At 67.8% G+C, this 56421-nt stretch carries 52 protein-coding genes and 1 tRNA gene (1 of these 53 only partly in view); 20 read left to right on the top strand and 33 right to left on the bottom strand.

The window, feature by feature from the left end; genetic code table 11:
• Window positions 1-311: the 3' portion of an N-acyl homoserine lactonase family protein gene (locus P2PM1_RS19100; protein ID WP_244301570.1), read on the top strand. The gene continues 508 nt to the left of window position 1, outside the view; the window shows 311 of its 819 coding nt (coding positions 509-819); the start codon falls outside the window, past its left edge; it ends in the stop codon at window positions 309-311.
• Window positions 312-434: 123 nt separating this feature from the next.
• Window positions 435-1490: an endonuclease NucS domain-containing protein gene (locus P2PM1_RS19095; RefSeq protein ID WP_186400144.1), complete on the top strand. Its 1056-nt coding sequence runs from the start codon at window positions 435-437 to the stop codon at window positions 1488-1490.
• A 33-nt stretch (window positions 1491-1523) separates the two neighbouring features.
• On the opposite strand, the gene P2PM1_RS19090 is transcribed toward P2PM1_RS19095, so the two are convergent.
• The gene (locus P2PM1_RS19090; RefSeq protein WP_186385890.1) at window positions 1524-1838 is read right to left on the bottom strand and encodes a helix-turn-helix transcriptional regulator; all 315 of its coding nucleotides are present in this window, start codon (window positions 1836-1838) and stop codon (window positions 1524-1526) included.
• 77 nt (window positions 1839-1915) lie between these two features.
• On the opposite strand from P2PM1_RS19090, the gene P2PM1_RS19085 reads away from it, so the two are divergent.
• From P2PM1_RS19085 to P2PM1_RS19075, 3 genes are all read left to right on the top strand, one after another.
• Complete coding sequence (locus tag P2PM1_RS19085) at window positions 1916-2461, top strand: DUF6428 family protein (RefSeq protein WP_186400143.1); 546 nt, start codon at window positions 1916-1918, stop codon at window positions 2459-2461.
• Window positions 2462-2995: 534 nt separating this feature from the next.
• Window positions 2996-3970 carry a LysR substrate-binding domain-containing protein gene (locus P2PM1_RS19080; protein WP_186400142.1) on the top strand — a complete coding sequence of 325 codons (975 nt, stop codon included), beginning with the start codon at window positions 2996-2998 and terminating at the stop codon, window positions 3968-3970.
• Window positions 3971-4060: 90 nt separating this feature from the next.
• Entirely contained in the window at window positions 4061-4852 is a 792-nt protein-coding gene (locus tag P2PM1_RS19075) for a crotonase/enoyl-CoA hydratase family protein (protein WP_186400141.1), read from the top strand.
• On the opposite strand, the gene P2PM1_RS19070 is transcribed toward P2PM1_RS19075, so the two are convergent.
• Entirely contained in the window at window positions 4853-5740 is an 888-nt protein-coding gene (locus tag P2PM1_RS19070) for an NAD(P)-dependent oxidoreductase (RefSeq protein ID WP_186400140.1), read from the bottom strand. It abuts the gene before it with no gap.
• A gap of 94 nt (window positions 5741-5834) precedes the next feature.
• Here P2PM1_RS19070 and P2PM1_RS19065 point away from each other — a divergent pair, with 94 nt between their 5' ends.
• Window positions 5835-6779 carry a LysR family transcriptional regulator gene (locus P2PM1_RS19065; protein WP_208985343.1) on the top strand — a complete coding sequence of 315 codons (945 nt, stop codon included), beginning with the start codon at window positions 5835-5837 and terminating at the stop codon, window positions 6777-6779.
• Between the two features lie 26 nt (window positions 6780-6805).
• Here P2PM1_RS19065 and P2PM1_RS19060 read toward each other — a convergent pair whose 3' ends face one another.
• From P2PM1_RS19060 to P2PM1_RS19050, 3 genes are read right to left on the bottom strand one after another with little or no spacing between them, the layout of a single operon-like run.
• Window positions 6806-7933, bottom strand: coding sequence for an ABC transporter permease (locus P2PM1_RS19060; RefSeq protein ID WP_186400139.1), 1128 nt, complete (start codon window positions 7931-7933; stop codon window positions 6806-6808).
• Between the two features lies 1 nt (window position 7934).
• Complete coding sequence (gene rbbA / locus P2PM1_RS19055) at window positions 7935-10691, bottom strand: ribosome-associated ATPase/putative transporter RbbA (RefSeq protein ID WP_186400138.1); 2757 nt, start codon at window positions 10689-10691, stop codon at window positions 7935-7937.
• Entirely contained in the window at window positions 10688-11668 is a 981-nt protein-coding gene (locus P2PM1_RS19050; RefSeq protein ID WP_186400137.1) for an HlyD family secretion protein, read from the bottom strand. The genes rbbA and P2PM1_RS19050 overlap by 4 nt, the downstream gene beginning before the upstream one ends.
• Between P2PM1_RS19050 and P2PM1_RS19045 the strand changes: the two genes are divergently transcribed.
• Window positions 11649-11987: a hypothetical protein gene (locus P2PM1_RS19045; protein WP_186400136.1), complete on the top strand. Its 339-nt coding sequence runs from the start codon at window positions 11649-11651 to the stop codon at window positions 11985-11987. The genes P2PM1_RS19050 and P2PM1_RS19045 overlap by 20 nt on opposite strands.
• Before the next feature lie 224 nt (window positions 11988-12211).
• Here P2PM1_RS19045 and P2PM1_RS19040 read toward each other — a convergent pair.
• Window positions 12212-12286: transfer RNA gene (locus P2PM1_RS19040), tRNA-Thr, on the bottom strand.
• A 15-nt stretch (window positions 12287-12301) separates the two neighbouring features.
• Here P2PM1_RS19040 and P2PM1_RS19035 point away from each other — a divergent pair.
• Window positions 12302-12742 carry a hypothetical protein gene (locus P2PM1_RS19035; RefSeq protein WP_186400135.1) on the top strand — a complete coding sequence of 147 codons (441 nt, stop codon included), beginning with the start codon at window positions 12302-12304 and terminating at the stop codon, window positions 12740-12742.
• A gap of 99 nt (window positions 12743-12841) precedes the next feature.
• Here P2PM1_RS19035 and P2PM1_RS19030 read toward each other — a convergent pair whose 3' ends face one another.
• From P2PM1_RS19030 to ccoG, 5 genes are all read right to left on the bottom strand, one after another.
• Window positions 12842-13342 carry a response regulator gene (locus P2PM1_RS19030; RefSeq protein WP_208984886.1) on the bottom strand — a complete coding sequence of 167 codons (501 nt, stop codon included), beginning with the start codon at window positions 13340-13342 and terminating at the stop codon, window positions 12842-12844.
• A gap of 50 nt (window positions 13343-13392) precedes the next feature.
• On the bottom strand, window positions 13393-13569 hold the full coding sequence (gene ccoS / locus P2PM1_RS19025; RefSeq protein ID WP_186385881.1) for a cbb3-type cytochrome oxidase assembly protein CcoS: 177 nt from the start codon (window positions 13567-13569) through the stop codon (window positions 13393-13395).
• Window positions 13569-15851, bottom strand: coding sequence for a heavy metal translocating P-type ATPase (locus P2PM1_RS19020; RefSeq protein ID WP_186400134.1), 2283 nt, complete (start codon window positions 15849-15851; stop codon window positions 13569-13571). The genes ccoS and P2PM1_RS19020 overlap by 1 nt, the downstream gene beginning before the upstream one ends.
• Before the next feature lie 30 nt (window positions 15852-15881).
• Entirely contained in the window at window positions 15882-16406 is a 525-nt protein-coding gene (locus P2PM1_RS19015; RefSeq protein ID WP_186400133.1) for a FixH family protein, read from the bottom strand.
• A 111-nt stretch (window positions 16407-16517) separates the two neighbouring features.
• Window positions 16518-17975, bottom strand: coding sequence for a cytochrome c oxidase accessory protein CcoG (gene ccoG, locus P2PM1_RS19010; protein WP_208985342.1), 1458 nt, complete (start codon window positions 17973-17975; stop codon window positions 16518-16520).
• Between the two features lie 396 nt (window positions 17976-18371).
• On the opposite strand from ccoG, the gene P2PM1_RS19005 reads away from it, so the two are divergent.
• Window positions 18372-20366, top strand: coding sequence for a tyramine oxidase (locus P2PM1_RS19005; protein WP_186400132.1), 1995 nt, complete (start codon window positions 18372-18374; stop codon window positions 20364-20366).
• 170 nt (window positions 20367-20536) lie between these two features.
• Window positions 20537-21580 (top strand): AraC family transcriptional regulator, encoded by a 1044-nt coding sequence (locus P2PM1_RS19000; RefSeq protein ID WP_186400131.1) that lies wholly within the window; start codon window positions 20537-20539, stop codon window positions 21578-21580.
• 60 nt (window positions 21581-21640) lie between these two features.
• Here the strand turns inward: P2PM1_RS19000 and ccoP are convergent, their stop codons facing one another.
• The 5 genes from ccoP to P2PM1_RS18975 form a co-directional block, all read right to left on the bottom strand.
• Entirely contained in the window at window positions 21641-22519 is an 879-nt protein-coding gene (gene ccoP / locus P2PM1_RS18995) for a cytochrome-c oxidase, cbb3-type subunit III (RefSeq protein WP_186400130.1), read from the bottom strand.
• 3 nt (window positions 22520-22522) lie between these two features.
• On the bottom strand, window positions 22523-22678 hold the full coding sequence (locus tag P2PM1_RS18990) for a cbb3-type cytochrome c oxidase subunit 3 (RefSeq protein WP_186385875.1): 156 nt from the start codon (window positions 22676-22678) through the stop codon (window positions 22523-22525).
• 10 nt (window positions 22679-22688) lie between these two features.
• Window positions 22689-23423 (bottom strand): cytochrome-c oxidase, cbb3-type subunit II, encoded by a 735-nt coding sequence (gene ccoO, locus P2PM1_RS18985; RefSeq protein ID WP_186385874.1) that lies wholly within the window; start codon window positions 23421-23423, stop codon window positions 22689-22691.
• Between the two features lie 12 nt (window positions 23424-23435).
• Window positions 23436-25088: a cytochrome-c oxidase, cbb3-type subunit I gene (gene ccoN, locus P2PM1_RS18980; RefSeq protein WP_186385873.1), complete on the bottom strand. Its 1653-nt coding sequence runs from the start codon at window positions 25086-25088 to the stop codon at window positions 23436-23438.
• A gap of 247 nt (window positions 25089-25335) precedes the next feature.
• Window positions 25336-26376, bottom strand: coding sequence for an AbrB family transcriptional regulator (locus P2PM1_RS18975; protein WP_186400129.1), 1041 nt, complete (start codon window positions 26374-26376; stop codon window positions 25336-25338).
• 174 nt (window positions 26377-26550) lie between these two features.
• Between P2PM1_RS18975 and hemN the strand changes: the two genes are divergently transcribed.
• A complete protein-coding gene (gene hemN / locus P2PM1_RS18970) occupies window positions 26551-27900 on the top strand; it encodes an oxygen-independent coproporphyrinogen III oxidase (protein ID WP_186400128.1) in 1350 nt (449 codons plus the stop codon).
• Between the two features lie 131 nt (window positions 27901-28031).
• Here the strand turns inward: hemN and P2PM1_RS18965 are convergent, their stop codons facing one another.
• From P2PM1_RS18965 to mscL, 6 genes are all read right to left on the bottom strand, one after another.
• On the bottom strand, window positions 28032-28730 hold the full coding sequence (locus P2PM1_RS18965; protein ID WP_186385870.1) for a Crp/Fnr family transcriptional regulator: 699 nt from the start codon (window positions 28728-28730) through the stop codon (window positions 28032-28034).
• Window positions 28731-29130: 400 nt separating this feature from the next.
• The gene (locus P2PM1_RS18960; protein WP_186385869.1) at window positions 29131-29469 is read right to left on the bottom strand and encodes a response regulator; all 339 of its coding nucleotides are present in this window, start codon (window positions 29467-29469) and stop codon (window positions 29131-29133) included.
• A 143-nt stretch (window positions 29470-29612) separates the two neighbouring features.
• Window positions 29613-30230 carry a response regulator transcription factor gene (locus P2PM1_RS18955; protein ID WP_186385868.1) on the bottom strand — a complete coding sequence of 206 codons (618 nt, stop codon included), beginning with the start codon at window positions 30228-30230 and terminating at the stop codon, window positions 29613-29615.
• The gene (locus P2PM1_RS18950) at window positions 30227-31378 is read right to left on the bottom strand and encodes a PAS domain S-box protein (RefSeq protein WP_244292868.1); all 1152 of its coding nucleotides are present in this window, start codon (window positions 31376-31378) and stop codon (window positions 30227-30229) included. The genes P2PM1_RS18955 and P2PM1_RS18950 overlap by 4 nt, the downstream gene beginning before the upstream one ends.
• 135 nt (window positions 31379-31513) lie before the next feature.
• Window positions 31514-32680, bottom strand: a complete 1167-nt coding sequence (locus P2PM1_RS18945; RefSeq protein WP_371515059.1) for a pyridoxal phosphate-dependent aminotransferase — start codon at window positions 32678-32680, stop codon at window positions 31514-31516.
• 63 nt (window positions 32681-32743) lie between these two features.
• Window positions 32744-33172, bottom strand: a complete 429-nt coding sequence (gene mscL, locus P2PM1_RS18940) for a large-conductance mechanosensitive channel protein MscL (protein ID WP_186385866.1) — start codon at window positions 33170-33172, stop codon at window positions 32744-32746.
• Window positions 33173-33377: 205 nt separating this feature from the next.
• On the opposite strand from mscL, the gene P2PM1_RS18935 reads away from it, so the two are divergent.
• Window positions 33378-36908, top strand: coding sequence for a PAS domain-containing hybrid sensor histidine kinase/response regulator (locus P2PM1_RS18935; protein WP_186400127.1), 3531 nt, complete (start codon window positions 33378-33380; stop codon window positions 36906-36908).
• A gap of 133 nt (window positions 36909-37041) precedes the next feature.
• Entirely contained in the window at window positions 37042-37641 is a 600-nt protein-coding gene (locus P2PM1_RS18930; RefSeq protein WP_186397099.1) for a hypothetical protein, read from the top strand.
• 39 nt (window positions 37642-37680) lie between these two features.
• Here the strand turns inward: P2PM1_RS18930 and P2PM1_RS18925 are convergent, their stop codons facing one another.
• Window positions 37681-38364: a response regulator gene (locus P2PM1_RS18925; RefSeq protein ID WP_186400148.1), complete on the bottom strand. Its 684-nt coding sequence runs from the start codon at window positions 38362-38364 to the stop codon at window positions 37681-37683.
• Window positions 38365-38678: 314 nt separating this feature from the next.
• On the opposite strand from P2PM1_RS18925, the gene P2PM1_RS18920 reads away from it, so the two are divergent.
• The 3 genes from P2PM1_RS18920 to pip all read left to right on the top strand — a co-directional run bounded on the left by P2PM1_RS18920 (window position 38679) and on the right by pip (window position 41873).
• On the top strand, window positions 38679-38981 hold the full coding sequence (locus P2PM1_RS18920) for a DUF4212 domain-containing protein (RefSeq protein WP_186385862.1): 303 nt from the start codon (window positions 38679-38681) through the stop codon (window positions 38979-38981).
• Complete coding sequence (locus P2PM1_RS18915) at window positions 38978-40801, top strand: sodium:solute symporter family protein (RefSeq protein ID WP_186400126.1); 1824 nt, start codon at window positions 38978-38980, stop codon at window positions 40799-40801. Before P2PM1_RS18920 ends, P2PM1_RS18915 begins: the two co-directional genes overlap by 4 nt.
• Before the next feature lie 121 nt (window positions 40802-40922).
• The gene (pip, locus tag P2PM1_RS18910) at window positions 40923-41873 is read left to right on the top strand and encodes a prolyl aminopeptidase (protein WP_186400125.1); all 951 of its coding nucleotides are present in this window, start codon (window positions 40923-40925) and stop codon (window positions 41871-41873) included.
• 13 nt (window positions 41874-41886) lie between these two features.
• Here the strand turns inward: pip and P2PM1_RS18905 are convergent, their stop codons facing one another.
• On the bottom strand, window positions 41887-42366 hold the full coding sequence (locus P2PM1_RS18905; protein WP_244292864.1) for a secondary thiamine-phosphate synthase enzyme YjbQ: 480 nt from the start codon (window positions 42364-42366) through the stop codon (window positions 41887-41889).
• Between the two features lie 214 nt (window positions 42367-42580).
• On the opposite strand from P2PM1_RS18905, the gene P2PM1_RS18900 reads away from it, so the two are divergent.
• Together P2PM1_RS18900 and P2PM1_RS18895 are read left to right on the top strand one after the other, a co-directional pair.
• On the top strand, window positions 42581-43549 hold the full coding sequence (locus P2PM1_RS18900) for an alpha/beta hydrolase (protein WP_186400124.1): 969 nt from the start codon (window positions 42581-42583) through the stop codon (window positions 43547-43549).
• Window positions 43550-43589: 40 nt separating this feature from the next.
• Window positions 43590-44462: a thioesterase family protein gene (locus tag P2PM1_RS18895; RefSeq protein ID WP_186400123.1), complete on the top strand. Its 873-nt coding sequence runs from the start codon at window positions 43590-43592 to the stop codon at window positions 44460-44462.
• 36 nt (window positions 44463-44498) lie between these two features.
• Here the strand turns inward: P2PM1_RS18895 and P2PM1_RS18890 are convergent, their stop codons facing one another.
• The 5 genes from P2PM1_RS18890 to P2PM1_RS18870 form a co-directional block, all read right to left on the bottom strand.
• On the bottom strand, window positions 44499-44981 hold the full coding sequence (locus tag P2PM1_RS18890) for a hypothetical protein (RefSeq protein ID WP_186385857.1): 483 nt from the start codon (window positions 44979-44981) through the stop codon (window positions 44499-44501).
• Window positions 44982-45057: 76 nt separating this feature from the next.
• Complete coding sequence (locus P2PM1_RS18885) at window positions 45058-45678, bottom strand: 2-hydroxychromene-2-carboxylate isomerase (protein ID WP_186385856.1); 621 nt, start codon at window positions 45676-45678, stop codon at window positions 45058-45060.
• 91 nt (window positions 45679-45769) lie between these two features.
• Window positions 45770-47422 (bottom strand): cisplatin damage response ATP-dependent DNA ligase, encoded by a 1653-nt coding sequence (locus P2PM1_RS18880; protein WP_186400122.1) that lies wholly within the window; start codon window positions 47420-47422, stop codon window positions 45770-45772.
• Between the two features lie 19 nt (window positions 47423-47441).
• On the bottom strand, window positions 47442-47864 hold the full coding sequence (locus tag P2PM1_RS18875) for a DUF4440 domain-containing protein (protein WP_186385854.1): 423 nt from the start codon (window positions 47862-47864) through the stop codon (window positions 47442-47444).
• Complete coding sequence (locus P2PM1_RS18870; RefSeq protein WP_186400121.1) at window positions 47861-48955, bottom strand: ligase-associated DNA damage response exonuclease; 1095 nt, start codon at window positions 48953-48955, stop codon at window positions 47861-47863. The genes P2PM1_RS18875 and P2PM1_RS18870 overlap by 4 nt, the downstream gene beginning before the upstream one ends.
• Before the next feature lie 77 nt (window positions 48956-49032).
• Between P2PM1_RS18870 and P2PM1_RS18865 the strand changes: the two genes are divergently transcribed.
• Both P2PM1_RS18865 and pdeM read left to right on the top strand, forming a co-directional pair.
• Window positions 49033-51561 (top strand): ligase-associated DNA damage response DEXH box helicase, encoded by a 2529-nt coding sequence (locus P2PM1_RS18865; protein ID WP_186400147.1) that lies wholly within the window; start codon window positions 49033-49035, stop codon window positions 51559-51561.
• A complete protein-coding gene (gene pdeM / locus P2PM1_RS18860) occupies window positions 51558-52283 on the top strand; it encodes a ligase-associated DNA damage response endonuclease PdeM (protein WP_244301569.1) in 726 nt (241 codons plus the stop codon). Before P2PM1_RS18865 ends, pdeM begins: the two co-directional genes overlap by 4 nt.
• Window positions 52284-52287: 4 nt before the next feature.
• On the opposite strand, the gene P2PM1_RS18855 is transcribed toward pdeM, so the two are convergent.
• The 4 genes from P2PM1_RS18855 to P2PM1_RS18840 form a co-directional block, all read right to left on the bottom strand.
• Entirely contained in the window at window positions 52288-52785 is a 498-nt protein-coding gene (locus P2PM1_RS18855) for a DUF3429 domain-containing protein (RefSeq protein WP_186400120.1), read from the bottom strand.
• Window positions 52786-52890: 105 nt separating this feature from the next.
• Window positions 52891-53703, bottom strand: coding sequence for a TIGR02186 family protein (locus P2PM1_RS18850; RefSeq protein ID WP_186400119.1), 813 nt, complete (start codon window positions 53701-53703; stop codon window positions 52891-52893).
• Window positions 53700-54635 carry a sulfite exporter TauE/SafE family protein gene (locus P2PM1_RS18845; protein ID WP_186385850.1) on the bottom strand — a complete coding sequence of 312 codons (936 nt, stop codon included), beginning with the start codon at window positions 54633-54635 and terminating at the stop codon, window positions 53700-53702. The genes P2PM1_RS18850 and P2PM1_RS18845 overlap by 4 nt, the downstream gene beginning before the upstream one ends.
• 234 nt (window positions 54636-54869) lie before the next feature.
• Window positions 54870-56421: SEL1-like repeat protein (locus P2PM1_RS18840; protein WP_186400118.1), on the bottom strand; the 1552-nt coding region annotated here is incomplete at its 5' end.

The following is a 56421-nucleotide window of genomic DNA, read 5'->3' as shown; positions in this document are numbered from 1 at the left end:
CGCTGCTGCCGGGCCTCACCGCCCGTCTCGTCGGCGGCCATTCGCAGGGGCTGCAGATCCTCGTCGTCGACGGCGAAACGCCGCTGGTCATCGCCTCGGACGCGCTGCACCTGCGCCGCTACCTGACCGACGGCCAGATCTTTCCGGTCTTCGCCGACTATTTCCGCACGGTCGAGGGTTACCGCGTGCTGCAAGAGCTGATCGAGGCCGGCTGCGAGATCCTGCCCGGCCATGACCCCGACGTCCTCACCCTCTACCCGCGCCTCGACCCCGACTGGGAAGACGCCGTCGTCATCCGCAAGGGCGCGTGAGGAGGCGGGAAAGGCTTGTGTTCCGCGCGTCCCTTGCGCAACCTGACGAAGGCTCCGCGCCGGCTGTTTCCGGCGCCGGGCCGATTTGCGATCAGGCATTTGCGACAGGGGTTTTGGGGAAACATGAGCGAACTTTTCCGGATCGAGAATGGCGCCTTGGTGCGCGCCGCGCGCTCCAGGCTCGCCAATGAGGTGATGATCCAGGACTGGGTGCGCGACAATCTCGGCCTTGTCGGGATCAGTGGCGTCGTGATCGGCCGCGAGGTGACGATCGCCAATCGCGGCCGTATCGACCTGCTGGCGATGGACAAGGACGGCTCGCTCATCATCATCGAGCTGAAGCGCGACCGCACCCCGCGCGAGATCGTCGCCCAGGTGCTCGACTACGCCTCCTGGGTGGTGTCCCTGTCGACCCGCGACGTGCACGCGCTCTGCCTGGAAAAGACCGGCCGCACCCTTGACGAGGTCTATCGCGAGCGCTTCTCGGCGCCGCCCCCGGACACGCTCAACGCCTCGCACCAGATGATGATCGTCGCCGGCAGCATGGACGAGACGACCACGCGCATCATCGAATACCTGTCGGAGGTGCACGGCGTCGGCATCAACGTCGCCTTCTTCAACGTCTTCGAAGACCAGGGCGTCCAATGGCTGTCGACCGACACGCTGCTGGAGCAGGAGGAGGTCGCCGAGCGCGCCACCCGCAACACCCGCGCGCCCTGGAGTGGCTACTGGTACCTGACGGCCGGCGCCGAAAGCGACGTGCCCTGGGAGGACCTTCGCCGCCATGGCTATGTCGTCGCCTCGGGCGGCAAGTGGTATTCCGACGGGCTGGCCCGGCTTTCGATCGGCGACCGGGTGTTCTTCTACCAGAAGAACAACGGCTATCTCGGCTTCGGCACGGTGAGCGCCGAAATGCAGCCCGCCGACGACTTCTTCATTGCGGATGGCCGGCGCCTCGTCGAGGCGGTGCCGCGCGGCTATTTCACCGAGTTCGGCAATGACCCGGAAAAGCGGGCCTATGTGATCGGCATCGACTGGAAGAAGACCGTCGACCGGTCAAACGCCAAGACCTATTCTGGCATCTTCGCCAACCAGAACATTGCCTGCAAGATCTACGACGAGAAGACCATCGAGTTCCTCGTCCGCGAGTTCGGCCTCGGCCGCGAGGACGAGGATTAGGCCAGCCGCGCGGTGGGTGCTCGCCTCGCCGGATCACGACCCGCAGCACGACCGCAAGTCCGGGTGGCCGGCGCAGCACTCCTCCAGAAGGAAGCGCATCAGCGCGCCGATCCGGTCGAAGTCGACCCGGTAGCGCAGGCTGCGCGCCTGCCGCTCGGCATGGACGAAGCCGGCTTCCGACAATGTCGAAAGATGGAACGAGGCGCGCGACGGGCTGGCGCCGATCGCCTCGGCGATCTCTCCGGCCGCAAGGCCGGCCGGCCCCGCCCGCACCAAGGCCCTGATCACCCGCAAACGGTCGTCATTCGACAGGGCCCCGAAAAGGGTGGCAGCTTCCTGCTCGTTCACAATTCAATTCCTCTTGAAATGTCAGAGTCGCTGTGCCAGATATTATTTCAACATAGCTTGAAATGAAAGGCCCGACCATGATCACCCTTCCCGACCTCATCGCCCTGCTGCGCGCCCATCCTGACGACATGCCGCTGGTCTTCGCCAGCGAGGCCGGCGACATCGGCCCTGGATATCACGTCACCGAACTGCGCCATTCCGCCTCGACCGGCATCGATTGCGGCGGCACCATCGAGGCCTGGCCCGAGGTGCGCCTGCAACTGCTCGACGGGACGGGCCGCACCCACATGCCGGCCGGCAAGTTCGTCGGCATTCTCGAAAGGAGCCTGAAGGCGCTGCCCGCGCTGGCGCAGGCACCGGTGATCGTGGAGTTCGCCCCGGGCAACCGGGGCCTGCGCCTGATGCTTCCCGATGCCCCGCAGGCCGAGGATGGCCGCCTGGTGCTGCGCCTCAACGAGACGCGGGCGGTGTGCAAGCCGGCCGAACGCAGCGCGGCGGCGCGGGCAGCGGGCGAGCAGGCGGCCTGCTGCGGCACTGCCGCCGTGTCGGAGGCCCATATGGCCGCGGCGGCCTGCTGCACGCCCTCGGCCGAGGCGCGGACGCCGGGCGGCTGCTGCGCCTGACCTCGCCATTGCGGTTCGCGAAAGGCGCCGGCCTTTCGCGAACCGGACCCTTGCCGGCAAGGTCCACGAAGACCAGGCTTGACGGTCGAGGATTGTGGGGCGATCAGCCGCGCGGACAAACGGCTTTCCTGCCTGCCTGATCGTCTGACAGCGCCGACCCCTCTCCCAAAAACCTTATCCCCGGTTTTGCGGGCGCACCCGGCGCGTCATGGCACCGGCCCGGCGGTGGGTCTTTCGGCGACGCGGCTCACCCCTGTTACTTTTGACGAGACACCGTCCGGCTGGCATGGGTTGACCGGCGCCCCCGGCCCGCCGGCCGGGCGGCGCGACGATTTCGCGAAATTGCGGGGCCTTGCGTCAATTTTTGCGGAAATTGAGACGGAATTTCGCAAAATTCCTCGCAAGCCCCGCAACCGGGGACAAGGCCGCCGGAGGACCCGGCCGGCACGGCGGGCCGGCCCCGCCGATTTTGCTTTGCCCGGCACCCGTTTTCCGCGTTTAAATGAGCAGAACTCATTTCACGGGGACCCGCCGATGAGCCTGCGCCTGCCGCCGCTCGCCTCGCTCCGCCTGTTCGAGGCCGCCGCCCGCCATGCCAGTTTCAAGCTGGCGGCCGAGGAGCTCGGCCTCACCCCGTCGGCCGTCAGCCACGGCATCGACACGCTGGAGACCTGGCTCGGCGCGCCGCTGTTCGACCGCTCGGGCCGTGCGGTGACGCTGACCGCCGCCGGCGAGGATCTGCTGCCTTACGTCAGCGAAGGCCTGTCGATGATCGCCACCGGCGCGCACCGGGTGTCGCCGCTGCTCGGTGCCCGCCGCATCCGCGTCAGCGTCGCCCCGACCTTCGCCCGCCGCTGGCTGGTGCCGCGGCTCGGCCGGTTTCGCGGCCGCCATCCGGAGATCGACCTGCATATCGACACCAGCCACCGGCAGGCGGTGTTTCCGCTCGACGGCGTCGATCTCGCCATCCGCATGGGGCCGGCGCCCTGGCCGTCGGCGCGCTCCGAACTGCTGTTCCGCGAGGCGTTGCAGCCGGTCGCGCATCCCGACCTTGCCGCCCGCCTGCCGCAGCGCGACGGGCGGATCGACTGGGCGCGCGCGCCGCTCATTCATGTGGCGTCGGTCGAGAACGACTGGGCGGCGTGGGTCGCGGCCGCAGCCTCGGCGACGGGCGAGACGCTGCCGCCGCCCGGCCGGGGGCTGCATGTCGATACGGTCGATCTGGCGCTGGAAGCGGCCGCGCAGGGGCTCGGCGTCGCCCTTGCCCGCCTGCCGCTTTGCGCCGGCGCGCTGGCGGGGCCCGCGCTCTCTTCCTTCGCGCCCCATTCTCCTGCTGCCCCCGCTCCTTCTTCTCCTGCCTCCCCCGTCCTCTCGCCGCTGGCCGGCTGCCCACCCGTGCCGGTGCGCACCGGCTATTGGGCCTTGCTGCCCTCCGGCCACGAGCCGCGGCGCGAGATCGCTGCCTTCCTGCGCTGGCTGAAGGGCGAGAGCTCGGTTTTCCGAACATGAATTCTGTTCACTTGAGGCGAGGTTTCCTCGTTTGTGTCCGGGGCGCAGGCGATCCAGCATGGCTGCCATTGGACCGACGAGGAGATCCCCATGTCCGACACCGTGCTTTGCGAGATCGACGGCGGCATCGCCACCTTGACCCTGAACCGGCCTGACAAGCTCAACGCGATCAATTACGAGATGGCCGACCGGTTGCTCGAACGGCTGGAGGAGATCGAGTTCGACGCCCGCGTTGGCGCGGTGATCCTGACCGGCGCCGGCGAGCGCGCCTTCTCCGCCGGCGGCGACATTCCGCAGTTCCGCGAGAGCGTCCGGCTCGGCCCGGCCCGCGCGGTGCGCGATTTCGTCCGCCGCGGCCAGGCGATGACCGCCCGGCTCGAGGCCTTTCCGAAGCCCGTGATCGTCGCGGTCAACGGCCTTGCCTATGGCGGCGGCTGCGAGATCACCGAGGCCGCGCATCTCGCCGTCGCCAGTTCGGAGGCCCGTTTCGCCAAGCCGGAAATCGTCATCGGCATCCCGCCGACCTTCGGCGGAACCCAGCGTTTGCCTAGGCTTTCCGGGCGAAAGCGCGCGTTGGAGCTGCTTTTGACCGGCGATCCCTTCACGCCCGAGCGGGCGCTGGAACTGGGCCTCATCAACGCCGTCGTGCCGCCCGGCGAGGTGATGGACCGCGCCCGCGCCCTTGCCCGCCGGATCCTGCGCCACTCGCCGCTGGCGGCCGCCGGCATCATCGCCGCCGTCACCCGCGGCCTCAACATGACCATCGCCGAAGGGCTCATCGCGGAGGGCGAGCAGTTCGCCCGGATGGTCGCGACGAACGACATTCACGAAGGGCTCGATGCCTGGATCGAGCGGCGGGGGGCGGTCTATTCCGGCACCTGATCAGGCGCCGTGCGGCCCGCCGTCGCTGCGGGCCGCAATCGCCTGCACCACGGCGGCCATGTCCTGCTTCCCCAGGCCCAGCCCCTCCGCCTCGCCGAACAGCGCGTCCGCGACATCGAGCAGCGGCGCGGCGATCCCGGCGCCGCGCGCCGCCTCGGCGATCAGCCGGCTGTTCATCTTCACGTCGGAGATCGCCGCCTGCACCGAGAAGTCGCTGGCGCACAGCTTGGCGAGCTTGATCCGGGAGACCGCGCTGGCCATCGGCCCGGCGTCCAGAACCGCTTGAAAACACTGCAGATCCGCGCCCTGTCGCTCGGCGAAATGGAAGGCTTCGGCAAGACCCGCGACCATGGTGACCAGGAACAGATTGACCGACAGTTTCATGGTGAGGGCGCCCGGAACCGCGCCGCAGGCAACCGTCTCGCGGCAAACGGGCCGCAAGAGCTCGCGCAGCATCGCAACGTCGTCGTCGCCGCCCGCCAGCATGCCGACGAGCTGCCCTTCCTCCGCCGGCACGCGGGAGCCGGAGACCGGCGCCTCGACATAGCGCCCTCCGGCCGCGCGGATGTCGGCGTCCAGCCCGCGCGACCAGTCGGGCGCGCTGGTGCCCATCGAGACGATCAGCCGCCCGGCGACATTGGCGGCGAAGCGCTCCGTGCCGCGGCCGAGCACCGCATCGCTGGCCGCCCCGTTCGCCATCATCAGGATGACCACCTGCGCGTTCCGAAACACCTCGGCCGCGCTCGCCGCCACGCTCGCGCCGGCCTCGCGCAAGGGTTCGCAGCGCTCGGCCGTGCGGTTCCACACCAGCAGATCGGCGCCCGCCCGCGCCAGATTGAGCGCCATCGGCTGCCCCATCACGCCAAGACCGATGAACCCGATACGCATTCCCACCCTCCTTTGTCGGACCTGCGCGAAGGCTAGCGCGGCCATGATCTTTCGAATATCGGATAATTCGGGATATCGACTTCAGGATTTCAGGATGATCAGAGCCAATCTCGACATGGACGCGCTGCGCAGCATGGTCGCCGGCATCGAACTCGGCAGCTTCGCCCGGGCCGCCTCCCAGCTCGGCCGTTCGCAATCGGCGATCAGCATGCATCTGAAAAAGCTGGAGCAGCAGACCGGCCAGGTCCTGTTCCGGCGCAGCGGCCGCGGCCTGGTGCCGACCGAGGCCGGCGAGACGCTGCTCGGCCATGCAAGGCGCATCCTGGCGCTGAACGACGCGGCGCTCGACCGGCTGGGCGCCGCGGCGCAGCCGGCCGCGGTCCGGCTCGGACTGCCGCAGGACTTCTTCGAGGACGTGATGCCGGACGCGCTGCGGGCCTTCGCCAAACGGCATCCCGGCACCCATGCGGAGGTGCGCGCGGGCCGCAACCACGTGCTGGCGCAGGAGGTGCGCGCCGGGCGGCTGGATGCCGCCCTCGCCTTCTTTCCGGCCGGCTCGGACGGGCACGGCGAGCGCATCGCCACCCTGCCGCTGGTGTGGATCGGCACGGGTGCGGCGCAAGCGATCGAAGTTCCGTTGCCGCTGGTGCTGTTCGACCATCCCTGCCTGTTCCGCCAGTCGGCGCTGCGCGGCCTCGACGAGGCGGGGCGAGCCTGGCGGCTGGCGCTGACGACGCCGAGCCTCCCAGGGCTGTGGGCGGCGCTGCGCACCGGCCATGGGCTCACGGCGCGGACACGGCACCGCATCCCTGACGACCTGCGGGAGATCGACCCTCACGCGCACGGATTGCCCCATCTGCCGCCGATAGAGGTGAGACTGCTCAGCGCGGAGGCCCCCACATCAGCCGCAGCCGACCTTTGTGCGATCCTGCGAGATGCGGCAGAGCGGCACCTCGCCCGGCACGAAAGCCGAGTGCCGGCCGAAGAGGCGCTGAACCATCGGAAAATGCAGGAGAATGGTGCCGTTGGAGAGACTTGAACTCCCTGCCCACTCTGGCGTCGCGGTCAGCGCGCACCGGCCATGGTCGTGCGGAAGCGCGACAGGGCAATGACGAAGAAAACCGCACTCAGAACCGACATCGCGACAAGTGACGGCCACACGGTCGTCAGCCCTGCGCCGCGATAGAGAATGGCCTGGGCAAAGGCAACGAAGTGGGTCGAGGGCGATGCCTGCATGATCGCCTGAAGCCATGCGGGCATGCTTTCCATCGGCGTGGTGCTGCCGGAAAGCAGGTTCATGATGACCAGAACCGGCAATGCGAGAAGGCCGAACTGCGGCATCGAGGTCGTGAAGGTGGCGATCAGGATGCCGAGCCCCGTTACCGAGATCATGTAGATCAGGGCCCCGAAGACGAACAGGGCAATCGACCCGTGGATCGGCACGCCGAGCAGACCCTGCACCACGAAGACCAGCGACAGAACGGCGGCCAGTACGATGACCAGTCCGTTCGCCCAGATCTTCGCTACCATGATCTCGGAGGGCTTCACCGGCATCACCAGAAGATGCTCGATGGTGCCGTGCTCGCGTTCGCGGATCAGCGCGGCCCCGGTCAGAAGCACCGACAGGAGGGTGACGTTGTTGATCACCTGCATCACCGCGTTGAACCAGCTCGAGTCGAGGTTCGGGTTGAACATGGCACGGACGACGAGGTTGATCGGCAGCGCCGCGGCGTTTTCGTTGCCGCTCAGGAACTTCGCGGTCTCGGCCTGGATGATCGACTGCAGGAACACCGTACCGTTGCCCGCCTGGGCCATGGCGGTCGCGTCGACATTGAGCTGGACCTCGGACTTGCGACCGGCCAGCAGATCGGCTTCGAAATTCGGCGGAAAGCGCAGCACGAAAACAAAGGCGCCGCTGTTCATGCTCGCGTCGATCCGGTCGGCGGAGATCTCGACCGGGGTCTCGAATTCCGGCGGCAGAATGGCGCTGACGATGCGTCCGGACAGGGCGGACCGGTCCTCGTCGACATAGGCGACGGACGCGTTCAGCACCTCCAGCTTGGCGCCTGTCGCAACGGCATAGATCGCCAGCGTGAAGACATAGACGATCAGCAGCAGCAGGACGGGATCGAAGACGAGGCTTCTGAGTTCCTTGACCCCCAGGCGATAGACATTGGCGAGCCACAGAAACATTCTATGTCTCCTGCTTGTCCAGAATGGCGATCGACAGGACGGTGAAGAACAGCGCGAAACCGGCCAGCGCCAGGTGATTGTGCCACAGTTCGGCGAACCCCAGCCCCTTGGTGAAGGTGCCCACGCTGACCTGCTGATACCAGGAGGACGGGAAGGCCAGGCCAAGCAGGCGGCCGCTCCCCGACAGCGAGGAGACCGGCACGATCAGGCCGGAAAAGTTGACGGCGGGAATGATGGCGATGATCGCGGCGGCGAAGGTGGCGGCCACCTGCGTCCTGGTGAAGGTCGACACCAAAAGGCCGAAGGCCGTTGTTGCCAGGATGTAGAACAGGGTTCCGACAATGAGCGCCGGAGCAGAGCCCTTCAGGGGAACACCGAACACCACATAGCCGATGGCGACGAGGCTGGCGAAGCTGATCAGGGCGATGACGACATAGGGAAGCTGCTTGCCGAGCAGGAACTCGCTGCGCGTGACCGGCGTCGAGCGGAAATTGGCGATCGAACCGGTTTCCTTTTCGCGCACCACGCCCATTGCCGTCATGATGGCGGGGATGAGGACGAGCATCAGCATCATCACCGAGGGCACGATGGCGAACACGCTCTTGAAGGACTGATTGTAGCGGAAACGGGTGACCACCTCGGTGGCATAGGGCGAGATCACCTCGCCATACTGCCGCTCGATCTGGTCAGTGTAATAGCCAAGGGCCAGGCCCTGCAGATAGCCGCGCGCCGTCTCTGCACGGAACGGCATCGCACCGTCGATCAGCACATCGATCTCCGGGGTATCGCCGCGCAGGAGCTGGCGCCCAAACCCGGGCGGAATCTCGATGCCGATGCTGATTTCGCCGTCGACCATGCGCTGTTGCAGATCCCGCCTGCCGGTCGCCGGCGCGTGCTCCTCGAAATAGCGAGAGCCGGAGAAGCTCTCCAGCAGCGTCCTGCTCTCCATGGACCGGTCGCGGTCCAGGACGGCATAGGGCAGGTTCTGGACGTCCAGCGAAATGCCGTAACCGAAGGTCAGCATGAGGATGACCGGTCCGAGAAAGGCAAAGACCAGCCGCATGGGATCGCGCAGCAGTTCCATCGTCTCGCGGCGGGCAAACGCCCAAAGGCGCGACGGGCTGAAAAATCCGCCTGTATCCGCGATGGACGCCGGAGCCGGCCGCGGGGCTGGAACTTCGGGTTCGGAAACCGAAGCTGCCCTGGCCGGTTCGGGTGAGACGTCCTGCCCGGACGCCTCGCGCAGAATGTCGATGAAGGCGTCGTTCAGGCTGGCCGCGCCCTTGCTGCGGGTCAGTTCGTCAGGCGCGCCGACGGCCAGCACCCTGCCGGCATGCATCAGCGAGATGCGGTCGCACCGCTCCGCCTCGTTCATGAAATGGGTCGAGATGAAGATCGTCACGCCCTGATTGCGGGACAGGTCGATCAGGTACTGCCAGAAAATGTCCCGTGCGACCGGATCGACGCCGGAGGTCGGCTCATCGAGAATAAGCACTTCCGGCTTGTGGATCAGCGCCACGGCAAGCTGCAGCCGCTGCCTGATGCCGAGCGGCAGCCCGTTTGGCCGCATGTCCGCCTCGCCCCGCAGGTCGAAGGTGTTCAGCATTTCCTCGATGCGGGCAGCGCGCGTTTCGGGGGCGAGACGGTAGAGGGCCGCGTGCAGCTCCAGGTTCTGGCGCACCGTCAGCTCGGAATAGAGCGAGAAGGACTGCGACATGTAGCCGACGCGGCGCCGGGTGGCCATGTCGTTGGCGTTCAGCGTCTCGCCGAACAGCAGCGCATCGCCCTCGCTTGCCGGCAACAGCCCGGTCAGCATCTTCATCGTGGTCGACTTGCCGCAGCCATTCGACCCCAGAAAACCGAAGATTTCGCCGCGCTCGATTTCGAAACTCACATGGTCGACGGCGGTGAAGTCGCCGAAGCGGCAGGTCAGGCCGTGCGCCTCGATCGCCGGCGGTCCCTCCATCGGCACGCGCGGCGGCACCTCGACGGCACGGTGTCCGCGCCGCTCGGCTTCCGGCAGCATGGCAACGAACGCAGCTTCCAGCGTCGAGACGCCGGCAGCTTGCCGCAGCGCCTCGGGCGTGCCCTCAGCGATGATCCGCCCATCCATCATGGCGGCCAGCCAGTCGAAGCGTTCGGCCTCCTCCATATAGGCGGTGGCGACGATGACGCTCATTTGCGGGCGGTCGCGCCGGATGCTGGCGATCAGCTCCCAGAACTGCTCGCGCGAGAGCGGATCGATGCCGGTGGTGGGTTCATCAAGGATCAGAAGATCCGGATCGTGGATGAGGGCGGAGCAGAGCGACAATTTCTGCTTCATGCCGCCGGAAAGCTTGCCGGCCGGGCGATCGGGAAACGGCGCAAGGCCGGTGGCTTCCAGCAGCGCGTGGATCCGCTCCGCGCGCTCCGCCTCCGACTGTGCGAACAGACGTCCGAAGAAATCGAGATTCTCGCGAACCGACAGGGTTGGGTAGAGGTTGCGGCCGAGCCCCTGCGGCATATAGGCGACGCGCCGGCTGCAGGCCCGGCGATGGGCCGCGCTGGCCATATCGCCGCCGAACACCGTTACCGAACCCGACTGGATGCGGCGCACGCCGGAGACGATCGCCAGCAGGGTCGACTTGCCAACCCCGTCCGGGCCGATCAGGCCGGCCATGCAGCCGGCCGGAATGTCGAGCGTGACATCGCAGAGGGCTGCGACCTCGCCATAGCGATGCGTGACGCCCTGCAGCCTGGCGGCCGGTTCTCCCGTCATTGCGGCAGCTTGACCTCCAGGAAGCCCGGCCAGGCGACGGCAGGGTCGGTCCGCACATAACCGACACCTGCGACACCGGCCTTGGCGCGGTCCTGGTACCGGGTCAGAAGATCCTTCGGGATGGACAGCTTCACCCGGAACATCAGGTTCTCGCGCTCATCCGACGTTTCTACCGACTTCGGTGTGAACTGGGCATTGCTGGCGACGAAGGTGACATTCGCCGGGATGACGTAGTCGGGAATGGGGTCGAGGATCAGGCGCGCTTCGCTGCCGACCTGCAGCAGACCGGCATCGCGTGCCGGCAGGAAAATGGTCATGTAGATGTCGGTCAGATCGGTGAGGGTGAGCACCTTGCCGCCGGCGCCGAGCACCTCGCCTTCGCGGGCCAAAAGGTACTGGACCCGGCCGCCGCGGGGCGCGCGCAACTGGGTGTCGTCGAGAATGGCTTCGAGCTGGGCGACCGCTGCCTTGGCCGACTCGATGGTGGCCTTGGCAAGTCCGACGCCGGCCTTGGCCGCTTCCACCCCCGCCACGGCGGTGTCGAACGCGGTGCGCCGCTGGTCGGCCAGTTCCTGCGAGCTCACCTGCCGCTCGACCAGTGCGACGGTGCGCTGGTGCTCCTTTTCGGCGAGGTCGCGCTTGGCCTCGTACAAGGCGACCTGCGCTTCGGACTGGCGCAGACCCTGCTCGGCCTGGGCGACCGTGGCGCGGGCCTGGGCGAGCCGGGCGTTGAGTTCCGACACATCCATGCGCGCGACGAGTTGCCCTGCCTCGACCATCTCGCCCTCGCTGACCAGGACCTCCGTCACGCGCCCGGCCATCTTGGTGGCAACGTCGACGCGCTCGGCTTCGATCCTGCCGTTCGAAGCGGCGATGCCGTGGGGCAGCGTCTCGGTGTTCATCGTGCGCCACAGATAGAACCCGCCCGCGACGGCCGCGATCAGAGCCGTCACGGCGATGACCTGTTTCCACTTCATCGAAAGTCCCTTGCAAACAGAAAATGCATGGCGTCATGTCGGCCTGCGCCTGCACAGCGCCGATCATGCTTTGCATAATGCACGCTTAGGGCACCCGCGTGCACAACCATTTGATGTCAGTCAAAGGCGGGTCATCGTAAAGGGTAAATTTTGCCTGCCGCCATCGAGCCTTGACCGCAGGACTTGCATACTATTGCGGCATCACAGCCTGATCGGTGCTGCATCTTGCTTGCAAGGCACGGATCTTGAGGCCGTTGGGCAGCGTGAGCCGAGCCGCACCGACAAGAAGCAACGCTTTCCGATCGCAGCAATCGGCTGAGCAACACGACCCCAGTCAGCGCAGACGAGATCATTGGCGACGCCGACGGCAATCGCCTTCACATCGGCCACCTACCCGTCACCTGCACCAATCCGGGCATAAACTGGCGCCAGATCCCGCAGTTCTTCGCAAGTCTCCAGACGATCTGCGTGTCACTGCGCGCAGATCCCCTCGGCGGTCAGCGGCTGAAAAGCAAAGGAGAATAACGATTTCAAGGGGATGGGTGGTGCTGCCGGAGAGATTTGAACTCTCGACCTCTCCCTTACCAAGGGAGTGCTCTACCCCTGAGCTACGGCAGCGATGAGCGCGGGTGTATGCGCAAATTCCGGCATGGTCAAGAGGGGTTCACGGGTTTTGACATCGCAATCCACCTCCCGCTCCGCCAGGCCGGCAACGGCCAGGTGCGGCCGTCCCGGCGCGCCCTCGGAGTCCTTGCGATCCGCCCCGGTTTTGCGGCATATCCTGAAAGCCGCACGCGCACCGGGCAGGCAAATCCCCAGCGCGGCGCGTCGACAAGCCTCACCATCACGGGGATTGGCGTGACGGATCGTCCGCGACACATCAGCAAGAGCGCAGCGCCCGACAGCGGCAAGTCGGCCAACCGCGAGGAAGACCGCGCGGCGCGTCTGGCCGCGGCCCTGCGCGCCAACCTTCGCCGGCGCAAGGCGGCGGCGCAGCGCGACCCCGCCCCGTCCGAGGACCATGATGCCGAGGATCCGGCCGGCCCGTCCGTGCGGGGGCCCGACGAGGACTGATCGAGGGTCAGGCCTGACGAGTTCCAGGGGCGTTGCGGGAACGGCGGAAAGAGGTGGAAATTGCGGCGATGACGGCCGGCTCAGGCGATCCCGACCGGCTCAGGCGGCCTTGCCGTTCTCGCCGTTGTCCATGCCCTGCCAGATCTTCTGCCGGTTGCGGATCTCGCGCGGCGCGGGACCGAAATAGCTCGGCGTCTTGACGAAATCGCGCGGCTGCATGATGACGCTGCTGACCCGCTGATAGAGCGCCTTGGCGGAAATCGGCTTGGACAGCAGTTCGTGCACGCCGAGCCGGCGCGCCTCGATGATGCGGCTGCGTTCGGTGTGGCCCGTCACCATGATGATCGGGATATAGGCGAAGGGATTGTGCGGATTGCGGATCATCCGCACCATATCGGCGCCGTCGAGGATCGGCATCACCCAGTCGAGGATCAGGATGTCCGGATTGGCGCGTTCCATGGCCTCAAGGCCCGAGGCGCCATCTTCCGCCTCGACGATACGCCGCGCGCCGAATCCCTGCAGCATCGTGCGCAGGATGGTGCGCATGTAAGCGCTGTCCTCGACGAGAAGAAAGGTCAGGGATGCCAGATCAAGCGACACGTTGAACCTCCGGTGCCCCTTCATATGGCACGGGAAATCTGAAATATCGGTTAGCCCGGCCGATCGTTTTTTCGCTCATCCTCCGGCAGGTCGTCATCCTGCAGGATCCGGTACTTGGCGCCCTCCAGGTCCTCGTACTGGCCGGACTTCAGCGACCAGAGGAACCCGATCAGACCGAGCAGGCCAAGCGCCAGCGCCGCCGGAATGAGATAGATCAGGACGTCCATCAGGCGGCCTCCACTGCCGGCCGGGCCGCGCCGCGGTCCCGCTTCGGGGAAGCGGGCGCCGGGGCGGGCGCGGAATGGGCCTGCGCCGCATGCGGATCGCCAAGCCGCAGCCGCAGCGCGTTCAGCGTCACCACCAGCGAAGACGAGGACATCGCCAGCGCCGCCCAGAGCGGGGTGACGAAGCCGGCCACCGCGAAGGGAACGGCGACGAAATTGTAGAGCACCGAAAAGCGCAGGTTCTGCACCATCGCCCGGTGCGCCCGCCGGGCATGACCGAGCGCGTCGGCGACCGGCGCCAGCTTGTCGCCGAGGAAGACGGCATCGGCCGCGGCCTGCGCGACATGCACCGCCGTCACCGGCGAGATCGACACATGGGCGGCGGCCAGCGCCGGGGCATCGTTGAGCCCGTCGCCGGCCATCAGCACCTTGCGCCCCTCGCCGGCCAGATGCTCCAGCCGGGCGATCTTGGCCGTCGGGGTGAGTTCGGCCGACCAGTCGTCGATGCCGAGGTCCCGCGCAACCTGCTCGACCGGAGCCGTGCGGTCGCCGGACAGGATGGCCAGCCGGTAGCCGTCGCGGCGCAGCCGCGCCACCGTCTCCACCGCATCCGGCCGCAGCCGCTGGCCGACCGCGAACGGTACCGCCGGGGCATCGCCATCGCGGAAGGCGATCAGCGAACTGCCCGGATGCCGCGCGGCGAAGGCCGCCACCTCGGCCTCGTCCATCCCGCAGAAACGGGCGCTGCCGAGCCGCAATTCGCGCCCCTCGAACAGGGCGGCGATGCCCTCGCCCGGCGTCTCGCGCACCTCGTCCAACGGCACCGCGGCATCGGCGGCGCGCGCCAGCGCAGTCGCCAGCGGGTGGCGACTTGCCAGTGCCAGCCGGCCGGCCAGATGCAGGGTGTCGGGGGCGATATCGCTGGCCCCGGCGACTTCCGGCAACGGCAGCGTCAGCGTGCCGGTCTTGTCGAAGACGATGGTGTCGGCCTCGGCGAGGCGCTCAATGGCATCGCCCGAATGCAGCAGAACGCCGGCGCGGAACAACAGGCCGGAGGTCACCACCTGCACCGCCGGCACGGCAAGGCCGAGCGCGCAGGGGCAGGTGATGATCAGCACGGAGATGGAAATCACCAGCGCCGGCTGCCAGCCGCTGCCGGCCAGATACCAGCCGGCGAAGGTCAGCAGGGCGGCCAGATGCACCACCGGCGAATAGTGCTTGGCGACCCGGTCGGCGAGTTGGACATAGCGCGAGCGGGCCTGGGCGGCGGTTTCCAGCAAGCGCGTCACCTCGTCCAGCAGCGTCGCGCCGGAGGCGACGGTCACCTGCACGGTCAGGCTGGCGGAGGCGTTGGTCGTGCCCGCATAGACCGCATCCCCCGGCCCGACGCCGGCGAGCGCGGTCTCGCCGGTCACCAGGCTCTGGTCGATCTCGGAATGGCCGGCGACGACGCGCCCGTCGAGCGGCACGCGCTCGCCGGCGCGCACATGGATCAGGGCGCCCGGCTCGACCCGCGACAGCGGCACCTCGCGCAAGGATCCGTCCGGGCGCTGGATCACCGCCGTCTCCGCCTTCAGCGCCGCGATGTTCTCGGCGAAGGCCCGGGTGCGGCGGCGCATCATATGGTCGAGATAGCGGCCGATCAGCAGGAAGAACAGCAGCATGACGGCGGATTCGAAATAGGCGTGGTGGGCCGACTGGACCGTCTGCATCACCGACAGGAACAGGGCCAGCGTCACGCCGATGACGATCGGCACGTCCATGTTGAGCCGCCCCGCCCGCAGCGCCGCAAAGGCCGAACGCAGGAACGGCCGGCCGGCATAGACGGCGGCCGGCAGCGCGATCAGGGCAGACACCCAGTGGAAGAAGTCGCGCGTCTCGGCGTCGATGCCGCTGACATTGCCCGACCAGACCGAGACCGACAGCAGCATGATGTTCATCATCGCGAAGCCGGAGACGGCCAGCGCGCGCAAGAGCTCCCGCCCGGCCGCGTCGGAGCGCTCGCGCACATCCGCCGGATCGAAGGGATGGGCCCGGTAGCCGAGCCGCGTCAGCACCTCGATGATCCGCTCGGCGCTCGTCGTCTCCTGGCACCACTCCACGGCAAGCCGGTGGCTGGTCAGGTTGAGGCGGGCCCGTTCGACGCCCGGCTCCAGGCCGAGCCCCTGCTCGATCTCCACCATGCAGGCGGCACAGGTCACCCCCTCGACGGCGAGATCCATATGGGCCTTGCCGTCGTCCTTCAGGGTGACGAAGGCATCCCAGTCGCGCTCATGCACGGTCATGTCGGTCGCCGCTCCTCCTCTTCCCGCCGTCTATTCGGCAAAGAAGATCCGGTTCTGCGAACGGAAGGCCTCCCCGTCCTCTCCGGACCTTGCGTCGAGTTGCAGGATCCAGCGGCCCGGCGCGATTTCTTCCGCCTCGGCCGCATAGCGTCCCAGTTCGCCCTCGGACAGGGTCAGTTGGCGGGCCGGCTCCGGGCTCGCGGGGCGCTGCAGTGTCGCCTCTACCGCCAGCCCCGACAGCGGCGCACCATTGCTGTCGCGCGCCGTCACCTCGATCCGCGCGACGCCGTTGTCGTCGCGGGTGACATTGCCGGACACATCCCAGTTCAGCGCTTTCTGGGCACGGGAGGCCGCGATTTCCCCGTTATAGGCCTGTCCCGCCTCGTAGACGCGGTCCGTCACCACGCCGGGGAAGGTGCTCAGGGCGAAATAGACGAAGAAGATGTTGGCGACCAGCATCACGAAGAAGAAACCGCCAAGCCATGCAAGGACCGTTCGCCCGGTCATCTTGCGCTCGGTTGTCTGGTGCTGCGCTCCAGCGGCGGTTCCGGCCATCTTCAACTCCTGGTCGATGCTGTTTCCATTGGGGGCGATTTTAACGGATGGGGGAGGCTCGCGACAGCCGCAAGCCTCCGATCCGGGTTAGTACGTGTCGACAGCCGCTGCTTACGGCGCCTTGAAGAAGTCGCTCGACGTCGCCATGTCGCCGCTTGCCATGTCGCGCAGGCGGAAGGTGACGGGGGTCGACTTTGCAAGCTCCGCACCGACCGGCGAAAACACCAGCACGCGCAACTCGCGGGTGGTGTCTGGACCGATCGGCACCAGGGGATGGCCCTCCACCGCCTCGCTGATGCCGACCACCTCGATGCGGGTGCCCTCCGGCATGCCTTCCACCGACAGGGCGAACTCGCGCGCGGCCAGGCGCTTGTTCAGCATCCGGATGGTGTAGCCGTTGCGCACGCTGCCGTCGGACAGTTCCACATAGATCGGGTTGCGGTCGTGCAGAACGCTCATGCCCTCGTGTTCGCGGGTCACCAGCGCATAGGCCATGATCGCGGTGACCGCGACGATGATACAGGCATAGATGATGGTGCGCGGCCGGATCATCCGCACCACGGTCTCCCGGCCCTCCATGCGCCGCTTGATGTTCTCGTCGGTATCGTAGGCGATCAGCCCGTGCGGCTTGCCGACCTTGTCCATCACCGTGTCGCAGGCGTCGATGCACAATCCGCACTGGATGCAGCCGAGCTGGGTGCCCTGACGGATGTCGACGCCGGTCGGGCAGGCGTGGACGCACAATTGGCAGTCGATGCAATCGCCCGCCGGCAGCCCCTCCTCCTCGCGCTTGCGGTTCTGCTTCAGCGAGCCGCGCGGCTCGCCGCGGTCATAGCGATAGGTGACGTTGAGCGCCTCCTCGTCGGTCAGCGCCGCCTGGATGCGCGGCCACGGGCAGAGGAAGATGCAGACCTGCTCGCGCATGTGGCCGGCAAGGGCATAGGTGGTGAAGGTGAGGATGCCGATCCACAGATAGGCGGAGAATGGCGCCTCGCCGGTCGCCAGCGACTTCACCAGGCTCGGCGCGTCGGCGAAGTAGAGCACCCAGGCGCCGCCCGTCCACCAGGCGATCATCAGCCACAGCGTGTGTTTGGAGAATTTCTGCATGACCTTGGTGGCGGTCCAGGGCTCGGCGTCGAGCAGGATCCGCTCGCGCCGGTCGCCCTCGACCACCCGCTCGACCCACAGGAACAGGTCGGTCCACACGGTCTGCGGACAGAGATAGCCGCACCAGATGCGGCCGGCGACCGCGTTCATCAGGAACAGCACCATCGCCGCGAGGATCAGGAGACCGGTGAGGTAATAGACCTCCTGCGGCCAGATCTCGATGAAGAAGAAATAGGCGCGCCGGCCGGCAAGATCGATCAGCACCGCCTGGTCCGGAGCATCGGGTCCACGGTCCCAGCGCAGGAAGGGCAGGAAGTAGTAGATGCCAAGGGTTGCGAAGAGCACCGCCCACTTGATCTTGCGGAAGGTGCCGTGCACCGCCATCGGGTAGATCTTCTTGGCCGAGGCGAACCATTCTTCCGGCTGTCCACCGGCGCCGGAGGGATCCGATTCTGCGCGCATTGTTCCGTCCATCTCAGTGGGCTCCCATCTCTATGGGTTCCGCCGTCCCGAATTCGGGATGCTGTCGGGTTCCGGCGGAGGCGCCCGTTTCGGCGCGAGTCTACCGCCCGCCGTCGGCGACCGGATTGCGACACGTCAGCTCCGCGACAATCCGCCGCCGGCAGCCGGGACCGGCTCCGCAGCCTGTGCCGAGGACACTATCCGACGCGGCAGCCCGCCGCCTTGATCGGCGTCAAGCGACCCGGCGCCGGAAAACTGTCCTCGATCCTGCGCCTCTGGCCACAATTGCACAACCTCTTCCGCCGCCCGCCGCTATCCTTTCCGATCGGCGGGCACGACCGGACGGCAGATCCGGCACCGCTTCCAGACGGGTAGACTTCGAGGAGGGACACTTCCATGTCGCATATTCGATCCGTGGCGGCCGCCTGCGTGGCCGCCGGGCTGCTGGCATCCGCCGCGATGCCGGCCGCAAGCCATCCGCTCGATGCCTTGACCGAGGCGGAAATCACCGAGGCGGTGGCGCTGCTGACCCAGGCCGGCCATGCCGGCGACGGCACGCTCTATCCCTATATCTCGCTGAAAGAGCCGGAAAAATCCGTGGTCCTCGGCTGGCGCGAGGGCGATCCGGAGCCCCGTGCCGTCGAGGTGCATTTCAAGACGGGGGACGGGGTCTTCATCGCCGAGGTCGACCTTGCCGGCGGGGCGGTCGTCTCGGTCGAGCCGGCTCCCGCCGAGACGATGATCCTGGTCGCCGAATTCATGACCGCGATGGATCTCGCGACATCGGATCCGGACTTCGTCGCCGGCCTCGAAAAGCGCGGACTGACGGCCGAACAGGTCTTCTGCCTGCCGCTCACCGCCGGGCGCTTCGGTCTGCCCGAGGAAGACGGCCGCAGGCTGATGAAAGTGCCCTGCTACGTGCTGCCCGAGGGCTCCAACTTCTATGCCAAGCCGATCGAGGGGCTCTACGCGGTCGTCGACCTCAATGCCGGAGCGGTGGTCCAGGTGTTCGACACCGGCGTGCGGCCGATTCCCGAGGACGGCTGGGGCTATACGGAAGCCGAGGTCGAGGCGCGCACCGGCACGCTGCGCCCCAGGGGCAATCCGGTCACCCTGTCGCAGCCCGGCGGCACCAACGTCACCATCGAGAACGGGCTGATCTCCTGGGACATCTGGCGCTTCCGCGCCCGCGTCGACAAGCGTCCGGGCGTGGTGCTGTCCAATATCGAGGTGCGCGACCGCGACCGCTGGCGGTCCGTCCTCTACCAGGCGCATCTGTCCGAGGTCTTCGTTCCGTACATGGATCCGGACGACGGCTGGTACTGGCGCACCTACATGGACAGCGGCGAATACGGGTTCGGCATCTTCCTGTCGCCGCTGCGCGCGGGCGTCGACTGCCCGGCCCATGCCACCTTCCTGCCGGCGGTGGTGCATACCGACGAGGGCGCGCCGCTCTCCATCCCCGACGCGATCTGCATCTTCGAGCGCAGCATCGGCGATCCGGCCTGGAGACATTTCGAGATCTTCGCGCAAGGCGAGGACGAGCAGGTCCCGGCCGAGGGACGCCCGGCGACGCAGCTCGTCCTGCGCTCGGCCTCCGAAGTCGGCAACTACGACTACCTCGTCGACTATGTCTTCCATCAGGATGGCCGGATCGATGTGATGGTCGGCTCGACGGGCCTCGACGCAGTGAAAGGCGCCGCCATCAAGTCGATGCATGACGAGGGTGCGGCCGAGGAGACCCGCTACGGCACGCTGGTCGCGCCCAACCTGATCGCCCCCAATCACGACCACTATTTCAACTTCCGCCTCGACTTCGACATCGACGGCCAGGCGAACAGTTTCATGCGTACGGCGCTCGTTCCGGGCAAGCCGGAGGATGGCGCGCCGCGCCGCTCGTTCTGGGTCACCGAGAACACGACGGCAAGGACGGAGCTCGAAGGGCGCTACAAGATCAACCCGGACAGGCCGGCCATGTATCATGTGATGAACATGGACGCGCACGGCCCGCTCGGCCATCATCCCGGCTACATGATCGTGCCGGGCAACAGCGTCGCCTACGCGCCCTTCGACTATGAGGGCGACATGCCGATGAAGCGCAACGCCTATGTCGAGTACACGCTGTGGAACACGCCCTACAGCGCGACTGAGCGCTATGCGGGCGGCCGGTTTGCCTTCCAGAGCGACGGCTCCGACACGCTGGCGGCCTGGACCAGGCAGGACCGACCGATCGACAACACCGACATCGTCACCTGGTACACGATGGGCTTCCACCATGTACCGCACATGGAAGACTGGCCGGTGATGTCGACCATGTGGAAGGGCTTCACCCTGCGCCCCTTCAACTTCTTCCCCTACAATCCGGCACTCACGATCCGCCTGCCGGACTAGCGCGGTCCGCACCCGTGATTGACAGTCCCGGATCCGCCGCCCACCATCGGGCGACGGATCCGGAGACGGCCATGGATGCCCTGCCCCATGCCACGCCACGCGCCCTGCCCCCACATCGCCCCTCCCCGGCGGCCCCCACATCCTCCTGCGCATCGGCTCCCGCTTCGCTCATGTTCAAAGCGACGATCTCCGCCGCGACCCTGCCGCTGATCTGCGACGTCTTCGACGAGGCCGGGCTCGATGTGTCGCGCGCGCTGGCCGAGACCGGCCTGAGCCCGTCCCGTCCCGGCGCGCAGCCGATCCCGCTCGACCGCTTCACCGCGCTGCTGCAAAACGCCGGCCTCCAGGCCGCGAACGACGCCTGCCTGTGGTCCTGCGGCCGGCGGATCGCCGAGCCGGCACTGGCCACGCTGTTTCCCTCCGGCCTCGGCGAGGCCCGGCTCGGCGGGCTCCTCGCCGGGGTGCTCTGCGACCTGCAGGCCATGCAGGAGGGGACGACCTTCGAGTGCCGGGTGCAGGACGACACCTGCATTCTCGCCTACCGCATCCATGATCCGCGGATCTGGCCGCGCTCGCGCGATGCGGAGTTCACCCTCGGTTTCCTGCATGCGATCGTCGAGCGTTCCGCCGGACCGGACCTGCCGGCGCACCTGACGCTAGAGCACGAACAGGACGGCAGCAGCGCCGCGCTGTCGCGACAGGCGCGCAGCGTGCCGCTCTACGGCCAGCCGCTCAACATGCTTGCCTTCCCGACCCGGCTTCTCGACCGTATCGTCGACCCGGGCGCGCTGATGCCCGCGGCCTCGCCACAGACGCCCCCGCAGCCGCCGCGCGGCGACCGCGCCCCAGGCCATGACATCGCCGAGGCGATCCGCCGGCGCGTCGGGCAGGGTCCGTTCTCGCAAGGCGACATCGCCGCCGATCTCGGCATGTCGGGACGCAGCCTGCGCCGGCTGCTGGATGGCGAGGGCTCGACCTTCCGGGCGATGGCGGAAGAGGCGCGCCTCGACTATGCGCTCTGGGCGCTGCGACGCACCACGCTTGCCGTCGGCGAGATTGCCTGGCGCCTCGGCTACGACGACCAGGGCGCGTTTTCTCGCGCCTTTCGCCGGCTGACCGGGCAGACGCCCTCGCAGGTCCGCAGCAGGCCCCACGATCCGGAAGCGAGCGGGGATCGGCAGGAGGTTCGCGGCGGCGACCGCACTCCGGCCTGAAACGGGAAAGGCGCCCGCTAGGGGCGCCTTTCGAAGCTCAGTCCTTGCCTGTTCAGCGGCTCATTCGCCGCCGCCAAGGGCGTGGACATAGACCGCGAGCGACTTCACCGTCGCCGGATCGAGACGCGGCGCCCAGGCAGGCATCACGCTGTTGCGGGCATTGGTCACCTGCGCCGCGATCGCCTGGATCGACTTGCCGTAAAGGTAGTTGTTGGCGGTCAGATCGGGAGCGCCGACCTCCCGCATCCCCTTCAGGTCGTCGCCGTGGCAGGAGGCACAGTTCTCGGCATAGACTTCCTCGCCGGCCGCAAGATCGACGCCCGCCTCCGGCGCGAGGCCGACACGGCTGCCGACGAAGTTCGCCACCTGGATGATCTGCTCCTTGTCGAGCAGGCCATCGGTGCCGAAGGACGGCATGTCGCCGACGCGGGTCTCGTCATGACCCGAGCGGATGCCATACTGCAGCGTCAGATGGATGTCTTCGAGCGACCCGCCCCAGATCCAGTTGTCGTCCTGCAGGTTGGGATAGCCGACGCCACCCACCGCGCCGGTACCATGGCACGGAGCGCAGTTGTCGCCGAAGGCCGCACGGCCGTTGGCCATGGCGAATTCCAGCAGGGACTGGGTCGACTCGATCTCTTCCAGCGAGGCGTCGATCAGCTTCTCGCCGATCTGTGCCCGCTCTGCCATGCCGGCCTCGTAGGCGGCCAGCGCATTGGCGCGCTGGCTGTCGCCGAGGACACCGGCGGTGTAGCCGGAAATCAGCGGCCAGGACGGATAGACCACCCAGTAGCCGATCGCCCAGACGATCGTGGCGTAGAAGATGTAGAGCCACCACTTCGGCAGCGGATTGTTCAGTTCCTTCAGACCATCCCACTCGTGCCCGGTCGTTTCGACGCCGGAGATGTGGTCGACCTCTTTCTTGTACCCGTCAGCCATGTCTCAATCCTCCCGCAAGGGGATCTGTGCCGCGTCGTCGAAGCGCTTGGCATTTTTGGGCCACAGCGCATAGGCGACGACACCTGCGAAAAGCACCACGAAGTAGATCAGCCCCCATGTCTGGGCGAAGCTGGCGACGGCCTCGTATGTCTCGTTCATCACCGCCTCCTCAGCGCAGGTTGGCCTTGTTGTCGTAGATCGAGAAGTCGACAAGGGTGCCGAGCATCTGGAGATAGGCGATCAGGGCGTCCATCTCCGTCACCTTGCTCGGATCGCCGTCGAAGTCGCGGACGATGGCGTTGGGGTAACGTTCCAGGAAGCTGTCGACCGCATCGCTGTCGGGCGTGGCCTGGGCGATCAGATCGCGTGCAGCCTCCGAAATCTGCGCCTCGTCATACGGCACGCCGACGATGGCATTGGCCTTCAGGTGATCCGAGATGCCCCGGGTCTCCACCCTGGCGTTGAGCAGGAAGGGGTAGCCGGGCATGATCGATTCCGGCACCACCGACCGCGGATCGACCAGGTGGTCGCGGTGCCACTCGTCCGAATACTTGCCGCCGACGCGGGCGAGATCCGGTCCGGTCCGCTTCGACCCCCATTGGAACGGGTGGTCATACATGCTCTCGGCCGCCAGGCTGAAGTGACCATAGCGCTCCAGTTCGTCCCGCATCGGGCGCACCATCTGCGAATGGCACAGGTAGCAGCCCTCGCGGATGTAGATGTTGCGCCCGGCCAGTTCGAGCGGGGTGTAGGGCCGCATGCCCTCCACCTTCTCGATGGTGCTCTTCAGGTAGAAGAGCGGGGCAATCTCGACGATGCCGCCGATGGAGACAACGACCAGAATTGCGATGACGAGAACCAGGGAGCGCTTCTCGAGGATTTCGTGTTTTTTCCAAATGGACATCTTGCTCTCCCCTTACTCGGCCGGAGCCATGGTGCCGACGGGAGCGGTTTCGGCCTCTTCAGCCTCGCCATGCCGTACGGTCATCCAGAGGTTGTAGGCCATGATCAGCGAGCCCGCGACGAAGAGGGCACCGCCAAGGGCGCGGATGACATAGAAGGGATGCATCGCCTCGACGGTCTCGATGAACGAGTACTCGAGGAAGCCCATGCTGTCATAGGCACGCCACATCAGGCCCTGCATGATGCCGGACACCCACATCGCGCAGATGTAGAGCACGATGCCGATCGTGGAGATCCAGAAGTGCCAGTTCACCAGCTTCAGCGAGTAGACCTGCTTCTTGTTCCACAGCCAGGGGATCAGGCAGTAGAGGGCGCCGAAGGAGATGTAGCCGACCCAGCCGAGCGCACCCGAGTGGACGTGACCGATGGTCCAGTCCGTGTAGTGCGACAGCGAGTTGACGGCACGCAGGCTCATCAACGGACCTTCGAAGGTCGACATGCCGTAGAAGGCGATGGAGACGACCATCATGCGCAGCACCGGATCGGTGCGGAGCTTGTCCCAGGCCCCCGACAGGGTCATCAGGCCGTTGATCATGCCGCCCCACGAAGGCATCCACAGGATGATCGAGAAGGTGGCACCCAGCGTCGAGGCCCATTGCGGCAGCGCCGTGTAGTGAAGGTGATGCGGACCGGCCCAGATGTACAGGAAGATCAGCGCCCAGAAGTGCACGATCGACAGGCGGTAGGAATAGACCGGCCGCTCGGCGCGCTTGGGCACGAAGTAGTACATGATGGCGAGGAAGCCGGCGGTCAGGAAGAAGCCGACCGCGTTGTGGCCGTACCACCACTGCACCATGGCGTCCTGGACACCCGCCCACAGGATGTAGGACTTGGTGCCATAGATCGTCACCGGAACCGTCAGGTTGTTGACGATGTGCAGCATCGCGATGGTGACGATGAAGGCCAGGTAGAACCAGTTGGCCACGTAGATGTGCGGTTCCTTGCGCTTCCACAAAGTCCCGAGGAAGACCAGCAGGTAGGCTACCCAGACGATGGTCAGCCACAGATCGGCGTACCACTCCGGCTCGGCATATTCCTTCGACTGGGTTGCACCCAGCAGGTAGCCCGTGCCGGCGATGACGATGAACATGTTGTAGCCGAGAATCACGAACCAGGGTGCGATCGTGCCCGGCATGCGGGCGCGGCTGGTCCGCTGGACCACGTAGAAGGACGTGGCGAGCAGCACGTTGCCGCCGAAGGCGAAGATCACGGCCGAGGTGTGCAGCGGGCGCAGCCGGCCGAAATTCGTCCAGGGTAGGTCGAAATTCAGCACCGGATAGGCAAGCTGCAGCGCGATGATCAGGCCGACGGTGAACCCGGCGACGCCCCAGAACACCGCCGCCCAGGCGCCGAACTTGATCGGGCCGAGGTTGTAGTTCGGCTTGCCGTTGATTTCCTGCGGGACCGGTGCGCGGCCCTCGAAGAACTTCTTGAAGATAAGGAAGGCGCCAACGGCTGCAGCGAGCGAGCCGATTGCGGTGTGGAAGGCCATGACCTGATCATACGTCTTGCCGGCGATGATCAGACAGGCGAAGGCAATCACAACGAGGAATGCGGCGAAGAAGCCTTCCTCCATCGTGATGTACTTGGCTTGAGCTTGAGCCATTGGTGCGCGCCCCGAGTCTCTTGATGATCCAAACCCCACAGGGTCAAGGCGCAGGTATCGCCGATTGGCTCGAAGCCGCCTTGATCCAGGTCAACACAGCTTGCGGGAAAGTCGCGACAAGAACATCCGCAAAAGCACGTCTGCGACGTTTTGTTTTTGGATTTTCCTGCCGTTGCGCCTCTTTTCCGGCCGCCCCGAGCCGCCATACCGAGGCCGTCGAGCCTTGGAGACCAGCCGTATCCGCCTCTCAGACGGTCCTGTCCGGCGGCCCGAGAATGCGGCGCGTGACGAAGGGCAGGATCAGCACCATGCCGATATAGCGGGCGAGCTGGTGCGCGGCGACAAAGGCCGGATCGAGGTCGAGCAGGAAGGCAAGCAGGGTCATCGCCTCCAGCCCGCCGGGCGCATAGGCCAGCAGCAACTGGCCGAGCGGCAGACCGAGCACGCTCCAGGCCAGCAGCGAGATGGCGACGGCGATGCTCATGCCGACGGCAAAGGCGCCGAGACTGACCAGAAGCAGGCGCAGCAGGTCGCGCAGCCCGATATTGGTGAAGCGGCAGCCGATCAGACAGCCGAGGCCGATGAGCGCGGGCACGATCAGCCAGTCCGGCAATTGCACAACCAGCGCGCCGCTGGCGTTGAGCGCGGCGCTGACGAAGAACGGGCCGGTCAGCCAGCCGGCCGGCACGCCGAGCCGCTGGAACAGGTAGCCGGCGACGAGCCCGACGCCCGCTACGAGAGAGACCGGCAGCAATTCGAGCGGCACGGCCGAGGCAACGGCGCCGCCCCCGCCGGGGTCGCTCCCCGCGATGATCGGCGGCAGCAGCGAGACCAGGATGAACACCCTCAGCGTCTGGGCGATCGCCACCCGCATCGTGTCGGCGCGCGGATAGGAGAGCGAGAGGATCATCACATAGGACAGGGCGCCGGGAATCGCGGCGAAATAGGCCGTGTGGCGGTCCCAGCCGGCGATCCGGCGCTGGAACAGATAGGTGGCGCCGAGCACGGCGGCCACGGAGACGAGAACCAGTGCCATGGTGAGCGGCCACTCGCCGATCCGATCCACCGTTTCCGGCGTCACGCCGGCGCCCATGGTCAGGCCGAGAATCACGAAGAGCAGGTCGCGGAAGCGGTCGGGAACCTTGCAGGACACACCGGACAGGACGGCGGCGGCGGTGGCGACCATCGCGCCGGCCAGCCACGCCGCCGGCAGGCCCACGAGATGAAACGCGCCGCCGCCGAGAGCGCCGATCGCCAGCGTCGTGAGGACCTGCCGCAGTGTGTGCATGGGAATCCGCCGCGGACCCGAGCGGATCCGGAAACTGGGTGAGTGATTGGGCAATAGACCAAGAAACACGTCGGGCCGGCATGCGTTCTCTGCAAGCCTGCCATGCATAATCGCATGTCCGCGACGTTGAGCAGGATCAAGGTTCGCCCGGCGCGAAGCTGGCAAGGTCGCCGCATGAGCAACCTTGACCACCGCTATGCGACACGTTCCGTGCCGCGCTACACTAGCTACCCGACCGCGCCGCATTTCCATGCCGGCGTCACCGGGGCGACCTATGGCGACTGGCTGGCGGGACTGCCAGCCGATACGCCGCTGTCCCTCTATCTGCATGTCCCCTATTGCCGGGTGATCTGCTCCTATTGCGGCTGCCACACCAAGGCGGCGCGGCGCGACGAGCCGTTGCTCGACTATACCGACGCGCTGCTGGCGGAAATCGACCTGGTCGCCGAGCGGCTGCCGCAGCGCAGCCGGACCGTGCACATCCACTGGGGCGGCGGCACGCCGAGCCTGCTTCCGCGCGCACAGTTCCTGTCCGTGGTCGAGCGGCTGCATAGACATTTCGTCTTCGATCCCGCCCACGAGCACGCGATCGAGCTCGACCCGCGCACGGTGACGGAGGATCTGGCGGAGACGCTGCGCGAGGCCGGCATCACCCGCGCCAGCCTCGGCGTGCAGGACTTCGACCCGGTGGTGCAGAAGGCCATCGGCCGGGTGCAGCCGTTCGAGCAGGTGGCAAGCGCCGTCGAGCGGTTGCGCGCGGTCGGCATCGACGCACTGAATTTCGACCTGATGTACGGTCTGCCGTTCCAGACGCTGGAGACCGTCACCGAGACGATCCGGCTGACGCGGGATCTCGCGCCGGGACGCATCGCCCTGTTCGGCTATGCCCATGTGCCTTGGATGAAGAAGCACCAGCGGCTGATCGACGAGAGCCGGCTGCCGGACTCGCGCGAGCGCATCGCCATGGCCGATCACGCCCGCGCCCACCTGATCGAGGCCGGCTACAGGGCCATCGGCCTCGACCATTTCGCCATGCCCGACGACACGATGGCACAGGCGCTCGATGCCGGCCGCCTGCGCCGCAACTTCCAGGGCTACACCACCGACACCGCCGACACGCTGATCGGCTTCGGCGCCTCCTCGATCGGCCGCCTGCCCCAGGGATACATCCAGAACATGCCGGACACCGGCGGTTGGAGCCGGGCGATCGCCGACGGACTGCTGCCGGTGGCGCGCGGCATCGCTCTCGATGCCGACGACCGCGCCCGCGCCGACATCATCGAACGGCTGATGACCGAGCATGCGGCCGATATCGGCGAGATCGCGGCCGCCCACGGCCTGCCGCTGGCGCATTTCTCCGGCAGCATGGCCGATCTTGGCGAATTGGTCGAGGACGGGCTGGTGGAGATCGACGGCGCCCGCATCCGGGTGACGCCGCGCGGGGCACCGTATGCCCGGATCGCGGCCGCCGCGTTCGACATCTACCTGCAGAGCGGGCTGGCCCGCCATTCGGTGGCCGTCTGACGCCTCCCCTCGCCCTTCAGAGTGAGGGCGAACAAAAAGGCCCCGGGCTGGCGAAGCCCGGGGCTATGAGGTCCGTGTGGGAGGACAACGGACCGTTCGTCGGCAGGAGCCCGCCGACATCGGTGCAGGCGTCAGTGGATTCCGGTCAACTGGCACAGGCCGCAGACACGGGTCACATGAATACGGTCCTGCCGCTCCAGGCGGATCACACCGCGACGCTTCAATTCGGAGATCACCCGGCTGACCGTCTCGATGGTCAGGCCGAGATAGTCGGCGATTTCCTGGCGCGTCATGGTGAGCACCAGGTCGTGCGGGTCGCAGGTCTCGGAGAGCGGGCCGGTGCAGCCCTCGCCGCCGCGGTTCGGCACCATGCGGATGAGATAGCTGGCGACCCGCTCCATCGCGGACTTGCGGCCGAGCAGCATCGCATGCTCGTGCAGGCGCTCCATCTGCGACATCAGGCACTTCGCCACATGGCTCTGCAGCACGGCCGAGGCGTCGACCTCGCGGCGGTCGTGAACCGCCAGCCGTACCGGGGTCAGCGTCTCGGCCGAGCAGTCATAGCGCTCGCCCCCCGCCGTCCCGAAGATCATGCCGCGGTTGAGGATCTCGACCACCTGACGGCGACCGTCCGGCAGAAGCTTGTAGAGCATGACGATACCGTCCTGCAGCTCGAAGATCCGCTCGGCCTGATCGCCCTCATAGAAAATGACATGGTGCTGTTCGTGGCGCTGCACACGCGCCGTCGGCGTCTTGGCGACCTCGCGCACAGCGCGTCCCGTGACCCGCTGCTGCCCTATCGTCTCGGAAGTCCGATCCAGGTAGGCCATCGCCCCCTCCTCCTGCTGCCTCGCGTTGCCGGTGGGATTTCGGTTCGCGGGCCCGTCCGCCCGGCCAACCGGAGCCGTGTTCCGTCCGAAAACAGCTCTCCGTCAACTTGGAGAAAATCTAGATGCGGCGGCTGCCGGGGGAAACTTCGGTGGTTTTCGTACGACGTTGTACCTAGAGGCTCGGCGCCGACATTTACAGCCAGACGTGAAAGTCCGAAAGTTTCCGCAAAATTCAAGAGAACCTACGGAAAAGACCTGATTTCAATCGATATTTTGGATTTTTCGTCGAGCCGGACGACTGCCAAAGAGGGGAGAAAACGTCACAGCCGCTCCGAACCAGCGACAAAACAACGCATTCCATCGGCCAGAAAACCTTACCCCGAAATCTTAGGTCAGGACCCTAAAGCAGCGCGACGAGAGATTCTTCCGTCAGCGGTTTGCGCAGCAACACAGGGGGCAGGTCGTTGCCGAACAGATCATCGATGGCGCGGCGCGACTGCCCGCTGATGGCGATCAACCTCGGCGGTGTCGCCAGGCGCGCAAGCCAGCGAATGAGCTGGACGCCACTCACGCCCGGCAGGACGAGGTCGACGATGACGGTGTCCTGCGGTCCCGGAGGGGTGTGCTCGAAAAAGCTCTCGGCGTCCGGATACACCTCCACCTGGTGCCCGATCTCCCTGAGCAGCATTGCGAGCGAATCGCCCACCCCCGGATCGTCTTCGACGATATGGATAGTCACCGGTCCATTCCCGCCGCCCTGGCAGCTCCGATACGCGGCCCGGAATGAGCCGCCGATGGGCGACTATAGTTCTTCAGGGGCTTGGCGAAACTCCGGCGGAATACGGAAGCGCCGCGGCCAAGACCCCTGTCTGTTCGGGCAAGCTATTCGTGGGAGAGAACGATGCGCACCAGATCGGCTGCGTTGCGCGCGCCGAGCTTCTCCATGATGCGGGCCCGGTGCACCTCGATGGTCCGCGGGCTGATGCCCAGCGTGCGGCCCGCCTCCTTGTTGGAGGCGCCGGCGGTGATCTCCTCCAGCACCTCCCGTTCGCGGGGGGTCAGCGTCTCGTTGCCCGGAAAGCTGCGCAGCGGCGGGCTGCCGGCGTCCGCCTGCTTGCGCTCGCTCACTTCGATCGCCTCGCGAACCCGCGTCACCACGGTCTCGGCATCGAACGGCTTCTCGATGAAATCGTGCGCGCCCTGCTTGATCGCCTCGACCGCCATGGGGATGTCGCCCTGGCCGGAGATCACGAAGACCGGTGGGGCGAACCGCTCCGCATGGAGACGGCGCAGGATCTCGATGCCGGACTGTCCGGGCATGTGCACATCGAGGATCACGCATCCGGGCCGGGAGCTCGGTCGCGCGACCTGATCCAGGAACGCCTCGCCGGTCTCGAACGAGGCCACGCTGTAGCCTTCCAACTCGAAGACGAGAGTCAACGCGTCACGAATCGCCGGATCGTCGTCGACGATATGGATCAGATGCGCAGTGGCACTCATGCCGTCTGTCCTCTTCTGCCAGGGGGCGCGTCCGCCTGGCCATCACGCGGTGGCGTGACTACCGGCAGGCGCAACACGAAGGCAGCTCCCCCTTCTCCACCATTGGGTTCGACGGCAAGATCGCCGCCGTGATTCTGAGCGATCGAGCGGGAGATCGTCAGGCCGAGGCCCAACCCACCCTTCTTGGCGCCGGAAAACGCCCTGAACAGGGTCGGCACGACTTCCGCCGGAACGCCGCCACCGGAATCGGTGATCCGAATCAGCATGTCCTCGCCGGCCGCAGCCGCCGTTATCCCGACACGCTTTACCGGAGCCTGTCGCACCGCGTCGAGCGCATTCCTTATCAGATTGACCAGGATCTGCTGGATCTGCACAGGATCGACGCTGAGGTCCGGGAGGTCCTCGCCGACTTCATTGACGATCTCGACGTCCCGGCAGTCGATGCCGAGCGTCACCAGTTCGAGGCACTCGCCGACCAGCCGCGAGACACATACCGGACGCCGCTCCGGATCGCGCTTTTCCACGAAGCGCCGCATGCGCTGGATGATCTGGCTGGCCCGCTCCGCCTCGCGCACGCCCTTGTCGACGATCTCGATCAGCTTGGTGTCGCGATGGTCGTCGCCGACCTTGCGCTTGGCCGCCTGCAGATAGAGCATGATCGCGGTCAGCGGCTGGTTCAGCTCATGGGCGATCGCCGCGCCCATTTCGTCCAGCGCGCTGATCCGGGTCATGCTGACCAGTTGCGCCTGGGCCTCGGCCAGCCGCCGCTCCACCGCCTTGCGCTGGCGCAGGTCGCGGATGATGCCGATGAACTGGCGCCCTTCCGGGGTCGCCGCCTCGCCGACGGAGAGCTCGATGGGAAACTCGGTGCCGTCGCGATGCATGCCGCGCACCTCGCGGCCGATGCCGATGATGCGCTTCTCTCCGGTCTCCAGGTAGTTGTGGACATAGCCGTCATGGGCATGCGCGTAGTCGGCCGGCATCAGCACCTTGACGTTGCGCCCACGCACCTCCTCGGCGCTGTAGCCGAACAGGGTTTCGCAGGCCTTGTTGAAAAGCAGGATCCGGGCGCGCTCGTCCATCACGACGATGCCGTCCACCGCGGTGCCCAGCACGCTCTCAAGGCGCGCCTCGGATACACTGGGCACTGCTAATACCCTGGGATTATGCTCTTCATGCATGTCCGGCCCGATACGACGCGGTGTCCGACCCGGGAGGCGAACCAGATGTGACCGTTTCCGATCTGCTACGCAAAAATCCGTAGCGCAGAGTCGCGTGTGTCGTCAACGCGCTATCCAGTCGGCAAGTCGGTCGGCGGCTGTCTCCAACTGCCGCGCGGAGCGGGCGAAGCAGAGCCGCAGGAAGCCCTCGCCTGCCGCACCGAAGGCAATCCCCGGTGCCAGGCCGACACCGGTCTCGGCAACGATCCGCTTCGCCGTGTCGCGGCTGTCGGACTGTCCATCGATGCCGAAGAACAGGTAGAACGCCCCTTGCGGCGGGGCATAGCGGATGCGCCCGGTCGCCGCCAGCCGCGCCTCGACGATGGCCCGGCCGGCGCTGGCGCGCTGGCGCTGCAACGCCAGGAACTCCTCGCCTTCGTCGAGCGCTGCGAGCGCCGCATGCTGCATGAACTGGGCAACGCCCGAGGTGGAATACTGAATCAGGTTCTCCACCACCTGGCCCATCGCGGGCGGTGCGGACAGCCAGCCGATTCGCCAGCCGGTCATCGCCCAGTTCTTGGAGAAGGTGTTGACGTAGAGGATCAGGTCGTCCGGGTCCGACACGTCCATGAAGGACGGCGCGCGTGCAGCCTCCCCCTCCACGAAGCGGCTGTAGACCTCGTCGGCGACGATCCACAGGCCACGGCGGCGGGCTTCTTCGAGGATGGCGGCCAGCGTCTCCTTGTCGGCCATCCAGCCGGTCGGATTGGACGGCGAATTCAGGTAGATCGCCCGGGTGCGCGGGGTGACCGCGGCAAACAGCCGGTCGATGTCGAGCGTCCAGCCGTTGGGCGAGAAGTCGAGCGGCACCGGGATCGCCCGGGCTCCCATGATGCCGATCGCCGCCGGAAAATTGGGCCAGGCCGGCTCGGGATAGATCACCTCGTCGCCGGCGCCGGCCACCGCCTGCACCGCCAGTTGGATCGCCTGCATCCCCGAACCGGTGACGAAATGGCGCTCCGCGCCCCAGTCGCGCCCGAAATGCCGCAGGTGATAGCGGGCCAGCGCCTCGCGCAGGGCCGGGATGCCGCGCTGATAGGTGTAGAAGGTCTCGCCCCGTGCCAGCGAGGCGTTGGCGGCCACGCGAATGAAGTCCGGCGTCGGCAGGTCGCCCTCGCCGACCCAGAGCGGGATCAGGTCGCCGCGCTCGCGCGCGAAATTCACCACCTCGACAATGCCGCTTTCGGGCGCCTCGCGCGCCTCCGGCCGCAGCGCGGACATCGCATCGATCATGACGGGATCAGTCTCTTCCGGAAAGGGGACGGCGGGCGCCTGCGCGCCCGCCCGGGGGTGTCAGCGCGTCTTCAGCAGGTCGCGGATCTCGGTCAGCAGCACTTCCTCGCGGCTCGGTGCCGGCGGCTCCGGCGGTGCGGCGGGCTTCTCGTTGCGCAGCCGGTTGACCACCTTGACCACCATGAACAGGGCAAAGGCGATGATCAGGAACTTGATGATGGCGTTGATGAAGAGGCCGAGGTTCCAGGTCACCGCGCCGGCCGCCGTGGCGGCCTCGATGGTCAGATAGGGTCCGGGCGCCGCGCCCTCGCTCAAGACCAGGAAAAGCTGGGAGAAATCGACGCCGCCGATCAGCAGGCCGATCGGCGGCATGATCACGTCGTCGACGAGCGAGGACACGATCGCTCCGAAGGCCGCGCCGATGACGATGCCCACCGCCATGTCGATCATGTTCCCCTTGACGGCGAACTCCTTGAATTCCTTCAGCATGCTGGCTCCATCCCGTGGCTGCCGGCACCGCGGAAGCGGCGGCCGAGGCGTGTCAGGTTGCAGCAGTCGGTTTAGCACGGCCTGCCGCCCCCGGAAATCTCCGTATTGCCGGCGCGCCGGCCGAGGCGTCCCCGACAAGCGGTCAATGGACAGCAGCCGGCAAACATGATCCGATCGGCGCAGCAGATTGGGAGGAATGCACCGCATGGTCGAAGGGTGGGTCGTCGTCGTCGCGGCGCTCGGCTACGTGCTTCTGCTGTTCGCCATTGCCAGCTATGGCGACCGCAAGGCGCGCTTCACCGCATCCGGCAATGGCCGGCCGATGATCTATGCCCTGTCGATCTCGGTCTACTGCACGTCCTGGACCTTCTTCGGCTCGGTCGGGACGGCGACCCGCAGCGGACTGGAATTCCTGACGATCTATATCGGCCCGATCCTGGTCTTCGCGCTCGGCTATCCGCTGCTGCGGCGGATCATCCGGCTCGCCAAGAGCGAGCGCATCACCTCCGTCGCCGACTTCATCGGCGCGCGCTACGGCAAGAGCCAGCCGGTCGCCGCCGTCGTCGCGATCATCGCGGTCGTCGGCATCGTCCCCTATATCGCGCTGCAGTTGAAGGCGGTGTCGCTGTCGGTGACCACGCTGATCTCCCATCTCGACCTCAAGACCGGCGAGACGGGCCTGCCCTTCTTCAACGACATCACCTTGATGATCGCCATCGGCATGGTGATCTTCGCCTGGGCCTTCGGCACCCGGCATATCGACGCGACGGAGCACCAGGAAGGCCTGATGCTCGCCATTGCCGCCGAAGCGGTGGTCAAGCTGGTGGCCTTCCTCGCGGTCGGGGTCTGGGTCACCTATTCGCTCTATGACGGACCGGGCGACCTGTTCGCCGCAATGGCGGCCGATCCCAGGGTGGTGGAAGCCATGTCCGGCGAGCTGTCCGGCGGCAACTGGGTGGTGATGACGCTGCTGTCGAGCATCGCCGTCATTCTGCTGCCGCGGCAGTTTCACGTCACGGTGACCGAGAACAATTCCAGCGCGGAGCTGCGCCGCGCCACCTGGCTGTTCCCGCTCTACCTGGTCGCGATCAACCTGTTCGTCGTGCCGATCGCCGCCGCCGGCATGATCATGCTGGATCCGTCGGTCAACCCGGACTCCTACGTGCTCGCCCTGCCGCTGGCCGGCCACCACCCCTGGCTGGCGCTCTTCGCCTTCATCGGCGGCCTGTCGGCGGCGACCGCCATGGTGATCGTCGCCAGCGTCGCGCTCGCCATCATGATCTCCAACGACCTCGTCATGCCGATGGTGCTGCGCCGTTCCAGCGAGGATTCGATCATCGCCTCGCATGGCGAGGACATGAGCCGGCTGCTGCTGCTCACCCGCCGCGCGGCGATCTTCGTGACCCTGCTTCTCGCCTATGCCTACTACCGGGCAGCCGGCGACACGGCGGCGCTGACCTCCATCGGCCTGCTGTCCTTCGCGGCCATCGCCCAGTTCGCCCCGGCCTTCTTCGGCGGGCTCGTCTGGCGGCGGGGGACTGCGCGCGGCGCCATCGCCGGCATGCTGTCGGGCTTCGCCCTGTGGGTCTATACCCTGCTGCTGCCGACCTTCGCGCAGTCGGGCCTGATCCCGTTCACGCTGATCAACGACGGTCCCTTCGGCATCTGGCTGCTGCGGCCGCAGGCGCTGTTCTCGCTCGCCTTCGACCCGCTCACCCATGGCGTGTTCTGGAGCCTTGCGGCCAATATCGCCGCCTATGTCATCGTCTCGCTGGCCCGCGCGCCCGAACCGGTCGAGCGGCTGCAGGCCAATATCTTCGTGCCGTCCGAGCTGTCGCCGACGCCGGGCCTGCGCCTGTGGCGCACGTCGGTCACCGTCGGCGACCTGAAATCGACGATCGCGCGCTATCTGGGGGAGGAGCGCACCGACCGCTCGTTCCAGAGCTTCGCCCGCGAGCGCGGCCGCGACTTCGACCCCAACGCCACCGCTGACGCGCAGATCCTGCGGTTTTCCGAACAACTGCTGGCCAGTGCCATCGGCGCCGCCTCCTCGCGGCTGGTCCTGTCGCTGCTGGTCAAGCGCCGCGACCCCAGCGGCAAGGGCGCGCTGAAGCTGCTCGACGATGCCACCGTCGCCATCCAGTACAACCGCGACCTGTTGCAGACCGCGCTCGACCAGGTGCGCCAGGGCATCTCGGTGTTCGACCGCGACCTCAGGCTGATCTGCTGGAACCGGCAGTTCCGCGAGCTGCTCGGCCTGCCGGCGGAATACGGCCAGGTCGGCACGCCGCTCGACGCGATCATCCGCTTCAATGCGAAGCGCGGCGAGTTCGGCAGCGATCCCGTGGAAGTGATCGTCGGCGACCGCCTCGACAAGCTGGCGGTGCGGCACGAGACCTTCCAGGAGCATCTGACCGGCAGCAGTCTCGTGCTGGAAGTGCGCACCAGCCCGATGCCGGACGGGGGCATCGTCACCACCTATACCGACATCACCGAACGGGTGCTCGGCGAGGAGGCGCTGGCAAAGGCCAACGAGACGCTGGAGCGGCGGGTGCGCGAGCGCACGCTCGAACTCACCCGCGTCAACGAGGAACTGACCCAGGCGAAGGCGCTGGCCGAGGAAGCCAATATCGGCAAGACCCGCTTTCTCGCCGCCGCCGGCCACGACATCCTGCAGCCGCTCAACGCCGCCCGGCTCTATGCCTCCAGCCTGACGGAGCGCTTCACGGAAGGCGAACTCAAGCATCTCGTTCAAAATGTCGGCGCCTCGCTGGAATCGGTGGAGGAGATCATCGGCGCGGTGCTCGACATCTCGCGTCTCGACACAGGCGCCCTGAAGCCGGAGATCACGGTCTTCCGGCTGGAGGAAATCCTCAGCCCGCTGCGCACCGAATTCGAGCCGGTGGCGGAGGAGAAGAACCTGCGCCTCGTGATCCTTCCGACCAGCCTCAGTGTCCGCTCCGACCGCCGGCTGCTGCGCCGGCTGCTCCAGAACCTCATCTCAAACGCGATCAAATACACCCGCAGCGGCAAGGTGCTGGTGGGCGTCAGGCGCCGGCGCGGCAAGGTGGTACTGGAGGTGTTCGACACCGGCATCGGCATTCCGCAATCGAAGCAGAAGCTGATCTTCATGGAGTTTCACCGGCTCGACGACGGCGCCCGCGAGGCACGCGGCCTCGGTCTCGGCCTGTCGATCGTCGAGCGCATCGCGCGGGTGCTCGACCATCCGGTGGCGCTTGTGTCCGATGCCGGGCGCGGCTCGCGCTTCTCCATCGAACTGCCGATGGCCGCCACCGTTCCCGCACTGGCGTCCCACCCTGCTCCCGCCCCGCAGAACGCTCCGCTCCAGGGGCTGCATGTGTTGGCGATCGACAACGAGCCGCAGATCCTCGACGGCATGCGGGTGCTGCTCACCGGCTGGGGCTGCAAGGTGACGACGGCGCTCGACGCGCGCGAGGCCGCCCGCAAGACCTTCGAGGCGGGCGAGCGGCCCGACGTGCTGGTCGTCGACTATCACCTGGACGAGGGCACGGGCGTCGAAGCCGTCGTGCAGCTTCGCTGGCGCTTCGGCATCGAGATCCCGGCCCTGCTGGTCACCGCCGACCGGAGCCAGGGCGTGCGCGCGGAAGCGGCGGGCAAGGACATCGAGATGCTCAACAAGCCGGTGAAGCCGGCGGCGCTCAGAGCCTTTCTGTCTCGCGTGCGCAGCGCCGGGCGTCCGGCCGCCGCCGAGTGATCCGCGTCACGCCCGCGCTCCTGCATCCGTGCAAAGGCTTGCCTCATCCACGCCGATATTGTGGCTGCAGGTTGCTCCCGGCCCGGCACCAGGGGCCCCGGTCCGCCCCCGGGATTGCATGAGGAAGACCCAGATGACGAGACTGCTGACGCCCCTGCTCGCTGCAACGGCCCTGCTCTTGGCCGGCGCGGCCGCGCAGGCGGCCTGCGAGGCGGGCAAGGCCGGACAGGCTCTGAGCCCGGAGGAGCTGGCCGATGTCTATGACTGTCTCAAGGACGCCCTGCTCGAAGGCTACCGGCAGGGCGACAAGCGCTGGATTCCCGCCGACTATGTCGAAACCTACCGGTCCTGGGTCCCCGCCAGCGCCTATCCGGCCGCGTCCGGCTTTCACGGCGAGCGCCTGCTCGTCACCTATGTGAACGAGATCGGCGCGGACGAATACCTGCAGTTCAAGGAAACGGGTGTGGTCATGCCCGCCGGCAGCTTGCTTGCACTGGAATCCTTCGCCATCGACGAGCAGGGCCGCACCCAGCCCGGACCACTCTTCCTGATGGAAAAGGTCGAGGCGGGCCGCTCGCCGCAAACCGACGACTGGTTCTACATGGCGGTCTCGCCGAACGGATCGCCGATGGCGATGGACGTGATCTCCGCCTGCAGCGACTGCCATCAGAAGAGCTACGGCCATCAGGGCGGGGTCGGCTATCCAAGCCCCAGGGCCCGCGTCACGCCCTGAACTGCGGCCCGCCCCGCCAGGATTGCCCTGCCGGACCCGTCACCGCACCTCCGCCGTCAGCCACTGTCCCTGCTCGATCTTGGCCGCCGCAATGACCGCCTGCGTCCGGCTTTCGACGCCGAGCTTCTGCAGGATCGCCGAGACATGCGCCTTTACCGTCGCCTCGGAGACGGCGAGTTCATAGGCGATCTGCTTGTTCAGCAGCCCTTCGGAGAGCATCATCAGCACACGGACCTGCTGCGGCGTCAGGGTCGACAGGCGCTGCGCCATGGCGCTGGCCTCGCTGTCGGCCTCGCCCAGATCCACGTCGGGCGGCGTCCAGCTTCCGCCGGCCATCACCTGCGACACCGCCTCGCGGATCACCTCGATGCCGAGCGATTTCGGGATGAACCCGGACGCGCCCAGTTCCATGCAGCGGCGGATCGTTCCCGCATCCTCGCTGGCTGAGACGACGACCACGGGCACGCTCTGGTATTGCGCGCGCAGGTACATCAGCCCGGAAAATCCGCGCATGCCCGGCATCGCGAGGTCAAGCAGCAGCAGGTCGACCTCGCCGTGGCGTTCGAGTTCGGCGGCCGCATCCTCGAGCGTTCCCACCTCGGCGATCCCCGCTCCCGGATACAGAAGCTCGATGGTCTGGCGCAGCGCGCCGCGAAACAAGGGATGATCGTCCGCAACCACGAAGTGATACGTCGCGTTGTCCGGCACGCCGGTTTCCTCCATAAACGCTGACCGCGAGTCATCGTGCATCGCCCCCGTCAGGCCCTCCTCGACCCGATGGGCGCGCCACTTTCCTCCAGCGAGATCGCGGCACCGCTCCCCCCGACCGGCGCCTGCGGCTGACCGGCATTCACGGACATTATCGCCACAGGCCCGCTCCGCATCAAGCGACGGTTGCGGACACCTGCAAACAGCGTTTGCCGCTGGCGCTTTTGCGGTCCACGGGCAATCCTGCAAGATGTCGGGGCGCCCATACCGGCCGCCCCACGAATCGCATATCCAGAAGCGAACGCCTGTCGCGGCGCCGGAGGGCTCGAATGATCGGATACGGAAAGCAGGCAAGGGACCTGCCGGCGCGCCGCTGGCGGCGCACGGTCGGCCTTGCGGCCGTCACGATCGTCCTGCTCGCGGTTCTCGTTCTCGTCGTGCCCGCCTTTGCCGACCGCCTCAACGCCGTGGTGATCGCCGGCTTTCCGCTCGGCTATTTCATGGCGGCGCAAGGCTCGCTCCTCCTCGTCCTGCTGCTGACCGTCTGGTTCATTTTCCGCCAGGAACGCCTCGACCGCGAGGGAGGCGTTGCCGAGCCCGAACCGTTCGACGCCGGGGAGGATATCCGGTGAGGACGGACAAGTTCGCAAGCCATGCCGGGCAGCTCTACGGGATCGTTGCCGCCCTGCTGGCCGTCTTCATCGCCGGGCTGATCGTCCTGGAGCAGATCGGCGTCCCCGGCCCGATCATCGGCTTCCTGCTGGTGACCGCGACCCTTGCGCTCTATGCCGGCATCGCTGTCGCCAGCCGCACGGTGCACGTTGCCGACTACTATGTGGCGGGGCGCCAGGTTCCCGCGCTCTACAACGGCATGGCGACCGCCGCCGACTGGATGAGCGGCGCCTCCTTCATCGGCCTTGCCGGCACGCTCTACATGCTCGGCTTCGACGGCCTCGCCTACCTGCTCGGCTGGGTCGGCGGCTTCGTCCTCATCGCCGTGCTCATCGCGCCCTATCTGCGCAAGTTCGGCGCCTTCACCATTCCCGACTTCCTGGCGGCGCGCTTCGGCGGCCACGCGGCACGGCTCACCGGCGTCGCCGTACTGTTCGCCTGTTCCTTCACCTATGTGGTGGCGCAGTTCTATGCCACCGGCCTGATCGCCTCGCGTTTCCTCGGCATCTCCTTCGAGACCGGCGTCTATGTCGGCCTCGGCACGGTGCTGGTGTGCTCGCTGCTCGGCGGCATGCGGTCGGTCACCTGGACCCAGGCCGCCCAGTATCTGGTGCTGATCATTGCCTTCATGCTGCCGGTGGCGATCCTGTCCGCCCAGCATTTCGGCGTGCCGGTGGTCCAGTTCGCCTATGGCGAGGCGCTTGAGCAGATCGCCGCGCTGGAACAGCAGATGCTCGCCAGCGGCCTTGCCGATCGCGCCACGCTGGTGCGGCACCTCGTGCCGGGAGAGGCGCTCGACCGGCTGAACTTCACCGCCCTCATCGTCTGCCTGATGATCGGCACCGCCTCCCTGCCGCATCTGCTGATGCGCTTCCTCACCACGTCGAGCGTGCGCGATGCCCGCCGTTCCGCCGGCTGGAGCCTCGGCTTCATCCTCCTGCTCTATCTGACCGCGCCGGCCTATGCGGCCTTCGCCAAGCTGGAGGTCTACCAGAATGTCATCGGCGCCGGCCTGCAGGCGCTGCCCGACTGGATCTACAGCTATGGCCGGCTCGGGCTTGTCGAGATCTGCGGCCGCGCCGCAGCCTCGGCGGCGGCGGTGCGCGAGGCCTGCGCCGCCATGCCGGAGAACACCGGCGTGCTGCGCCTCGGCGACCTTGCCATCGACCGCGACGTCATCGTGCTGGCGCTGCCGGAGATCGCCGGGCTGCCCTATGTGATCGCCGGACTCGTCGCCGCCGGCGCGCTGGCCGCCACCTTGTCCACCGCCAACGGGCTGCTGCTGGCGATCGGCAACGCGCTCGGCCACGACGTCTATTACCGGGTGGTCGATGCCCGCGCCCCGGCGAGCCGCCGCCTGCTGGTCGCTCGCCTGTTCCTGCTGGCATCCGCCACCCTGGCAGCCGTCCTTGCCGCGAGCCGCCCCTCGGACCTGCTGTCGATGGTCGCCTGGGCCTTCTCGCTGGCCGCCGCCGGGTTCTTCCCGGCCCTGGTGCTCGGCATCTGGTGGAAGCGCTGCACGGCGGCGGGCGCGGTCAGCGGCATGCTCGCCGGGTTCGGCCTGACGCTCGCCTATCTGGTGCTGACGCAATATGGCGGCATGGCCGAGTGGTTCGGCATCCGCAACACGTCGGCGGCGATCTTCGGCCTGCCGGTCGGCTTCGCGGTCACCATCCTCGTCAGCCTGCTCACCCCCGCCCCCTCGCGCCACGTCCAGGCGATGGTGGAGGAGTTCCGCAAGCCCGCCGGCCGCCCGGGAATGCTTGACGGCGCGCCGTAAGCTCCAGCGCCCCGGCGAGTTCCGGGGGACAGTGCCGAGGCCACCCCATGCCACAGGCGACAGCCGCAGGACTTCGCGCTACCTTCCCCTCCCCACACGACCCGTGCAGACGGACCCGACCATGACCGACGCGCTTTTTCCGCCCATCGACCCCTATCGCACCGGACAGCTTGCCGTCAGCGAGCTGCACACGCTGTATTTCGAGGAATGCGGCAATCCGCAGGGCATCCCCGTGGTGATGCTGCATGGCGGGCCCGGTGGGGGCGCAGGCGAGATCATGCGCCGCTTTCACGATCCCTCCCGCTACCGGATCGTCCTGTTCGACCAGCGCGGCTGCGGCCGTTCGACGCCGCATTCGGAGCTGCGCGAGAACACCACCTGGGATCTCGTCGCCGACATCGAAAGGCTGCGCGAGCATCTGGGCGTCGACCGCTGGCAGGTGTTCGGCGGCTCCTGGGGATCGACGCTGACGCTGGCCTATGCGCAGACCCATCCCGAGCGGGTCACCGCGCTGGTTCTGCGCGGCATCTTCCTGCTCCGCCGGGCGGAATTGCTGTGGTTCTACCAGGAGGGAGCAAGCTGGCTCTATCCGGACCTGTTCGCGCCGTTCCGCGATCTGATCCCCGAGGACGAGCGCAACGACATGATCTCCGCCTATCACCGGCGCCTCACCGGTCCGGACGAGGCGATGCAATTCGAGGCGGCGACACGCTGGGCCCGCTGGGAGGGCTCCACCCTCTCGGTCCTGCGCGACCCGGCGCGCGAGGCGGCCTTCTCCGATCCGCACTATGCCCATGCCTTCGCCCGCATCGAGACGCATTACTTCGTCAATGGCGGCTTCCTGACCCATGACGACCAGTTGCTGCGCAATGTCGGGCGGATCCGCCATATTCCGGCGGTCATCGTGCACGGCCGGCATGACGTGGTGACGCCGGCGAAGAATGCCGTCGACCTTGCCGCCGTCTGGCCCGAGGCGGAATTGAAGATCATCGAGGATGCGGGCCACGCGGCCAGCGAGCCCGGCATCGTCGCGGCCCTGGTCGAGGCTTGCCGCAAGTTCGCGGACGGTTGACGGCGGAGCCGGCTCAGGTGCCCAGATAGCGCAGCGTCAGGCTGCGCTGCTGGCTGTCGCGCCGGTGCTCCACCAGATAGACCTCCTGCCAGGTGCCGAGGTCCAGCCGCCCGGCCACCACCGGCACCCGCAGGCTGACGCCGGTCAGCATGGTCTTCACATGCGCCGGCATGTCGTCGGGTCCTTCCGAGCGGTGGCGCCAGCCGGCATCCTCCGGCGCGAGCCGCGCCAAGGCGTCGAGCAGGTCGGCCTGCACGTCCGGATCGGCGTTCTCCTGGATGGTCAGCGAGGCCGAGGTGTGCCGGAGAAACACCGACAGCTCGCCGTCGCGGGCATTCTGCTCGGCCAGCCAGGCCCCGAGGCTGCGGCCGATGCCGTAGAAGCGCTGTCCCGTGGTCGCGACCATCAGCCGCCCCATGCGCTGGCGCAGGTCGAGCCCGTCGTCCTCGAAGGTCCAGGTTTCAAAGGTCGGGTTGCGATAGCTCTGCCGCATGGTTCCGCCTGCCTCGCCACGGGGACGGAGTATGCAGTCAGTGCCTGTCGCACGCAAGGCGGGCAAATCGGCGGTCGCCGCCCCCTCTCTCGTCGGACCTGCCGATAGATCAATGGCTTTAACGGGTTGGGGCTTGGCAGGGGGGTGTCATGCCAGTAGCCTGCGCGTTGGAATCTTCCTTCAGGCACGACAGGCAGACGGGGCGCCAGGCGACATGGCCGCAGACCAATCTTGCACCACGCCCTTCGGAGAGGTCTCCGAGCAGACGCGGGCCTTCAACCGCGACCTGCTGCGGCGCCTGAGCCTGTTGCCGGACCAGTGGTCCTACCCGCCCTCGGTGATCCGCGAACGACGGGCGGAAGGGCTTGGCCCCTTCCCGCGGCCGCCCCGCTCGCCGCATGCGCGCGACATCGCGATTCCCGGTCCCCATGGCGAGGTGCGCCTGCGCATCCTGGAGCCGAGGACCCGCCCGTCCACCGGCGCCTATCTGCACCTGCATGGCGGCGGCTGGACCTTGGGCGCGGCCGACGAGCAGGACCCGCGCCTTGCCGAGATCGCCGAGGCGACGGGCCTCACCGCCGTCTCCTGCGACTACCGGCTGGCGCCGGAGCACCCCTATCCGCAAGGGCCGGACGACTGCGAGGCGGCGGCGGCCTGGCTGCTGCGCGAGGGAGAAAAGCTGTTCGGCGGCAACCGGTTCGCCATCGGCGGCGAATCGGCCGGCGCGCACCTTGCCGCCACCGTGCTGCTGCGGCTGCGCGGACACGCCGGCCTGCCCTCGCGCTTCGGTGCCGCCGTGTTCGCCTGCGGCTGCTTCGACCTGCGGCTGACGCCGAGCGCCCGCGCCTGGGGCGACGACAAGCTGGTGCTCAACACCCGCGACTTGAAGATGTTCGTCCGCCACTATCTGGCGCAGGGCGACGACCCGGCGGATCCCGACATCTCGCCGCTGCTCGCCGATCTTTCCGGACTGATACCGGCGCATTTCGTCGTCGGCAGCGCCGATCCCCTGCTCGACGACACGCTGTTCATGCAGGCCCGCTGGACGGCGGCCGGCAACCCGGCCGAACTCGCCGTCCATCCGGGAGGCTGCCACGTCTTCCAGCATTTCGATCTGGAGATCGCCCGGGCGAGCAACCGGGCGGTCGAGGACTTCCTCGTCCGCAGCCTCGCCTTGGCCTGACCCTTTCCATCCAGTCCCACATGCTCCCGAGGAGCCGATCATGCCTGCCTTCGAGACATTGTTTTCCTTCGTGAACTGCTGGGAATGCGATGAGAACGATCATCTCAACGTCCAGTTCTACCTGGCGCGCTTCGACGAGGCCGACCGCCAGTTTCGCCTGCTGACGGGCTTGAGCGACGCGCTCGCCGGCGTCCGTCGCGCCCGGCATGTGCGCTATCACGCGGAGCTCTATTCCGGCGACACGCTGGTCATGACCAGCCACATTGCCTTCGACGGCCCCTACATGCTCACGGTGGTGCACGAATTGCGGCGCACCATCGACGGCGCCCTCGCGGCGACCGCGGTCGACGGCTATGCCCCATCGGACCAGATGGCGCGCGAGTTGCGCAAACGCTTCGACGCCGCCGCCGCTCCGATGCCGGACGCCGCCCTGCCGCGCGGCCTGGCGACGACGCCGGAGGCGACCTCGCTCACCGCCCGCCAGGTCGAGGCCGCCGGCGGGACCCTCACCCATCGGGCGACGGTTCTGCCCCGCCATATCGGGCCGGACGGACGCGCCGAGGACGCCTTCGCCCTCGCCTGTTTCAGCGAGGCCGCCCCGCATCTGTGGAACCGCACGCCGATGACCGAGGCCTGGCTCGAGGCGCGCGACCTCGGCCGCGTCGCCGTCGAGATGAAGCTCGTCTGGACCAGTCCGCTGAAGCTCGGCGACACGGTGATGACGCTCAGCGGGGTGACCGGCGCGGCGGCCTCGACCTTCTCGTTCCGCCACTATCTGTTCGAGGCGCGCACAAACCGGCTGGCACTGATCTGCGACGTGGTCGCGCTGACCATGAGCCTGAAGACGCGGCGGGCCGTCCGGCTCGAGGATCAGGTGCGCGGCGCCATCGTCAAGGACGCGATGAAGAGATGACGGCCCGACGATGGCGCGGCCGCCTCCGCGGCCGCTTCATCGGGCGAAGCTGTCATATTCCTCGCGCAGGGTCTTCATCAACCCGAAGAAGCGGCGCATCGCCCGTTCGGTGAAGTCCATCGCCCGGTCGATCTCCTTCTCCTCCTCCGGGGTCAGGGCGTGTCTGCCGCTGCCGCCGGGGGCCGCGCGTGGCTTGCCCTCCTCCAGCGCCGGCTCGCCGGCCTTTTCGGCCAGGCGCCGGTTTTCCGCGCGCAGGCTCGCCACCTCGTCGGACAGACGCGCGATCTCCTGTTCCAGAACGATCTGGGCATCGGGCACCAGAACGCAGCGCCAGCCCTCCTCGCGCTTGAGGCATTGGGCGATGCGCCCGCTCTGGCGGTCGAGCCGCAGGAAGCTGTCGCCGGCCGGCGACAGCACGTAGCGGTCGGGGTCGACATCGGGCCGGTCACCGGACTGCGCCAGCGCCACAAGAGGACTGACGGCGAAACCAAATGCCAGGCAGAATGCTATCCTCTTCATATCGCTCTCCGCGGGTCGGAACCGAGTAGCGTGGTAGCGGACCGGCATGGCGAAAGCGCGGCAGCAGGCCGCGCGATCACGGCAGTTCGAAGGGCGGCCGGCCGCTCTCCAGGGCCTCCTCCAGCAGGCCCAGCCGGTCCTGTCCCCAGAACACTTCGCCGTTCAGCACATAGCTCGGCGACCCGAACACGCCCTCGGCAAGGGCCTGGGCATGGTGCGCTTCATAGCGCTCGACGGTCGTCTTCTCGCCCGCCTGGCCGATCACCCGCTCCGGATCGAGACCGAGGCCGGCGAGAATCTCGACATGCACCGCTTCCTCGGCAATGTCCTTCTCGTTCACCCACAGCGCTTCGAACGCGGCCTGCGAATAGGCGGCAACCGGCCCGCCATCGACGGCCAGCGCCACGGCAATCCTGTCGGCAAGCTCCGGATTGACCGGAAAATACGCCGGCTGCAGCGTCAGCGGCAGCTTGCGATGGGCGCGCCAGCGCTGCAGTTCGATGAGCCGGTAGGCCTGTCGCATCGGGTGGCGCCGGGCCAGCGGCAGGCCGCCGCTCTCGGGAAAGACGGCAGCCAGCGACACCGGCCGAAAACGCACCGCATGGCCGAGCCTGTCCGCCATCTCCAGAAAGGTCGTGTGGCCCAGATAGGCCCAGGGAGAGGCGTGGGTGTAGTAATAGTCGATGACACGTTGCATGCGCTGCGGACCTCGCTCGGGACTCGTTGCGAGGCACCCTGCGACGGGACGGTCCGGCAATCAAGTGACCTCGGGCCACGCCGCGGGAATATCAAGTTGCGGCAGAGACCTCGTCCTGCGGCAGCAGGGCCAGCAGCGTCTCGATCCGGTCGGCTTCCGCCGGCGGCTTGTCCCAGCGCAGCCGCGCCACGCGGGGAAAGCGCATCGCCAGGCCGGACTTGTGGCGGGGGGAGCGGTTCAGCCCCTCGAAGGCGACCTCGATCACCAGCCCCGCCTGCGGCTCGTGCCGCACCTCGCGCACCGGGCCGAAGCGGTTGATAGTGTTCTGGCGCACGAAGCGGTCGATCTCCAGCAGCTCCTCGTCGGTGAAGCCGAAATAGGCCTTGCCGACCGGCACGAGCTCGGCCCCCTCCCCGCCCTCCCGCCAAACGCCGAACGTGTAGTCGGAATAATAGGAGGAGCGCTTGCCGTGGCCGCGCTGCGCATACATCAGCACCGCATCGACGCGGAAGGGGTCGCGCTTCCACTTGTACCACTGGCCCTTGGGCCGGCCCGGCACATAGGCCGCGTCCCAGCGCTTCAGCATCAGGCCCTCGATCGCCGCGGCATCCTCGCCCTCGTGATGGTCGGCCGGCGCCTCGCGGGCCCGGGCCAGCGCCTGCCAGTTGGGTGATGGCACCAGCGGCGACAGATCGATGCGCGGATGGTCGAGCTCGCCGAGAAACCGCTCCAGCAGCGCCCGGCGCTCGCGGAAGGGCCGCTCGCGCAGATCTTCGCCGCCGAGCGCCAGCAGATCATAGGCCCGGATCGCCGCCGGCAGTTCGCGCATCAGCTTCGCCGAGACGGTCTTGCGGTTGAGGCGCTGCTGCAGGGCGTTGAAGCTCTGGGCGATGCCGTCGATCACCACCAGCAGTTCGCCGTCGAGCGCGGCATCGAAGTCGAGCGTCTCCACCAGATCCGGAAAGGCGGCCGAAATGTCGTCGCCCGTCCGGCTGTAGAGCCGCCGGCGCAGGCGCCCGTCCTGCCCCTTCGACGCGGCGGCCTGCACGCGGATGCCGTCCCATTTCCACTCGGCTGCGAAGTCGGCCGTATCCAGCGCCTCGATGTCGCGCGGCTCCAGCGGATGCGCCAGCATCGCCGGGCGGAACGGCACCGGATCGTCGGTTTGCGGCGGCTCCCCCTCGCCCAGCGCCCAGGCGAACAGGCCGTCATAGGGCGGCGACATCCCATGCCAGACCTGTTCGATATCGTCCGCCTGCAATGGGCCGAGCGCGGCGACCGCCGTCTTGGCAAGGCGCGCGGAGACGCCGACGCGCAGCCCCCCGGTCACCAGCTTCAGCAGCGCCCAGCGGCCGGTCTCGTCGAGCGCATCGAGCCATCCGGCGATCATGCCGGGCGCCTCGCCGCGCCCGGCCTGCTGCAGCCGCTGCACCACCTCGGGCAATTCCGGCCGCGCGTTCTCCCCGCCTTCCGCCGCCGGCCAGATCAGCGCGATGGTCTCCGAAAGGTCGCCGACGAAGTCGTAGGAGAGCTCGAACAGGTGCGGATCGACCCGCTCGGCCACCAGCGCCCGCAGCATCGCCGGCTTGGCGTGGCGGAAGTTGAGACCGCCGGTCAGCGCAGCAAGCGCCAGCCCCCGCGCCGGGTCGCTCTCGCTGCGGAAATAGTCCGCCATCAGCGCGAGCTTGGCGGACCGGCGCGGCTCGAAGGACAGCCTGTCCAGCAGGGCGGCGAAACGCTGCATCGTCCCTCGCCGGAGCGCCTCAGGGCTCGTTGACGATCATGGCGATGCGCCAGGCATCGCCGTCATAGATCAGATGGTAGTGGCAGGTGAACTCGATCACCGGCTCGCCGTCGGCGTCCGACTGGGTCCAGGTGAGCGTCGCCATGGCGGCATCGCCCTCCACATGGGCGGAGAGAATGTCGAAGGCCGAGGTCACCACCCCTTCCTTTTCCAGCGCGGCGAACAGCGTCTCGATATTCTCGAGCAGTTCCTCCTCGTCCTGGAAGACATTGCCCTTGCCGAACTGCCAGATCACCGCCGGATAGGCGAAGCAGTCGGCCACCCCTTCCGCGTCGTAGTCCTCGAAGGACTCGCGATAGTCGTCGAACAGATCGAGAAGATCCTCGTCGTAGCCCTCGTCCGGCTCCGCCAGACCGTCCGGTTCCCGCTGCTCTTCGCTCATGTCTCGCTCCCGATCCCGGCGGCCGTTTCCGCCGCCTTGCCCTTGCCTGCCGGCTCCGCCGCATCGCCCTCGTCGCCATAGCCGAGGAGGTTGAGCGGACGGGCGGCCAGCCCCTGCTGCCGGCACCAGTGGACGAGAGCGTCCTCGGCGCCATGCGTAACCCATATCTCGCCGGCCCCGGTCTGCGCCACCGTCTCCCGCAGACCGTCCCAGTCCGCATGATCGGAGATCACCAGCGGCAGTTCGGCGCCGCGCTGGCGGGCGCGCGCCCGCACCCGCACCCAGCCGCTGGCCACCGCCGTCACCGGGTCGCCGAACCGCCGGGCCCAGCGGTCGGCAAGCTGCCCCGGCGGGCACAGCACGATCTCGCCGGCCAGTTCCTTCGCCTGCCGCCCGACCGGTTCGAGGCTGCCGAGGTCGATCCCTTGCGCCTGATAATAGGCACAAAGCCGCTCCAGCGCCCCGTGCAGGTAGATCGTGCGCCCGTAACCGGCGGCGCGCAGTTCGGCGATCACCCGCTGCGCCTTGCCGAGCGAGTAGGCGCCGACGAGATGCGTCCGCTCCGGGAACAGCGACAGGCTCTTCAGCAGCTTGCCGATCTCATCGGCCACCGGCGGATGGCGGAACACCGGCAGGCCGAAGGTCGCCTCGGTGACGAAGACCTCGCAGGCCAGCGGCTCGAACGGGGCGCAGGTCGGGTCGGCCTGGCGCTTGTAGTCGCCGGAGACGACGGTGCGCATGCCCTGCGCCGTCTCGATCTTCACCTGCATGGAGCCGAGCACATGGCCCGCCGGATGAAAGGAGACGGAAACGTCACCGATCCGGACCGCCTCGCCCGGCACGGCCTCTTGGCGGACGCCGGTGAAATCCTCGCCGTAGCGGATCGCCATGATGTCGAGCGTCTCGCGCGAGGCCATCACCGCACCGTTGCCGGGGCGCGCATGGTCGGCATGGCCATGGGTCACCAGCGCGCGGTCGACGGGACGCACGGGATCGATGTGAAACCCGCCGGCCGGACAGTAGAGCCCTTCCGCCGTCAGGGTCAGCACGTCGCCACCGGCGGTCCCGGCGGAAGAGGAAGCCTCACGCATCATCTTTCCTATGTAGGGGCGTTCGGGCCGGTTGGGAATGGATCGCGGCTCGACGAACAGACACGGAACAACTATCTCTGAAGCCGATGGATGCCACCGCGCCGCCCCTGCTGCCGGAACGTTTCTCCCGCTGGTTCGAAAGCCGCGGCTGGAGCCCGCGCGCGCATCAGCTCGAGCTGCTGGAGACCGCGCGCACGCGGCGCTCGGTGCTCCTGATCGCCCCGACCGGCGCCGGCAAGACGCTGGCCGGCTTCCTGCCCAGCCTCGTCGCCCTGTCGCAGCGCCCGCGCCGCAAGCCCGGTTCGGCCGGCGCGCGGCAAGGCGTCCACACGCTCTATATCTCGCCGCTGAAGGCGCTGGCGGTGGACATTGCCCGCAACCTGGAGGCTCCCGTCGCCGGGATCGGCCTCGACATCCGCATCGAGACCCGCACCGGCGACACGCCCGCGCACAAGCGGCAGCGGCAGAAACAGGTTCCGCCCGACATCCTGCTGACGACGCCGGAGCAGATCGCCCTGCTGCTGTCGGATGCGCAGGGGCGCGAGATGCTGGCTAGCGTCGACACGGTGATCCTCGACGAATTGCATGCGCTGGTCACCTCCAAGCGCGGCGACCTGCTTGCCCTCGGACTTGCGGCGCTGCGCCGGATCGCCCCGTCCCTGCGCTCAATCGGCCTGTCGGCGACCGTCGCCGAGCCGGACGACCTGCGCGCCTGGCTGGTGCCGCAGCGCGAGGGCGCGCCCCGCGCGCTCTCCGATCTCGTCACGGTGGCGGGCGGGGCCGAGCCCGACATCACCATCCTCGACAGCGACGAGCGGCTGCCCTGGTCGGGACACTCGGCCCGCCATGCGGTGCCCGACATCTACCGGATCATCGCGCGGCACCGGACCTCGCTGGTCTTCGTCAACACGCGCTCGCAGGCGGAAATGCTGTTCCAGGCGCTGTGGCACGCCAACGAGGACAACCTGCCGATCGCCCTGCATCACGGCTCGCTCGATGTCGGCCAGCGGCGCAAGGTCGAGGCGGCGATGGCCTCCGGCGCCCTGCGCGCCATCGTCTGCACCTCCTCGCTCGACCTTGGCATCGACTGGGGCGATGTCGATCTCGTCATCAATGTCGGCGCGCCCAAGGGGGCAAGCCGCCTTGCCCAGCGCATCGGCCGCGCCAATCACCGCATGGACGAGCCCTCGCGCGCCATCCTGGTGCCGGCCAACCGGTTCGAGGTGCTGGAGTGCAAGGCCGCGCTCGATGCCTCGCGCGCCGGCAAGCAGGACACGCCGCCCTTGCGCAAGGGCGCGCTCGACGTGCTTGCCCAGCATGTGCTCGGCTGCGCCTGCGCCGGCCCGTTCGACCCGCTGGAGCTGTTCGACGAGATCCGCTCGGCCGAGACCTATCGCGACCTTTCCTGGGAGCGCTTCGAGCAGGTGGTCGATTTCGTCGCCACCGGCGGCTATGCGCTCAGGACCTATGACCGCTACGCAAGGCTGAAGCGGCAGCCGGACGGGCGCTTTCGCCTGTCGCACCCCAAGGTCGCCCAGCAATACCGGCTCAATGTCGGCACCATCGTCGAGGCGCCGATGCTCAAGGTCCGCCTGGTGCGCTCGAAGTCGGAAGGCCGGCGCACGCCGATCGGCCGCGGCGGGCGCATGCTCGGCGAGATCGAGGAATGGTTCGTCGAACAGCTCGCCCTCGGCGACACCTTCCTCTTCGCCGGCGAGATCCTGCGCTTCGAGGGCCTGCGCGAGAACGAGGCCTATGTCTCGCGCGCCCGCGCCGAGGCGCCGAAGATCCCGTCCTACCAGGGCGGCAAGTTTCCGCTCTCCACCTATCTCGCCGCCGGGGTGCGGGCGATGCTCGCCGACCCGGCGAGCTGGCGGGAGTTGCCTGACCAGGTGCGCGAGTGGCTGGAGATCCAGAAGCTGCGCTCGGCCCTGCCGCAGCCCGACGGGCTGCTGGTCGAGACCTTCCCGCGCGCGGACAAGCACTATCTCGTCTGCTATCCGTTCGAGGGGCGGCTCGCCCACCAGACGCTCGGCATGCTGCTGACCCGGCGGCTGGAGCGGATCGGCGCCCAACCCATGGGTTTCGTCGCCAATGACTACGCGCTGGCCGTGTGGGGGCTGGCCGACCTCGACGCCCTGATGATGCGCGGCCAATTGTCGCTCGACCAGCTTTTCGACGAGGACATGCTGGGCGACGATCTCGACGCCTGGCTGGCGGAATCGAGCCTGATGAAGCGCACCTTCCGCACCTGCGCGGTGATCGCCGGGCTGATCGAGCGGCGTCATCCGGGCCAGGAAAAGAGCGGCCGGCAGGTTACGGTCTCCGCCGATCTGATCTATGACGTGCTGCGCCGGCACGAGCCGGACCACATCCTGCTGCAGGCGACCTTCGCGGACGCGGCGACAGGACTTCTGGATATCTCCAGATTGGGCGAACTTCTTGCCCGAATTCGGGGGCGAATCGCGCATACTCCGCTTGCGCGGGTTTCGCCGCTTGCCGTTCCGGTGATGCTGGAGACCGGCAAGGAACCCGTGTTCGGCGAGGCGCAGGAAGCGCTTCTCGCAGGGGCCGCTGGCGATCTGGTCAAGGAGGCTATGGAGTGAGGCCGTTTCTTGCCCGCAACGAAGCGCGACGCTTTGCACCCGTGTGTCACGACATCTCCATCGCGGGCGAAATCGTCGGCCTTCACGACAGCGGTGCCATGTGGTGGCCGGACGAGCACACGCTCGTCGTCGCCGACCTGCATTTCGAGAAAGGCTCCTCCTTCGCCCGCAAGGGGCTGATGCTTCCCCCCTACGACACGGCCGCGACGCTGGAAAAACTGGCCGAGGCCATCGATGCCTTCCAGCCGACGCGGGTGATCGCCCTCGGCGACAGCTTCCACGACCGGGAAGGCTCCGACCGGCTTCCGGTCGCCTACCGGGCGATGCTGACGACATTGCAGCTCGGGCGGGAGTGGATCTGGGTGACCGGCAATCACGACCCCATCGCCCCGGTCGGCCTGTGCGGCGAGACGGTGGACGAGGTCGCGCTCGGCGGGCTTGTCTTCCGCCACGAACCTCACGGCGACGCGCCGCTGGGCGAGATCGCCGGACATCTGCACCCGGCCGCCCGCATCCGCCGCTATGGCCGCAGCGTGCGCCGGCCGTGCTTCGCCACCGACGGCACCCGGCTGGTGCTGCCCGCCTTCGGCGTCTTCACCGGCGGCCTCAACGTCCTCGACGAGGCTTGGGGGCCGTATTTCCCGGCCCGCGAATTCTCGGTCTTCATGCTCGGCGAAGGCCGGCTCTATCCCTTCACCGCCACCCGCCTCGTCGCCGACTGAGCGGTTACGCAATGCCGCCGAGCAGCAGGCCGGCGGCCGCGACCAGCAGGGACAGCGTCACCGCCACGCTCAGCCGCCGTCGCAAGGCGGCGTACCATAGCGGCAGTGACCCTTTGGCCGCGGCTCTCTGGTCTCCGCCCCCCTGCATCAGGAAGCCGCCTGCCAGCACCGCCATCGCCACCACCGGCGGCAGCAGGGCGGCAATCCATCCCACCAGCGACGGCAGCACGGAATATGCGAATTCCCGCATGCCGCGCTGACGCCCCGCCATTGCGATCCCCCAGCGCACCCCGCCGAGAAACGACAGGATGACCGCGCCATAGACCGCGGTGGCGTAGGCGACCGTCCGGGCGAACGGGAGTTCGGTGCCCGGAATGGCCGAAAGGCCGAGATAGGCGGCCCCGAAGACGAAGGGGAGCAGCCCGGCATAGCCGAGCCGCACGGCGACGGCCGGACCCGGCTGGGCCGCAAAGCGGGTGAGATCGGGTTTGCTCCCTGCCACGTTCGCCTCCACACATTCGCGTTGCCCTAGAGCGCTTTCTTTTCGATCAGGTGGAATGACCTGAACGACGAGAATATGCTCAAGGCACCTGTCTGCGGATACGCGTCAATCGCGGCGGAAGATCACTCCGGCCAGCCAGCCGGTGAACACCGCCAGCAGCACGGCCAGCAGGCCGTAGGCCGCCGAATACTGGTGCGCGAACCAGTGGGTGTGCTGCTCGAAGCCGGTCTTGGCGACGCGCAGCGGCAGTTCCTGCTCGGCCAGCAGCGTGCCGCCCTGCAGCAGATAGACCGTCACCCTGTAGTCGCCGACCGGGATGTTGGCCGGCAGCGGCACCGACGTGCGGAACAGCGACTCGCTCAGGAAATCGATGACGCCATAGCGTTCCGCATAAAGCCCGCTGGCAAGGCGCAGGCGCAGGAAGGCGGCGCGGAAATTGCTGCGGTCGCCGATCGGCACATTGGAGGCGCGCGCGATCCGCAGGTTGAGGTAGCGCAGGCCGATGCGGTGCTCCTCCAGCAGCGGACGCGGCGCCAGTTCATGGGCGGGCCGGGTCGTGTGCACGGCGAGGAAGCTCGGCACGTCGGCGAAGACCTCCGAATCCCGGTTCACCCAGATGCCGAGAAAGCGCCCCTTGCGGCGGGTCGTGACATCGGTTTCCGGACCGGAGACGATCACCGCGATGTCGTAGGCATCCGGCCGGCCGACGGTCGCCGCGTCGCGGGCGATCTCGCCGAAGACGACGATGTTGGTACCGGTATAGTTGGACTCGATGCGCACCACATCGGCCGACAGGGCCGAGACCAGGCTCTCCGCCCGCACGGCGCCGCCCGCCAGCGCCAGCGCCGCCGCCAGCGCTGCAAGCGCAGGAACCAGGCGCAGGGCAAGGCGCGCAAGGGCGAGACGGCGGCCGGTCATTTCGCCGGCTCCAGGATCGGGGCCGCATCGACCGCATAGAGCTCGTCGGGTTCGACCAGCAGGTTCACCGCGAAGCGGACGCCGACGCTCAGCACCAGCAGCGCCAGCAGCAGGCGCAACTGGTCGCCGCGCAGCTTCTGGCCCATGCGCGCGCCGAACTGGGCGCCGATGACGCCGCCGACCATCAGCAGCAAGGCCAGCACGATGTCGACCGACTGGGTCGACATCGCATGCAGCACGGTCGCCGCCGCCATGGTCACCAGGACCTGGAGGAGCGAGGTGCCGATGACGATGTTGGTCGGCACCCGCAGAAGATAGATCAGCGCCGGCACCATCATGAAGCCGCCGCCGATGCCGAGCACCGCGCCGAGGAAGCCGATGATCGCGCCGAGCCCGATGATCGGGATGACGCTGACATAGAGGCGCGAGCGGTAGAACCGCATCTTCAGCGGCAGGCCGTGCACCCAGTTGTGCTGGCCGGGCCGGCGCGCCGTCACGATGGCGCCCGAGCGCCGCCGGGCCATGGCGCGCAGCGACTCGAACAGCATCAGCCCGCCGATGGTGCTGAGGAAGGTGACGTAGGACAGCGAGATGACAAGGTCGAGCTGGCCGACCGTCTGCAGGATGCCGAACAGCCAGACGCCGAACGCCGAGCCCAGCACACCGCCGATCAGCAGCACCCAGGCGAGCTTGAAGTCGATCATCTGGCGCCGCCAATAGGCGACGACCCCGGAGGTCGACGAGGCGACGATCTGGCTGGCGACGGTGGCGACGGAGATGGCCGGCGGTATGCCTGAGAAGATCAGCAGCGGGGTGAGCAGGAAGCCGCCGCCGATGCCGAACAGGCCCGACAGGAAGCCCACGGCGCCGCCCATCCCGAACACCATGAACATGTTGATCGGCAATTCGGCGATGGGCAGGTAAACTTGCACGGCACACCGGCGGATTGGCCGCCCGTCCCCGACCGGCGGCGTGAAGATTGACGAAATGACCCGCTGCGTCCGCTGCCCGTGGCAGGCAAACGCGCAGCCCCCCGGAAGCCCATGCTTTTCCAGAGGATAAAGCCTGCGACCTTCCCTTGTGTCAACGTGAAACGGGCAAAAGCGCGCCGCACCCTTTCCCGTCCCCGTCCGGTCTCCCGCCTGGATGCGGCGGGAGGTGCCGGATCAGATCGATTCCCCGGCCAGCGCCTTCACCAGTTCCGGCGAGATCGTGCCGGTCACCGGCAGGCCGCTGGCCTCCTGGAACGCGCGCACCGCCTCTCGGGTGCGCGGTCCGGCCTGGCCGTCCGGCGTGCCCGGATCGTAGCCCCGCTCGGCCAGCAGCTTCTGCACGCTCATCACCAGTTCGCGCGGGTCGGCCGCAACGCTGGCGCGCGGGGCCTCGGTCTCCGCGGGCACGCTCCAGGCCGGGTTGAACTCCACCTGGTTGGCCGACATGGCGCGCGGCGCTTCCTTCCAGGTCTCGACGGCGATGCGCGCCTCGGCCAGTTGCTCGCGCGAGAGCATGTTGGCCAGTTCGTCGCGCTTGTTGCCGGCGTCCCGGTCGCCCTGGCGGGCGGCAAGGGCGAACCACTTGTAGCTTTCCACCAGGTTCTTCTCGAGGCCGAGCCCCCGGGCATAGAGGATGCCGAGATTGTACTGGCTGTCGGCCAGGCCGAAATTGGCGGCCTTCTTGAACCAGTAGGCGGCGTCGTTGAACTCCGGCGTGCCGGACGGTCCCTCGGCATAGAGCACGGCGAGGTTGTGCGCGGCCTTGGCGTTGCCCTGCTCGGCGGCGCGGCGATACCAGTCGCGTGCCGTCTCCAGGTTCTTCTCCACCCCGCGCCCCTTCTCGTAGAGGCTGCCGAGGCGGTACTGGGCGGGGGCAAGGCCTGCATCGGCGGCCTTGCGATAGTAGCTGGCAGCCAGTTTCAGGTCCGGCTGCACGCCGGTGCCTTCCGTGTAGTTGACGGCGATGGCGAAGAGCGCGGCCGGATCGCCGCTGGCCGCCGCCTGGCGCAGCGCGATCGGGCCGGCTTCCGCGGGGATGCCGCCGATGGCAGCGCCCGGCACCGAAGCGGGCGGCAGCGCCGCGATGTCGAGCGAGGCCGGAGCGCTGCCCGGCGCCTGGAATTGCGACCCGGGAAGCGGCGCGGCAAGCGCGCCGGGCGCGGCCGAAAACCCGTCGCCCGACAGTGCGGGAGGCGCGAAGGCGAAATCGGGCGTCGGCTCGCCGGCAATGCCGCTGCCGTCCGCCGCCGCCGGCCTGTCCGCGTCGGCGGGCGCCTCGGCCTTCGGCATCGTATCCTGCGCGACGGCCACCCTGTCCGGCGGAGCCGCCTCGGAGGCTGCGCGCGCCAGGGCATCGGCGCTCGCGACCTGCACAGCGGGCTCGCCGGCGGCGATGGCGGCGGGGGCCTCGGCCGTCGTCTCGATGGCCGGCGGAGAGGCGAGCGCCGCAACGTCGCGGTCGCCCGGCGAGACCAGCTTGAAGATCTGCAGGGCGCCGACGGCGATGATGACGGCGGCGGCGGCCAGCATCACGGCGCGGCGGCCACCGGCGGAAAACAGCCTGCCGCCGCCCTTGGCGCCGGCCTCGTCCGCATCCGCCTCGGCGGGAGCGGCGGCTCGCATGTCGGCGCGCAGGTCCTCGGCCAGATCCTCCGCCAGGTCCTCGCGGCGGCTGCGCGGCGTGTCGGCGCGCGGGCCCTCGCGGCGGTCGCCGGCCAGCGGCCGC

This window comes from Stappia sp. P2PMeth1 (assembly GCF_900185735.1).
Lineage (GTDB): Bacteria > Pseudomonadota > Alphaproteobacteria > Rhizobiales > Stappiaceae > Stappia.
The sequence above is the reverse complement of the archived record's forward strand: the minus strand, read 5'-3'. Positions and strand labels throughout refer to the sequence as shown.

Bases quoted from the DNA above. Each gene is read 5' to 3' on its own strand.
- P2PM1_RS19095 (WP_186400144.1), top strand. From the start codon at position 435: ATGAGCGAACTTTTCCGGATCGAGAATGGCGCCTTGGTGCGCGCCGCG.
- P2PM1_RS19085 (WP_186400143.1), top strand. From the start codon at position 1,916: ATGATCACCCTTCCCGACCTCATCGCCCTGCTGCGCGCCCATCCTGAC.
- P2PM1_RS19080 (WP_186400142.1), top strand. From the start codon at position 2,996: ATGAGCCTGCGCCTGCCGCCGCTCGCCTCGCTCCGCCTGTTCGAGGCC.
- P2PM1_RS19075 (WP_186400141.1), top strand. From the start codon at position 4,061: ATGTCCGACACCGTGCTTTGCGAGATCGACGGCGGCATCGCCACCTTG.
- P2PM1_RS19070 (WP_186400140.1), bottom strand. From the start codon at position 5,740: ATGCGTATCGGGTTCATCGGTCTTGGCGTGATGGGGCAGCCGATGGCG.
- P2PM1_RS19065 (WP_208985343.1), top strand. From the start codon at position 5,835: ATGATCAGAGCCAATCTCGACATGGACGCGCTGCGCAGCATGGTCGCC.
- P2PM1_RS19060 (WP_186400139.1), bottom strand. From the start codon at position 7,933: ATGTTTCTGTGGCTCGCCAATGTCTATCGCCTGGGGGTCAAGGAACTC.
- rbbA (WP_186400138.1), bottom strand. From the start codon at position 10,691: ATGACGGGAGAACCGGCCGCCAGGCTGCAGGGCGTCACGCATCGCTAT.
- P2PM1_RS19045 (WP_186400136.1), top strand. From the start codon at position 11,649: ATGACCTGTTTCCACTTCATCGAAAGTCCCTTGCAAACAGAAAATGCA.
- P2PM1_RS19050 (WP_186400137.1), bottom strand. From the start codon at position 11,668: ATGAAGTGGAAACAGGTCATCGCCGTGACGGCTCTGATCGCGGCCGTC.
- P2PM1_RS19035 (WP_186400135.1), top strand. From the start codon at position 12,302: ATGCGCAAATTCCGGCATGGTCAAGAGGGGTTCACGGGTTTTGACATC.
- ccoS (WP_186385881.1), bottom strand. From the start codon at position 13,569: ATGGACGTCCTGATCTATCTCATTCCGGCGGCGCTGGCGCTTGGCCTG.
- P2PM1_RS19020 (WP_186400134.1), bottom strand. From the start codon at position 15,851: ATGACCGTGCATGAGCGCGACTGGGATGCCTTCGTCACCCTGAAGGAC.
- P2PM1_RS19015 (WP_186400133.1), bottom strand. From the start codon at position 16,406: ATGGCCGGAACCGCCGCTGGAGCGCAGCACCAGACAACCGAGCGCAAG.
- ccoG (WP_208985342.1), bottom strand. From the start codon at position 17,975: ATGCGCGCAGAATCGGATCCCTCCGGCGCCGGTGGACAGCCGGAAGAA.
- P2PM1_RS19005 (WP_186400132.1), top strand. From the start codon at position 18,372: ATGTCGCATATTCGATCCGTGGCGGCCGCCTGCGTGGCCGCCGGGCTG.
- P2PM1_RS19000 (WP_186400131.1), top strand. From the start codon at position 20,537: ATGTTCAAAGCGACGATCTCCGCCGCGACCCTGCCGCTGATCTGCGAC.
- ccoP (WP_186400130.1), bottom strand. From the start codon at position 22,519: ATGGCTGACGGGTACAAGAAAGAGGTCGACCACATCTCCGGCGTCGAA.
- P2PM1_RS18990 (WP_186385875.1), bottom strand. From the start codon at position 22,678: ATGAACGAGACATACGAGGCCGTCGCCAGCTTCGCCCAGACATGGGGG.
- ccoO (WP_186385874.1), bottom strand. From the start codon at position 23,423: ATGTCCATTTGGAAAAAACACGAAATCCTCGAGAAGCGCTCCCTGGTT.
- ccoN (WP_186385873.1), bottom strand. From the start codon at position 25,088: ATGGCTCAAGCTCAAGCCAAGTACATCACGATGGAGGAAGGCTTCTTC.
- P2PM1_RS18975 (WP_186400129.1), bottom strand. From the start codon at position 26,376: ATGCACACACTGCGGCAGGTCCTCACGACGCTGGCGATCGGCGCTCTC.
- hemN (WP_186400128.1), top strand. From the start codon at position 26,551: ATGAGCAACCTTGACCACCGCTATGCGACACGTTCCGTGCCGCGCTAC.
- P2PM1_RS18965 (WP_186385870.1), bottom strand. From the start codon at position 28,730: ATGGCCTACCTGGATCGGACTTCCGAGACGATAGGGCAGCAGCGGGTC.
- P2PM1_RS18955 (WP_186385868.1), bottom strand. From the start codon at position 30,230: ATGAGTGCCACTGCGCATCTGATCCATATCGTCGACGACGATCCGGCG.
- mscL (WP_186385866.1), bottom strand. From the start codon at position 33,172: ATGCTGAAGGAATTCAAGGAGTTCGCCGTCAAGGGGAACATGATCGAC.
- P2PM1_RS18935 (WP_186400127.1), top strand. From the start codon at position 33,378: ATGGTCGAAGGGTGGGTCGTCGTCGTCGCGGCGCTCGGCTACGTGCTT.
- P2PM1_RS18930 (WP_186397099.1), top strand. From the start codon at position 37,042: ATGACGAGACTGCTGACGCCCCTGCTCGCTGCAACGGCCCTGCTCTTG.
- P2PM1_RS18925 (WP_186400148.1), bottom strand. From the start codon at position 38,364: ATGGAGGAAACCGGCGTGCCGGACAACGCGACGTATCACTTCGTGGTT.
- P2PM1_RS18920 (WP_186385862.1), top strand. From the start codon at position 38,679: ATGATCGGATACGGAAAGCAGGCAAGGGACCTGCCGGCGCGCCGCTGG.
- pip (WP_186400125.1), top strand. From the start codon at position 40,923: ATGACCGACGCGCTTTTTCCGCCCATCGACCCCTATCGCACCGGACAG.
- P2PM1_RS18905 (WP_244292864.1), bottom strand. From the start codon at position 42,366: ATGCGGCAGAGCTATCGCAACCCGACCTTTGAAACCTGGACCTTCGAG.
- P2PM1_RS18900 (WP_186400124.1), top strand. From the start codon at position 42,581: ATGGCCGCAGACCAATCTTGCACCACGCCCTTCGGAGAGGTCTCCGAG.
- P2PM1_RS18895 (WP_186400123.1), top strand. From the start codon at position 43,590: ATGCCTGCCTTCGAGACATTGTTTTCCTTCGTGAACTGCTGGGAATGC.
- P2PM1_RS18890 (WP_186385857.1), bottom strand. From the start codon at position 44,981: ATGAAGAGGATAGCATTCTGCCTGGCATTTGGTTTCGCCGTCAGTCCT.
- P2PM1_RS18885 (WP_186385856.1), bottom strand. From the start codon at position 45,678: ATGCAACGTGTCATCGACTATTACTACACCCACGCCTCTCCCTGGGCC.
- P2PM1_RS18880 (WP_186400122.1), bottom strand. From the start codon at position 47,422: ATGCAGCGTTTCGCCGCCCTGCTGGACAGGCTGTCCTTCGAGCCGCGC.
- P2PM1_RS18875 (WP_186385854.1), bottom strand. From the start codon at position 47,864: ATGAGCGAAGAGCAGCGGGAACCGGACGGTCTGGCGGAGCCGGACGAG.
- P2PM1_RS18870 (WP_186400121.1), bottom strand. From the start codon at position 48,955: ATGCGTGAGGCTTCCTCTTCCGCCGGGACCGCCGGTGGCGACGTGCTG.
- P2PM1_RS18850 (WP_186400119.1), bottom strand. From the start codon at position 53,703: ATGACCGGCCGCCGTCTCGCCCTTGCGCGCCTTGCCCTGCGCCTGGTT.